The sequence below is a fragment of the Dehalococcoidia bacterium genome (genome assembly GCA_025060295.1).
In the GTDB taxonomy this organism is placed as follows: Bacteria; Chloroflexota; Dehalococcoidia; order Lucifugimonadales; family HRBIN23; genus HRBIN23.
This window is the reverse complement of the sequence record JANXCH010000004.1, coordinates 1-48,710: the sequence shown is the minus strand read 5'-3', so window position 1 is coordinate 48,710 and position 48,710 is coordinate 1. Positions and strand designations below refer to the sequence as shown.

General features: G+C 64.9%; 44 protein-coding genes. 21 read left to right on the top strand and 23 right to left on the bottom strand.

The features are described 5' to 3' along the window. The 3 genes from NZ951_02860 to NZ951_02850 all read left to right on the top strand — a co-directional run. Window positions 1–441, top strand: a 441-nt coding sequence (locus NZ951_02860; protein ID MCS7206860.1) for a glutaredoxin, incomplete at its 5' end; no start/stop codon positions are given. A gap of 24 nt (window positions 442–465) precedes the next feature. After that, window positions 466–714: a thioredoxin family protein gene (locus tag NZ951_02855; protein ID MCS7206859.1), complete on the top strand. Its 249-nt coding sequence runs from the start codon at window positions 466–468 to the stop codon at window positions 712–714. A gap of 3 nt (window positions 715–717) precedes the next feature. Beyond that, entirely contained in the window at window positions 718–2,070 is a 1,353-nt protein-coding gene (locus NZ951_02850; protein ID MCS7206858.1) for a peptidase MA family metallohydrolase, read from the top strand. A 24-nt stretch (window positions 2,071–2,094) separates the two neighbouring features. Here the strand turns inward: NZ951_02850 and NZ951_02845 are convergent, their stop codons facing one another. The 11 genes from NZ951_02845 to NZ951_02795 all read right to left on the bottom strand — a co-directional run bounded on the left by NZ951_02845 (window position 2,095) and on the right by NZ951_02795 (window position 16,761). Further along, a complete protein-coding gene (locus NZ951_02845; GenBank protein MCS7206857.1) occupies window positions 2,095–2,385 on the bottom strand; it encodes a GYD domain-containing protein in 291 nt (96 codons plus the stop codon). Between the two features lie 195 nt (window positions 2,386–2,580). Further along, window positions 2,581–3,540, bottom strand: coding sequence for an ABC transporter permease (locus NZ951_02840; GenBank protein MCS7206856.1), 960 nt, complete (start codon window positions 3,538–3,540; stop codon window positions 2,581–2,583). A 6-nt stretch (window positions 3,541–3,546) separates the two neighbouring features. After that, a complete protein-coding gene (locus tag NZ951_02835; GenBank protein ID MCS7206855.1) occupies window positions 3,547–4,476 on the bottom strand; it encodes an ABC transporter permease in 930 nt (309 codons plus the stop codon). 39 nt (window positions 4,477–4,515) lie between these two features. Continuing rightward, on the bottom strand, window positions 4,516–6,201 hold the full coding sequence (locus NZ951_02830; protein MCS7206854.1) for a peptide ABC transporter substrate-binding protein: 1,686 nt from the start codon (window positions 6,199–6,201) through the stop codon (window positions 4,516–4,518). Between the two features lie 86 nt (window positions 6,202–6,287). Continuing rightward, a protein-coding gene (prfB, locus tag NZ951_02825; GenBank protein MCS7206853.1) for a peptide chain release factor 2 occupies window positions 6,288–7,419 on the bottom strand; the annotation gives its coding sequence in 2 pieces (ribosomal slippage) (window positions 6,288–7,343 and window positions 7,345–7,419; 1,131 coding nt in all). A gap of 14 nt (window positions 7,420–7,433) precedes the next feature. Next, entirely contained in the window at window positions 7,434–8,141 is a 708-nt protein-coding gene (gene nfi / locus NZ951_02820) for a deoxyribonuclease V (protein MCS7206852.1), read from the bottom strand. A 21-nt stretch (window positions 8,142–8,162) separates the two neighbouring features. Beyond that, complete coding sequence (locus tag NZ951_02815; protein ID MCS7206851.1) at window positions 8,163–10,328, bottom strand: UvrD-helicase domain-containing protein; 2,166 nt, start codon at window positions 10,326–10,328, stop codon at window positions 8,163–8,165. 59 nt (window positions 10,329–10,387) lie between these two features. Further along, entirely contained in the window at window positions 10,388–12,214 is a 1,827-nt protein-coding gene (locus tag NZ951_02810) for an acetyl-CoA carboxylase carboxyltransferase subunit alpha/beta (protein MCS7206850.1), read from the bottom strand. Between the two features lie 3 nt (window positions 12,215–12,217). Beyond that, window positions 12,218–14,398 (bottom strand): DNA translocase FtsK, encoded by a 2,181-nt coding sequence (locus NZ951_02805; GenBank protein ID MCS7206849.1) that lies wholly within the window; start codon window positions 14,396–14,398, stop codon window positions 12,218–12,220. A 93-nt stretch (window positions 14,399–14,491) separates the two neighbouring features. Further along, a complete protein-coding gene (locus NZ951_02800) occupies window positions 14,492–16,147 on the bottom strand; it encodes a ribonuclease J (protein MCS7206848.1) in 1,656 nt (551 codons plus the stop codon). 5 nt (window positions 16,148–16,152) lie between these two features. Continuing rightward, window positions 16,153–16,761, bottom strand: a complete 609-nt coding sequence (locus NZ951_02795; GenBank protein MCS7206847.1) for a uracil-DNA glycosylase — start codon at window positions 16,759–16,761, stop codon at window positions 16,153–16,155. A gap of 64 nt (window positions 16,762–16,825) precedes the next feature. Between NZ951_02795 and mazG the strand changes: the two genes are divergently transcribed. From mazG to pheS, 3 genes are read left to right on the top strand one after another with little or no spacing between them, the layout of a single operon-like run. Next, entirely contained in the window at window positions 16,826–17,605 is a 780-nt protein-coding gene (gene mazG / locus NZ951_02790) for a nucleoside triphosphate pyrophosphohydrolase (GenBank protein MCS7206846.1), read from the top strand. 50 nt (window positions 17,606–17,655) lie between these two features. Then, window positions 17,656–18,942: a serine hydroxymethyltransferase gene (locus NZ951_02785; GenBank protein MCS7206845.1), complete on the top strand. Its 1,287-nt coding sequence runs from the start codon at window positions 17,656–17,658 to the stop codon at window positions 18,940–18,942. Between the two features lie 8 nt (window positions 18,943–18,950). Then, entirely contained in the window at window positions 18,951–20,006 is a 1,056-nt protein-coding gene (gene pheS, locus NZ951_02780; protein ID MCS7206844.1) for a phenylalanine--tRNA ligase subunit alpha, read from the top strand. Window positions 20,007–20,035: 29 nt separating this feature from the next. On the opposite strand, the gene sppA is transcribed toward pheS, so the two are convergent. Beyond that, complete coding sequence (gene sppA, locus NZ951_02775; protein ID MCS7206843.1) at window positions 20,036–20,848, bottom strand: signal peptide peptidase SppA; 813 nt, start codon at window positions 20,846–20,848, stop codon at window positions 20,036–20,038. Between the two features lie 79 nt (window positions 20,849–20,927). Here sppA and NZ951_02770 point away from each other — a divergent pair, with 79 nt between their 5' ends. After that, entirely contained in the window at window positions 20,928–21,272 is a 345-nt protein-coding gene (locus NZ951_02770) for a hypothetical protein (GenBank protein MCS7206842.1), read from the top strand. Window positions 21,273–21,517: 245 nt separating this feature from the next. Here the strand turns inward: NZ951_02770 and NZ951_02765 are convergent, their stop codons facing one another. The 4 genes from NZ951_02765 to ppsA form a co-directional block, all read right to left on the bottom strand. Beyond that, window positions 21,518–21,697 carry a hypothetical protein gene (locus NZ951_02765; protein MCS7206841.1) on the bottom strand — a complete coding sequence of 60 codons (180 nt, stop codon included), beginning with the start codon at window positions 21,695–21,697 and terminating at the stop codon, window positions 21,518–21,520. A 907-nt stretch (window positions 21,698–22,604) separates the two neighbouring features. Continuing rightward, window positions 22,605–23,576, bottom strand: a complete 972-nt coding sequence (locus NZ951_02760; GenBank protein MCS7206840.1) for a site-specific DNA-methyltransferase — start codon at window positions 23,574–23,576, stop codon at window positions 22,605–22,607. A gap of 66 nt (window positions 23,577–23,642) precedes the next feature. Further along, window positions 23,643–26,414: a DNA polymerase I gene (gene polA, locus NZ951_02755; protein ID MCS7206839.1), complete on the bottom strand. Its 2,772-nt coding sequence runs from the start codon at window positions 26,412–26,414 to the stop codon at window positions 23,643–23,645. A 93-nt stretch (window positions 26,415–26,507) separates the two neighbouring features. Beyond that, the gene (ppsA, locus tag NZ951_02750) at window positions 26,508–28,790 is read right to left on the bottom strand and encodes a phosphoenolpyruvate synthase (protein ID MCS7206838.1); all 2,283 of its coding nucleotides are present in this window, start codon (window positions 28,788–28,790) and stop codon (window positions 26,508–26,510) included. A gap of 267 nt (window positions 28,791–29,057) precedes the next feature. Here ppsA and NZ951_02745 point away from each other — a divergent pair, with 267 nt between their 5' ends. Genes NZ951_02745 through pyrE form a run of 8 tightly spaced genes read left to right on the top strand, consistent with a single transcriptional unit; the run spans window position 29,058 to window position 36,251 of the window. Continuing rightward, entirely contained in the window at window positions 29,058–31,502 is a 2,445-nt protein-coding gene (locus NZ951_02745) for an AAA family ATPase (protein ID MCS7206837.1), read from the top strand. A gap of 48 nt (window positions 31,503–31,550) precedes the next feature. Further along, window positions 31,551–32,111 (top strand): cob(I)yrinic acid a,c-diamide adenosyltransferase, encoded by a 561-nt coding sequence (locus NZ951_02740; GenBank protein MCS7206836.1) that lies wholly within the window; start codon window positions 31,551–31,553, stop codon window positions 32,109–32,111. Between the two features lie 10 nt (window positions 32,112–32,121). Continuing rightward, window positions 32,122–32,784, top strand: coding sequence for an imidazole glycerol phosphate synthase subunit HisH (gene hisH / locus NZ951_02735; GenBank protein MCS7206835.1), 663 nt, complete (start codon window positions 32,122–32,124; stop codon window positions 32,782–32,784). Then, on the top strand, window positions 32,762–33,523 hold the full coding sequence (hisA, locus tag NZ951_02730; protein MCS7206834.1) for a 1-(5-phosphoribosyl)-5-[(5-phosphoribosylamino)methylideneamino]imidazole-4-carboxamide isomerase: 762 nt from the start codon (window positions 32,762–32,764) through the stop codon (window positions 33,521–33,523). Before hisH ends, hisA begins: the two co-directional genes overlap by 23 nt. A gap of 44 nt (window positions 33,524–33,567) precedes the next feature. After that, entirely contained in the window at window positions 33,568–34,179 is a 612-nt protein-coding gene (locus NZ951_02725) for a class I SAM-dependent methyltransferase (protein MCS7206833.1), read from the top strand. A 2-nt stretch (window positions 34,180–34,181) separates the two neighbouring features. Continuing rightward, a complete protein-coding gene (gene hisF, locus NZ951_02720) occupies window positions 34,182–35,018 on the top strand; it encodes an imidazole glycerol phosphate synthase subunit HisF (protein MCS7206832.1) in 837 nt (278 codons plus the stop codon). 47 nt (window positions 35,019–35,065) lie between these two features. Continuing rightward, window positions 35,066–35,683 (top strand): nicotinate-nucleotide adenylyltransferase, encoded by a 618-nt coding sequence (gene nadD / locus NZ951_02715; GenBank protein MCS7206831.1) that lies wholly within the window; start codon window positions 35,066–35,068, stop codon window positions 35,681–35,683. After that, complete coding sequence (pyrE, locus tag NZ951_02710; protein ID MCS7206830.1) at window positions 35,676–36,251, top strand: orotate phosphoribosyltransferase; 576 nt, start codon at window positions 35,676–35,678, stop codon at window positions 36,249–36,251. Before nadD ends, pyrE begins: the two co-directional genes overlap by 8 nt. On the opposite strand, the gene thrC is transcribed toward pyrE, so the two are convergent. The 6 genes from thrC to rpsF are packed head-to-tail and all read right to left on the bottom strand — an operon-like array spanning window position 36,248 to window position 40,954. Next, on the bottom strand, window positions 36,248–37,312 hold the full coding sequence (thrC, locus tag NZ951_02705; GenBank protein MCS7206829.1) for a threonine synthase: 1,065 nt from the start codon (window positions 37,310–37,312) through the stop codon (window positions 36,248–36,250). The two genes, pyrE and thrC, sit on opposite strands and share 4 nt — an antisense overlap. A gap of 24 nt (window positions 37,313–37,336) precedes the next feature. After that, window positions 37,337–38,629: a homoserine dehydrogenase gene (locus NZ951_02700; protein ID MCS7206828.1), complete on the bottom strand. Its 1,293-nt coding sequence runs from the start codon at window positions 38,627–38,629 to the stop codon at window positions 37,337–37,339. Between the two features lie 9 nt (window positions 38,630–38,638). After that, window positions 38,639–39,760: a SurA N-terminal domain-containing protein gene (locus NZ951_02695; GenBank protein MCS7206827.1), complete on the bottom strand. Its 1,122-nt coding sequence runs from the start codon at window positions 39,758–39,760 to the stop codon at window positions 38,639–38,641. Window positions 39,761–39,769: 9 nt separating this feature from the next. Next, window positions 39,770–40,147 (bottom strand): 30S ribosomal protein S18, encoded by a 378-nt coding sequence (gene rpsR / locus NZ951_02690; protein ID MCS7206826.1) that lies wholly within the window; start codon window positions 40,145–40,147, stop codon window positions 39,770–39,772. 27 nt (window positions 40,148–40,174) lie between these two features. Next, on the bottom strand, window positions 40,175–40,573 hold the full coding sequence (gene ssb / locus NZ951_02685; GenBank protein ID MCS7206825.1) for a single-stranded DNA-binding protein: 399 nt from the start codon (window positions 40,571–40,573) through the stop codon (window positions 40,175–40,177). Between the two features lie 21 nt (window positions 40,574–40,594). After that, on the bottom strand, window positions 40,595–40,954 hold the full coding sequence (gene rpsF, locus NZ951_02680) for a 30S ribosomal protein S6 (protein MCS7206824.1): 360 nt from the start codon (window positions 40,952–40,954) through the stop codon (window positions 40,595–40,597). A 128-nt stretch (window positions 40,955–41,082) separates the two neighbouring features. On the opposite strand from rpsF, the gene NZ951_02675 reads away from it, so the two are divergent. The 6 genes from NZ951_02675 (at window position 41,083) to NZ951_02650 (ending at window position 45,674) form a co-directional block, all read left to right on the top strand. Further along, window positions 41,083–42,147, top strand: a complete 1,065-nt coding sequence (locus NZ951_02675; protein MCS7206823.1) for a glucose-1-phosphate thymidylyltransferase — start codon at window positions 41,083–41,085, stop codon at window positions 42,145–42,147. A 67-nt stretch (window positions 42,148–42,214) separates the two neighbouring features. Continuing rightward, a complete protein-coding gene (locus NZ951_02670) occupies window positions 42,215–43,408 on the top strand; it encodes a CoA transferase (protein ID MCS7206822.1) in 1,194 nt (397 codons plus the stop codon). Further along, window positions 43,405–43,884 (top strand): recombination regulator RecX, encoded by a 480-nt coding sequence (locus tag NZ951_02665; GenBank protein MCS7206821.1) that lies wholly within the window; start codon window positions 43,405–43,407, stop codon window positions 43,882–43,884. Before NZ951_02670 ends, NZ951_02665 begins: the two co-directional genes overlap by 4 nt. After that, window positions 43,877–44,548: a cyclase family protein gene (locus NZ951_02660; GenBank protein ID MCS7206820.1), complete on the top strand. Its 672-nt coding sequence runs from the start codon at window positions 43,877–43,879 to the stop codon at window positions 44,546–44,548. The genes NZ951_02665 and NZ951_02660 overlap by 8 nt, the downstream gene beginning before the upstream one ends. An 84-nt stretch (window positions 44,549–44,632) precedes the next feature. Then, window positions 44,633–45,442 carry a glucose 1-dehydrogenase gene (locus NZ951_02655; GenBank protein ID MCS7206819.1) on the top strand — a complete coding sequence of 270 codons (810 nt, stop codon included), beginning with the start codon at window positions 44,633–44,635 and terminating at the stop codon, window positions 45,440–45,442. Between the two features lie 10 nt (window positions 45,443–45,452). Continuing rightward, window positions 45,453–45,674: a hypothetical protein gene (locus NZ951_02650; GenBank protein MCS7206818.1), complete on the top strand. Its 222-nt coding sequence runs from the start codon at window positions 45,453–45,455 to the stop codon at window positions 45,672–45,674. A gap of 60 nt (window positions 45,675–45,734) precedes the next feature. Here the strand turns inward: NZ951_02650 and NZ951_02645 are convergent. Then, on the bottom strand, window positions 45,735–48,710 hold a 2,976-nt coding region (locus tag NZ951_02645), incomplete at its 5' end, for a S8 family serine peptidase (GenBank protein ID MCS7206817.1).

The following is a 48,710-nucleotide window of genomic DNA, read 5'->3' as shown; positions in this document are numbered from 1 at the left end:
GACCAGGCCCTGTTGCAGGAGCGCTTCAGCCGTAGCCTGCTCAAGGACATCACCATCACCCTGTTTACCTCGCGGAGCGCGGGTCTGCTTCTGGTGCCGGGGCGGGAATGCCCCACCTGCCCCCAGGTGCAACAGGTCTTGGAGGAGGTGGTCTCCCTTTCGCCCAAACTGCGCCTGGAGGTGGTGGACTTCTACGTTCAGGCCGAGGAGGCCCGCCGTCGCAGGGTGGACCGTATCCCGTGCTTCACCTTCAGCGCCGACGACCAACCCTACGACAACATCAAGTTCTACGGTCTCCCTACGGGGTACGAGTTCACCACCCTGATAGAGGACATCCTCGCCCTCTCTCGGGGAGTATCGTCCCTGCGTCCCGCCCTGCGGGAGGTGGTGCGCCAGATAGACAAGGAGGTGCACCTGCAGGTCTTCGTCACCCCCACCTGACCCCACTGTCCCCAGGTGGCCAGGTTGGCCCACGCCGTGGCAATGGAAAACGCCCGCATCCGCGCCGATGTGGTGGAGGCGGAGGAGTTCCCCCACCTGGCTCAGACCTACCAGGTGCGGGCGGTGCCCAAGACCATTATCGACGGCTTCGCCGAAGTGACGGGTGCGGTATCGCCGGAGATGTTCGTGGAGAAACTCCTCACCGTGGTGGGGCGGTTTGACCTTGTGGGGCGTCTGAAAGCCCTTCAGGAGCAGGAGCGCAAAGGGGGATAAACCATGTGGCGCATGCTTGCTGGGGCTTTGGTGGTGGCCGTGGTGGGTGCTATGTGGCCGTGGGTGGCGCATGGGGCGGGTCCCGAGATCACCCCCAAAGGGGTGGAGAGCAGGTTCCCCGAGGGCATCCTGTTCCGAGTGGAGGCCCAGAGCGATGCCCCCATCACCCGCCTCGTGTTGCGCTTCCGCGTGGGCAATGAACGGAGCCGGCGCTTCCAACCTGTGGACATCACCCCTGCCCCCCGCATCGCCACCGAAGTTTTCATCCGCACCGACACCGCCGCCCGCTACATTCCCCCAGGGGCGCGCATTGAATACCTGTGGGAGGTGGAGGACCAGGCGGGCAATCGCCGCGAGACAGCCCCCGACACCTTTGTGCTGTTGGATCCCCGCTGGACCACCTGGGAAAGCCTGCAGCAGGGTCAAGTTACCGTCTACTTCTATGCCCCCATTCGCACCCGTGCCCAGACCATCGCCCAGGCGGTGGAGGAGACTTTCCAAAAGTGGGGGCCGGTGCTCGGGGTGGAGACCTTCAACCCGGTAACGGTGGTGGTCTACACCACCTATCGGGACATGCTTCCCGCCTTGCCCCCCACCAGTCGCACGGTGCGCACTCAGCTGGTCACTGAGGGCACCACCTTCGCCGACCAGGGGGTCATCGTCATGCTGGCGTCGGGGCCAGCCGTGCGGGGCATCGCCTCCCACGAGGCCATGCACTTCCTGCTGGACGCTGCGTTGGCCAACCGCCGTCTGCCCATCCCCGTGTGGTTCAACGAGGGCATTGCCGAAATGGGTAACCTAGCCCCCACTACGGAATACGACCAGGCCCTGTTCCAGGCCCTCCGGCGGGGCACCCTGCTCCCCATCACCGATGTGGAGAGCATGCCCGGCCGCCCCGACGATGTCATCCTGGTCTATGGGCAGGGCAAGGCGATGGTGAAGTTTATCCTGGAGCAGTATGGGGAGGAGCGCTTACGCCAACTGCTCCGCCTATTGGACCAGAACATCCGCTTCCGGGACGCCTTCCAGCAGGTCTACGGCACCAGCCTGCTGGAGGTGGAGAACGCCTGGCGGCGCACTATCGGTGCCCCTCTGCGTGCGCCCCTTGCGGACGAGGCCCCCTTGCCCACGCCCATTCCCCTCCCCACCATTATCCCCTTCGGGGTGCCCACCCCGCCCGCTGTCGTGCCCACGCCCACCCCGGAAACCGTCGCCCCCGCCCCGACGCCTACACCTCGCCCCCCCACCCGAACCGGAGGATGCGCCCCCGGCCGCACCGCCGCAGGCGACGGCCTCCTGGTGGTGGGAGGAGTGGTGGTCTTGAGCGCATGGGGGTGGCTCCGCCGTCGGCGGTAGCGCCCCTAGCGGCGCCACTTCCCTTTATTTGCGCAGACGGGCGATGAACTCGTCTATGGGGATGGCGGCGAGGGTCTGAATCTTCACACTGCCCCGAGAGGCCAGTTCCGCCGAGGCCCGCGCCACGGTGGCGTTGTCCGGGGCCTCCACGATGTTGACAAAGTCGTAGGGGCCCAGAACGGCATACTGGGCCAACACTTTCACCCCAAAGGAGCGCTCCAGCTCGGCGTTGACCTCCTTGATGCGGGTGGGGTTGGTCTTGATGGTCTTGGCCCCTTCGTCCGTCAGGGTGCTGAGCATCACGAAGATGGGCATGGGGCACCTCCCTGGCGTTCTCTTGCCCTCCCTTCCGTTACTGTATCACCCCCCCTTTGGGGGGTCAATGCAGCTCCGGGGCAAAAGGTGCACGGGGGGAATTGCAGTGCCCCCAGCTGGGGAGGGGAGGTTTCTGCCATGGGCGCAGGGTGCGGGGATACCTTCCGTGCTCTGATGGGCCTCATCCCCGGCCGGCTAGCGGGCCTTGGGGTTGAGCACATCATTCAGGGCATCCCCCAGGAGGTTCCAGGCGAAAATGAGGAGTGCGACGGTAATGACAGGGGGTAAGAGCATATGGGGCCACCGCTGAAGCACCGAGATGCTCTGCCCCTCCCAGATCATGTTCCCCAGGCTGGGCACGGGCGGTTGAATACCGATGCCCAACCAGCTGAGGACCACCTCCGCCCCCGCAATGGCTCCCAGTCCCATGGAGATGGACACAATCACGGGGGGCAAGGCGTTGGGCAGAATGTGCACCAGCAGGATGCGCCACAGGGACGCCCCCGCAGCCCGGGCTGACTCCACAAACGCCTGCTCCTTCAAGTACAGCACCTGCCCCCGCACCAGACGGGCCATACCGATCCACGAGAAGGCCGCCAGCGCCCCAAACACCACAAAGTAGTCCACGATGCCCCAGCGCACCAAGCCTCGTATCCCCGTGGCATCCTCGAAGTCCCGCACCATCTCCAGCACCCGAGGCTTCAAAGTGGCCGCCAGCAGAATGACCAGCAAAATGCCGGGGAAAGCAGTGAATAACTCCCCAATGCGCATGATCACCGAGTCCACCTTCCCCCCCAGGTAGCCCGACAGCAGGCCCAAAGTAATGCCCAACAGCATGCTCCCCGTGAGCACCGCTGCCGCTGTGATGATAAGGTTGGTGCGCAGGGCATAGATGATGCGGGAGAGGATATCCCGCCCCACGCCGTCGGTGCCCAGCCAGTGGCGGGCGCTGGGGGGCTGACGCACTGCCGTGAGGTCTTGCTGGTTGTAGCCGTAGGGGGCAACCCAGTGGGCAAAAAGGCCACTGCCATAGAGAATGGCGATGACCACCAGGGCGAACACGGCCTTGGGCTTCCTCAGCAGGCGGCGCATGGAGCGGAGCCACAGGCTCTCGCTCCGCCCTGTAGGCACCGCCACCGCGTGCGCTTGTGCCATGCCGTTCTACCTATAGCGGATGCGGGGGTCTAGGACAGCGTACAGGATGTCCACCAGCAGGTTGGCCAGCACAAAGGAGACCGCAAAGATCATCACCAGGGCGGTGATGATGGGGTAATCCCGCCGGAAGATGGACTCCACCGCCAGACGACCAATCCCGGGAATGCCGAAAATGGTTTCGGTGATGAAGGCTCCCTCCACCAACCCTGCCAGGGAGAACCCTAAAACGGTGACGACGGGGATAAGGGCGTTGCGCAAAACATGCCGGGTTTGCACGAGCGTCTCGGGCAGGCCCTTGGCGCGGGCGGTGCGCACGAAGTCCTGCCCCAACACCTCCAACGCCGAGGCGCGGGTCAGGCGACCGATGCCCGCAACGCCCGGCAAGCCCATGACTAGAGCGGGCATGACGATGTGGGGGCTGAAAAACCCCTGCCACCCCGAAGTGGGGAGCAGGTCCAACCGCACCGCAAATACCAAAATCAGGAAAGGTGCGGTGATGAACACGGGCATGGAGTAGAAAAACAAGGCTCCGCTGACCAGGGCCGTGTCCAGCCAGGTGCCCTGCCGATAGGCGGCCAGCAGCCCTAAGGGGATGCCCAGGATAATCCCGATGAGAAGGGCGGCGCACCCCAACTGGGCTGACACCCAGATGCGCTTGCCAATGAGGGAGGAAACACTCCGTCCCGGATAGGTGTAACTCTCGCCCAGGTCGCCGCGCACCGCCTTGCGGATGTAGTCCAGGTATTGCACTAGGAGGGGGCGGTCCAACCCCATCTCCCGACGCAAGCGGGCAGCCGCCTCGGGGGTATACTTGGTGCCTAGGCGCACCTGCACGGGGTCGCCGGGGCCGTAGCGCCCGAGCACGAAGGTTACGAAGGTTACCGACGCCAGGAGCACCGGCAGCCACAACAAGCGCCGGACGATGTAGACCAGCACCGCCCCTCTCCCCCGGCGGGCGAACCTACCAGTGCCCGCCTAGCGTTCAATCCACACATCCTTCAGGCGGGGGACGATCATGGGCAGGAGTTTGTAGCCCTTCACATAGGGTTTGATGAGGGCGAAGCGCTCCCCACTATACCACAGGGGCACCCACGCCGCCTCCCGCACGATAATCTCCTCGGCCTTGTTGTACAACTCCACCCGCGTGTTCCAGTCCTTCTCCACCCGCGCCTGCTCCAGGAGGCGGTCCACCTCAGGGTTGGCGTAGTAGGTGTGGTTCTGGGGGCTCTTGCTGTGGAAAAGCACATCCAGGAAGTTCTGGGGGTCGGGGTAGTCGGCGATCCATCCCAGGCCGGCGAAGGCCTGGAAGGTGCCCCGGTTCAGTTCCTGCAGGAAGGTGGCCCACTCCACCTGTTGCACCTCCACCTCTACCCCCAGAACCTGCTTCCACTGGTCCATAATCACTTCCAGGTCTAGGCCGGCCGAGCCGCCCGTGCCAGGGACGGTCATGACGATGCGGGGGAGGCGACCGGCATATTTGGACTCCGCCAGCAGACGCTTGGCCAACTCGGGGTTGTGCTTCAGGCCCTTGTCCTGGATAGCAGGGTTGTAGCCGGGGAAGCCCGGGGGCAAAATGCCATAGGCAGGGGTAACCAGGTTGGAGAGCACCTGGGTAGCGATGAGCTCCTTGTTGATGGCGTGGTTGAGGGCCTGGCGGACTTTCACATCGTCAAAGGGGGGCTTCGTGACATTGAAGCCGATGTAATAGGTGTCAAAGGACATGGGGGCTTGCACCAGTTCCTTGCTGAGGGGGTTGCGGGGATCCCGCACCCGCTCTAAGTCGGCCAGCCCCACGCCCGTGATGTGAATCTCGTCGTTCTCGTACATGGCCATAGGGCTTCCGCCCGACAAGATGAGTTCCACCCGCTCCAGTTTGGGGGGGCCGCGGTAAAAGTCGGGGTTACGCTCCAGAACGATGCGCTCCCCCACCCGATACTCCCGCAGTTTGAAGGGGCCGGTGCCGTTGGGCTGGTCGGTCCAGCGCCGCCCCATGCGCTGAATTTGCTCCCGGTCCACCACAAAGCCCGTGGGGTAGGTGAGTTTGGCGATGAAGTAGACCTTGGGGGCGTCAATGGTGATTTGCAGGGTATAGCGGTCAATCACCCGTATCCCGCTGATCTCGGTGGCTTTGCCCTCCAGTTTCTCTTTGACGCCCACGATATCCCCCAAATAGGTTTCGGCGACGGGGGACTGGGTCTTGGGGTCGGCGGCGCGCTCAAAGGAATACTTGAAATCCTCGGCGGTAACCTCTTTCCCGTTGTGGAACTTCACGCCCCGGCGCAGGTAGAAGGTGTAGGTGCGCCCGTCGGGGCTAATCTCCCACCGCTCGGCGATGTCGGGGATGACCCGCAGGTCGGTGTCCAGGGTGACCAGCCCGCTGAAAATTTCCACGATGACGAAGGCGGAGGTAACATCGGTGGTCAGGTGGGGGTCCAGGGTGGGGGGGTCATCCCACAGGCGGCGGAACACGCCCCCCGTCCTGGGGGTGGGGGCCGGCGCCCCTGGCGCTACGGTTGGAGTAGGGGTAGGGGCTACGCCGGGAGCGGCGGGGGCGGGGGTTGGTGCCCGTGGGGTTGGTTGGGCCGCCTCCCGACGGCACCCCACGGTCAGAGCGAGTAGGAGCACGCTGACGACGGTGAGCCACACCACAGCCCGCTTCATGGTGTCCTCCCCAAGTGGGCAAGCCTGCAGGCCCTTCTAGGATATTATAACGGAGTGCTCTGCCCTAGCGTTGGGCAGACGATGGTTCATCGGTGCTCCGCTGGGGTGGCGCCCTTGCCCACGCTCCAGAGCAGATACGCCTTCAGGAAGGCGTCCAGGTCTCCGTCCAGCACCCCTTCGGCGTCGGGGGTTTCGTGGCCGGTGCGGTGATCCTTTACTAGCTTATACGGATGAAGCACATAGGAGCGGATTTGGGCACCAAACTCGGCGGGGATGTGCTCCCCTTTTAGGCGGGCTAACTCCTCCTGGCGTTGGCGCTCCCGCAGGGCCATCAAGCGCGCCCGCAGGATGCGCAGGGCGATCTCCCGGTTCTGGTGCTGGGAGCGCTCCTGCTGACAGGTAACGGTGATACCGGTGGGCAGGTGGGTGATGCGCACCGCCGAGGCGACCTTCTGCACATTCTGTCCCCCGTGGCCCGAGGCGCGGAAGGTCTCTATGCGCAGGTCATCGGGGTGAATGACCACATCCCCCACCTGCTCGGCGACGGGCAGCACCTCCACCAAGGCGAAGGAGGTGTGGCGGGCGCGGTCGGCATCAAAGGGGGAGATGCGCACCAGGCGGTGGGTGCCCTTTTCCCCCTTGAGCCATCCGTAGGCGTAGGGGCCCCCCACCTCCAGCGTGGCGCTCTTGATGCCTGCCTCCTCACCGGGGGAGCGGTCCAGCACCCGCACCCGGAATCCCCTGCGCTCCGCCCAGCGCACGTACATCCGCAGGAGCATCTCCGCCCAGTCGTGGGCATCGGTGCCCCCCAGCCCTGCGTGCACCGAGAGCAGCGCATCCCGCTGGTCATAGGGGCCTGCAAGGGCTGCACGCACCAGCAGGTCCTCCATGTCCCGCTGCACGGAGGCCAACTCGTTGTCCAGGTCAGGGGCCAGGCCCTCATCCCCTTCCCGCAGGGCCAAATCCACCAAACCGGCCACTTCCGAGAGGCGGCGCTGGAGAGCCTGCCAGGCTTCCACCTCCTCCCGCAGGGCGTTGAGACGCTGGAGGACGGCCTGGGCGCTCACGGGGTCATCCCAGAAAGTGGGGGAGGTGCTCTGCTCTTCCAGGGCGGCCCGCTCTTTCTGCTTGCGGGGGATGTCAAAGGCGCTCCAGCAGGACGGCCAGGCGTTCCTGGGCCTGCTGGAGGCGTTCCTGAATCTCCTGGAGAGGGGGCATGCTTTTGGGCCTCGCTACAGCAAGCGCTCTTGCCAGGGCGTGTGGGGCGCCCGCTCCGGCAGACGGCCCCCCGCCGCCAGGTGGGCCAGGCGGGTCGGCTCGGGCAGGCGATGCCCCCGACTACATGCTACGACAATCCGCACAGCCCCCGCTAGGTCAATCCGGTGCCCCGGGGAGACATACACCGGCGCCCCACCTGCACGGGTGCGCACTGCCGCCCCGATGACCTCCCCTCTGTCTACCAATGGCTCCCAGGCTCCTGCCTTATCAGCCACGGGGGCGTGCGTCCCCCGCAACAGGCTCTTAGCACAGCCGATAGTCGGGCGGTCCACCAGAAGCCCAATGTGGCAGGCGATGCCGAACCGCCGGGGATGGGCGATGCCCTGCCCGTCCACGATGAAGCAGTCGGGGGTAATGGTGAGGCGCTCCAAGGCGGCGACCAGCACCGGCACCTCCCGAAAGGCCAAGAGGCCAGGGATATAGGGGAAGGTAACTTGGCGGCGGGCCGTGCGCACCTCCACCACCTCCAGGTTGGGGAAGGCCACCACCACCGCCGCCCCTATGGCCCATCCCTCGGCATCCTCGGCCGACAGGTCCAGGCCACAGACCGTCTGGGGCGGAGTAGGCAGAGGCTCCAGGCGCAGGTGCCGGGCCAGGCGCTCCTGTACAGCTATGGCCTCGGCAGGGGAAACATCCCAGGGGTGCAAAGGGTGCACTTTCACAGGGCCAGGATAGCACAGGGGCTAAACGACTGGCTCCAAGGGGGCAATGGGATACAGCAAACGCTTTACCCCTGCGTGCGTAAAGGCCACCGTAACCTCGTGCTCGTTGCCTGCGGGGGTAATGGATATGACGACGCCCTCCCCGAAGCGGCTGTGGCGCACCCGGTCGCCCGCCTTGAAGGGTGGAGGCGAAGAGGGGGGAGGCGAGGGGGCGGGGGAGCGCCCCTCCCCTGCGGGTTTGCGCACCCGCGGGGGGCCTTGCACGACCTGGGGCGGTAAGTCCTTCAGGAAGCGTGAGGGGAGGGTGGGATGGCTCTCCCCCGCCAGGTGCCGACGGAACGCCCGTAAGAGGTACAACCTGTCCTGGGCGCGGGTCATCCCCACATACAGGAGCCGCCGCTCCTCCTCAATCTCCTCGGGCGAGTCCAGGGAGCGGTAGTGGGGCAAGAGCCCCTCCTCCAACCCCACCAGGAACACCACGGGGAACTCCAAGCCCTTGGCCTGGTGCAGGGTCAGGAGGGTTACCACATCCCGTTGGGTGTCCACCTCGTCCTGTTCGGAGACCAGGGAGACCCGTTCCAGGAAGGTGATGAGGCCCTGGGGAGGGGAAAGGGCCTTGAACTCGCTGGCCAGGCCCCGCAGTTCCACCAGGTTCTCCCAACGCTTCTCCCCGTCCTCCTGGGACAAAAGCCACTCCTTGTACCCTGTCCGCTCCACCACGGCGTCCATCAGGGACACGAGGTCAAGGGTCCGGGCCTGCCCGGAGAGATCCGCCAGCAAATGGGCGAAGCGCTGCACGGCGGCGAGGGATTGCCCGGTCAGGGGGAGGTCTCCTTCGCCTTGTGCCAGGCCCAGGAGCACTTCCCCCGCCCCTTTGCCGTGAACCTGGGCGTAGTGGAGGAGAGCGTCGTGGGCCTTGGGGCCGATACCGCGCGGGGGTGTATTGATGACCCGCTGGAGACTGACGATGTCATTGGGGTTCACCAGGAGGCGTAGGTAGGCCAGCAGGTCTTTGACCTCCCGCCGTTGGTAGAAGCGGATGGCCCCCACCACGCGGTAGGGGATACCATACCGCAGGAAGGCCTCCTCTAAGGCGCGGGATTGGGCGTGGGTACGGTAGAGCACCACACACTGGCGGTAGGTGGCGACCTTCTGCTGCACCAGGCGCTCTATCTCCCCCGCCACCCACGCCGCCTCCTCGTCCTCATTGAAGGCCTCGTGCACCACAATGGGCACTCCCCCCTGGCGCACGGGCACCATGCGCTTGGCGATGCGGAGAGTGTTGGCACGGATGATGCCCTCTGCCGCCTGGAGGATAGGGGGTGTGGAGCGGTAGTTCTCCTCCAAATACAGCACACGGCAATCGGGGAAGTCCTTCTGGAACTCCAGAATGTTGCGGATGTCGGCGTTGCGCCAGGAGTAGATGGACTGGTCGGGGTCGCCCACCACGCAGATGTTGCGCCACTTGCCCGCCAGCTGCTTGGCCAGGGCATACTGGGCGCGGTTGGTGTCCTGGAACTCGTCAATGAGCAGGTGCAGGTAGCGTTCCTGGTATTTGCCCAGCACCGCGGCGTGGTCGCGGAACAGCTGGTAGGTGAGCAGGAGCAGGTCATCAAAGTCCACCGCCTGGCTCTGGGCCAGGAGGGCCTGGTAGCGCTGGTAGACCTTGGCGATGACCTGCTCCAGGTAGGTCTGGGCCTGGGCACTGTAGCCGTCCGGCCCTAGCAGGCGGGCCTTGGCGTGGGAGATAGCGTGGTGGATGGCACCCAGGTTATAGCGCTTGGGGTCAAACCCCGCGTCCCCCACCGCCTGCTTGAGCACCGCCCGCTGGTCCTCTTCGTCATAGATGGTGAAGGAGGGGGACAGACCGATGGCCTTCCCCTCCCGCCGCAGAATGGCAGCGCACAGGGCATGGAAGGTGCCACAGGTGAGGTGCTCAGCGCGCGGCCCCAACAGACGGTGGAGGCGATCCAGCAACTCCCGCGCCGCACGGTTGGTGAAGGTAACGGCGCAGATGCGTGTGGGGGAGACCCCCGCCTCCCGCACCAGGTAAGCAATGCGGTGCACAATGACCCGCGTCTTCCCGGACCCTGGGCCGGCCACGATAAGGAGGGGGCCTTCCAGTGTTGTGACCGCTTCCCGCTGGCTGGGGTTGAGGCTTTCCAGGAGGGTGCTCACATGGGGCATGATATCCCACACGGTGCGCCGATACGCCTATGGGGGACAGAGCCATGGGCAAGGCCCTCCTACCGCTGCGGCGGACTTGCTGTGTGCGAGGGCGATGGGGGCGGAGGGGTGGGCGCTGGGGCAGAATCTGCCCCCTCTGCAGAGGGCCCCGGGGGTTCTGATGCTTGGGGAGTCTTCCTTTCCCGCAGGAGGGCAATCTCCCGCGCCAGGGCGGCACGGAAGTAGGAGGTATACTCCCCCAGGCGGCGAAAGCGCTGGTAGCGCATCTGGAGAAGGCGGTTGGGGTTGTTCCGGGGCACACTGGCCAGCGCCCGCAGAAGCGCCCGCCGAAGCATCTGCACGGCGGCCGGGAAATCGGCCTGGACACCCCCCGACGGCTCGGGGACGATGGCGTCCACCAGTCCGCTCTCCATGCAGTCCCGCGCCGTCAGGTGCAGGGCTGACGCCGCCTCGGGTGCCCGCTCGGGGGCGCGAAACATTAATCCGGCCGTCTCCTCTGGGGAGGCGGGGGTCAGGATGGCTCCCGCCTGCATGAGGAGGCGGTCGGTGGCTCCCAGGGCCAGGGCCGCTTCGGCCCCGCCTTCGCCGATCACCACCCCCACGGTGGGCACCGGCGTCGCAAGGAGGAGGGACAGGGTCTCCGCCAGGGCGAAGCCGATGCCTTCCTGCTCCGCCTCCACGCGGCGGGAAGGGCCCAGGGTGTCAATGAGGGTAATAAGGGGCAGGCCGACCTCCCCCGCCAAGCGCATGGCGCGCTGGGCCTTGCGCAGGCCCTGGGGGGAGGTGGACGCCGGCCCCGCCAGGGTGCGCTGGTGGGCTATCACCACCACCCCCCGCCCCTCTAACCCCCCAATGCCACACAGAATGTCCGGGGCGTTGGAGCCTTGACGGTCGCCCCCCAGTTCCACGAAGGGGGTGAACAGGTGCTCCACATAAGCCCTGGCCCCGGGGCGCTGGGGGGAACGGGCCTGTTGCACCGCCTCCCAGGCGGACGGCACCACAGGGGCGGGGTCTTTCCCTTTGGGGCGTTTGAAGGGCTCCCGTGCTCCATCTCCTGCCAGCAGGCTCAAAAGGGTGCCCAGCGCTTCCCTCTGCTGGCGGCGGTCCACGATGTGGTCGATATACCCCAAAGCCCATTGCCCTTCGGCCGAGTGGATGCTTTCCACCTGACGCTTATCATTGCCCTGCAGGAGAATCTGGCGGGGGGCAAGGCCCAGGATGGCCCCTGGCTCCGCCAGAATCAGGTGGGCAAGGGGGACGATGCTGGCGAAGGCCTGCCCGGTGACGGGGCTGGCGCACAGGCAGAGGAAGGGTAGCCCCGCCGCGCGGAAGCGGTTGATAGCCACCACCGCCTTGCCCATTTGGGCAAGGGAGAGGGGGCCCTCTTGCACCCGTGCCCCCCCGCTGGTGATGCACGCCACCACGGGGCGCTTGCGCCGGCGGGCATATTCAAAGGCCAGGGCCGTTTTCTCCCCCACCACACACCCCATCCCTCCGCCAAGGAAGGAGAAGTCCAACACCAGGAGCACTGCCTTGACGCCTCCGATGGTGCACTTGCCCACCACGGCCGCCTCGGCGAGGCCCGTGCGCTTCTGCTCCCGGAACAGGCGCTGGCGATAGGGCACCTTCCCCTCAAAGGCCAGGGGGTCCAGGGAGGTCACCCGCCGATACTTCTCCTTGAAGGAGTTGGGGTCGGCCAACAGGGCGATGCGCTCCCGCGCCGTGAGGGCATAGTGCCACCCGCATGCCCCGCACACCCGCCACTGGCGGTAGGTGTCGTCGGCTGCAAGGTCTGCCGTGCATTGCCAACACCGCTCATGCCGGAGGGGCGCCCACTTCTCCCCTTTCTTCCGGTGGAACACCAATCCCCAAAGGTTACCCACCATTCTTTACTGACCCTCCTCGTCCTCTTCCCCGCGCTGGGGGCGGCCAGAGGATGCCTCGGCTGTGCCCTCCTCCTGCAAGCGTTCCAGGAGGCGGGCCGCGCGGGGATAGCCGATGCCCAGTTTGCGTTGCAGGAGCGCCACGGAGAGGCGTCCGTGTTTCTGGGCCAACGCCCGCGCCCGCTCCAGGAGGTCGTCCTCATCCTCCTCCGCCACCACCAGGTCCAGAGGCGGCACGGGCATACCCTTCTGGGAGCGCCAATGCTCCACCAGGTGGGTAACCTCATCATCGGAGACATAGACCCCTTGCAGGCGCTTGGGTTTGGGCAGGTGCACTGGGAGGAACAGCATATCCCCCTTACCCAGCAGTTTCTCGGCCCCTGCCCCGTCCAAGATGGTGCGGGAGTCCACCTGGGAGGAGACGGCGAAACTGATACGGCTGGGGAAGTTGGCTTTGATAAGGCCGGTGATGACATCCACCGAGGGGCGCTGGGTGGCCACAATGAGGTGGATGCCCACCGCCCGCCCCAACTGGGCCAGCCGGCACAGGCTCTGTTCCACATCCACCGGGGCCGACATCATCAAATCGGCCAGTTCGTCGATGACCACCACCAGGTAGGGCATCTTCTCTTGGGGGGTCTTGATTTTGCTGTTGAACCCCTGGATATTGCGCACCCCCGCCGTCTCCAGGCGCTTGTAGCGCTCCTTCATCTCGTGGATGAGGGCGCGCAACAGGGGCACCACCTCCTCGCTCTCTACCACCACGGGGCGCACCAGGTGGGGGATGCCGTTGTAGGGGGTCAGCTCCACCCGCTTGGGGTCGGTGAGGAGCAGCCGCAGGTCATAGGGGGTGAACTGCATCAGCAGACAGCACAGGATGGCGTTGATGCACACGCTTTTCCCGCTGCCTGTGGCCCCGGCGATGAGCAGGTGCGGCATATCGGTCAGGTCGGTAACCACCACCTCACCCCCACTCCCCTTGCCCAAGGCGATGGGGAGGTGCCCCTTGCGCTGGGCCTGGCGGAACTCTTCGCTCTCCATCACCGACCGCAGGGTTACCACCGAGGGTTTGCTGTTGGGCACCTCCAGGCCGATGAAGGATTCCCCCGGCACGGGGGCCTCAAAGCGGATACTGGGGGCGGCCAAAGCCATCGCTAAGTCCTTCTCCCGTTGCAGGATGGTATCCACCTTCACCCGTGTCTTCTGTTCCACCTGGGTGATGACGGGGCGGCCGTTCTTATCCAGTTTGGGGCGACCGTCTTTATCCCGTTCCCGCACCTCCCGCACCTTGCGCACCCACCCCGGCACCAGCCCGAACTGGGTAACCACGGGGCCAGGCCGAATTTCCTCTACCGTTACCTCAATGTTGTATTGCGCCAAGGTCTCTTCAATAAGACGGGCTTTCTCTAGATTTTCCTCGTCGGAGACGGTGTGTTCCTCCCGCTGGGCCAGCACACTCAGGGGGGGCAGTTTCCAGCCTCCCAAGGCGTGGCTGGAGCGGTGCACTGCGGGGCCAACCTCCTCTGGGGTCGCCGTAGAGGCTTCCTCTGTGGGGGCGGGGGAGCGGCTAGGACGTGGCTCCCGCACGGGTGGGGGAATGCTTGACGCCACCTCCCACAAGGGCACCTGCTCCTTGCGCCCCCAGCGCCTCCAGCTCCGCCAGGGGAGACGGGCCAAAGCCAGGCTTGCCTGCCACAGGATCCGGTGCACAGGCCAACGGCGATAGGCCCGTGCCCCCCGGAGCATACTTCGCCAGGCGCATCGCCACCCCCAGCGCGCCCCTTGCCAGGTCCAGCGTGGGAAGGCGAGAGCAGTGGCGACCACCAGTACTCCCAGCAGGCGGGGGATGCCTGTCCACAGGGAACCGCCGGCGACCCATGCGCCCAGGTGGCCTCCCCATCCCTGGTGATACAGGGACAGCGCCCCAGCCCCTGCAATTACCATAACGAGAAGCGCCAGCCAAAGGTTCACCCGTCGGAGCCAGCGGGGGCGCAGGCCCACTACCGTCAGGACGGCTCCCCACCACACGACTACCCCCACCCAAGCAAACACTACATACTCCCACACCAGGGCCAGAAGCCCAGCCCCGGTCAGGAACAAAAAGCCCAACAGGCCGGCCTTGATGAGGGCGGGGTGGGAACGGGCAGAAGGGGATGGTTGCGCACGCACCGAGGCCTTGCTGGTCATGGCATCTACCTCCCTGGCCCACGCAGGGCCACAGGGTGTTGCGGAGGGGGGCCCATCGGGAACCCCTCTACTGGGGGCGTCTGAGCCCCGCCATTATACCGTAATGGTAACGGGCAACACCATAGGGCGGCGGCGGGTCTCGTGATAAAGGAATTCCTCCAGAATTTCCTTGGCTTTGGCGGAAAGATAGCCCCACTCTGCGGGAATGGCGCGTCGGCTATCCAGGGCTTCCTGGAGGGCCTGGGCGGCCCGCCCCAGCACCACGGACGCCTCCTGGGGATCTACGAAGCCGGAGGAGGTGAGGTCAGGGGGGCGCACCAGACGCCCCGTGGTGCGGTCCACCGTGAGCACGGCCACCACCACCCCATCCCGAGAGAGCAGATGGCGGTCGCGTAACACCACGCTCTCCGGCTCCCACAGGCGCAGGCCGTCGACATAAATATGCCCGCAAGGGATACGCTCCACCTTCTGCCCCCCGTCGGCAGTCAGTTCCAGCACATCCCCATTCTCCAAGACGAACACATTCTCGGGTGCAACGCCCATGCTCTTGGCCAACTGGGCGTGGGCCACCAGGTGGCGATACTCCCCGTGCACGGGCACAAAGTAGCGGGGGCGCATCAGGCGGAGCATCAGTTTCAGCTCCTCTTGGGCGGCGTGGCCGTGCACGTGCACCAGGGCGTTGCGGTGGTAGAGCACCCGCGCCCCCTGCCGACACAGGTTGTCTATGGTGCGACTGATGACCGTCTCGTTGCCGGGAATGGGAGAGGCGGACATCACAATGGTATCGCCGGGGAGCACCTCAATCTCCCGATGGTCGCGGTTGGCGATACGCACCAGGGCGGAGGTCGGTTCGCCTTGCGTGCCCGTGGTTACGATGACCACCTGTTCCGGGGGCAGGGTGCGGATGGTGGACCAGGGCTGGAGGACCCCGGGCTTGGGCTTCAAATAGCCCATCTTCAAAGCCAACTGCACGGTTTCGGCCATACTGCGCCCCACCACTGCCACCTTGCGCTTGTGTTTGGCCGCCGCGTCCAACACCTGTTGCACCCGCGAGATCAAGGAGGCGAAGGTGGCCACCATCACCCGCCCCGGCGCCTCCCCGATGATGTGATCCAGGTTCTCTGTGAGCACCCGCTCGGACGGGGTATACCCCGGCACTTCGGCGTAGGTGGAATCGGCCAGCATCAGGAAGATGCCCCGGCGCGCATACCCTGCCAGCACCGAGAAGTCGGTGGGGGCACCGTGCACAGGGGTGTGGTCGATCTTGAAGTCGCCGGTGTGGAACACCAAGCCCAAAGGCGTCTCCAGCACGATGCCCATGGCATCGGGGATGCTGTGGCAGACGGGGAAGAACTCGGCCGTCAGGCGTCCCAGGTGCACCGGGCGCAGAGGCTCCACCTTGTGCAAGGGGACCTTTGGGGACAGGTGGTGCTCTTTCAGCTTGATGCCGATGAGACCATGCGCCAGCCCCACCGCATAGACGGGCACCGGGAGGCGGTTGAGCACATAGGGCAGGGCACCCGTGTGGTCTTCGTGGCCGTGGGTGATTAGAATGCCTCGCACCTTCTCCTTGCGCTGAAGGAGATAGGAGATGTCGGGAATGACCAGGTCCACCCCCAGCATGTCCTCCTCGGGGAACATCACCCCTGCGTCGATGACCACGATGTCCTCGCCCACCTCCAGGGCGAGCATGTTCTTCCCGATTTCTCCCAACCCCCCAAGGGGGATAACGCGCAGGGTGGTGGTCATCGGTCCTAGAACAGGCTTAGTTGCTGAGGGGGAGGCTCGGCCGAGGGCACCTGAGCCAGCCCCTGCTGCACTTGCCGAATCAGTTCGGGGAGGAGGCGGATGTCCTGCTCTAACACGGGGCGCAGGCCCTGGTAGTGCAGGGCGGCCGCCGGGTGATACATAGGGAACAGGATCCCTTCGGGGATTCTGCGGGGCTTGCCGTGCACTTTGGAGATGGACTCCTTGGGCGCAAAGCGGGCCAGGGAGTACCGTCCCAAGGTCACAATGATCTTGGGGCGCAGGAGGGCAATTTGCTCGTCCAGGTACTTTTTACAGGCCTCGATCTCCCCGGGCAGGGGGTCGCGGTTGTCCGGGGGGCGACACTTCACCACATTGGTGATGTAGACCTCACTGCGTTTGATGCCCACCGAGGCCAGCAGTTCCTCCAGGAATCGCCCCGCTGGCCCCACGAAGGGCCTGCCCTCCTGGTCTTCGTGGTAGCCTGGCGCCTCCCCGATGCACATGATCAGGGGGGTGTCAGGCCCCTCGCCGGGGACGGCCTGGGTGCGGGTGCGGGCCAGGGGGCAATCCTGGCAGGCGCGGATGCGCTGGGCCAAAGCCTCCAGAGGGGTCATCTCCCCTTTAGTGTAGCACGCCCTGTCAATCGCTTAGGCTATGATAGGGCGTGAAAGGAGTGCCATGACCTCTGGTGTTGGCGACCTCACCAAGTTGGAGACCTTGCGGGCTATCCTGGCTCGTCTGCGGGGGCCCGAGGGGTGCCCGTGGGACCGGGAGCAGACCCCTCAATCCCTGCGCCGTGCCCTGCTGGAGGAGTGCTACGAATCCCTGGAAGCCCTGGACAGCGGGGACGAGAAGCGCCTGGTGGAGGAACTGGGCGACCTGCTCATTCACATCGCTTTCCACTGTCAGATGGGGGAGGAACGGGGGGCCTTCCGCTGGGAGGATGTTCTGCGCCAGGTGAACACCAAACTGATTCGTCGCCACCCCCATGTGTTCGGGGACGCCCAGGCCCACACCGCCCGCCAGGTAGAGGAGCAGTGGGAGCGCATCAAGAAGGCCGAAAAGCCCCAGGCATCTCTCCTGGACGGCCTCCCCAAAGACCTCCCGGCTTTGGCGGCGGCCCAGGCCATCTCCCAGCGGGTGGCGCGCGTGGGGTTCGAGTGGCCCACCCTGGAGAGCCTCCTCCAGAAGGTGCACGAGGAACTGGCCGAGGTGCAGAAGGCCTCTACGCCCCAGGAGCGGGAACGGGAGGTAGGTGATCTGCTGTTCACCATTGTCAACCTGGCCCGCTGGCTGGGGGTGGACGCCGAAAGCGCCCTGCGCACCGCCAACGCCCGCTTCCGTCGCCGCTGGCAGGCTATAGAGGAGACCTGTCGCACGCAGGGGTGGGACTTCTCCGCTCTCCCTCCGGAGCAGAAGGAGGTCCTCTGGCAACGGGCTAAAGAGGCCGTCGGGTGAGGTGGTATCCTAACCGTTGAGGGGGTGTTATCCCCCAGGAAAGGAGCACCATGGTCGTTGCCCCCGTTGCACCACCCGCCATCCTGCGAGCCGACCCCGAGGTGGCCGAGGCCATCCGCCGCGAAGTGGAGCGCCAGACCACCTCCCTTGTCCTCATCGCCTCGGAGAACTACACGAGCCGTGCCGTGCTGGAGGCCATGGGCACGGTGCTCACCAACAAGTATGCTGAAGGCTATCCCGGCCGCCGCTACTACGGGGGGTGTGAGTTTGTGGACCAGGTGGAGGGCTTGGCCATAGAGCGGGCCAAGCGCCTATTTGGAGCCGAGCACGCCAACGTCCAACCCCACTCGGGCACCCAGGCCAATATGGCTGCCTACTCTGCCCTCTGCGAGCCCGGCGACACCATTCTGGGCATGCGCTTGGATATGGGCGGCCACCTGTCCCACGGTAGCCCTGTCAACTTCTCGGGCAAACTCTACAAGTTTGTGGCCTACGGCGTGGACAGGGAGACGGAGACCATCGACTTCGCTGAGGTGGAGCGCCTGGCGAAGGAGCACCGCCCTAAGGTCATCGTGACGGGCTACACCGCCTACTCCCGCACCATTGACTTTGCCCGCTTCCGCGCCATTGCCGACCTGGTGGGGGCGAAACTGGTGGCCGATATCGCCCACATTGCGGGCCTGGTGGCGGGCGGGGTGCATCCCTCGCCCCTCCCCTACGCTCATGTGGTAACCTCCACCACCCACAAGACCCTGCGGGGGCCCCGCAGCGCCGTGATTCTCTCCACGGCAGACCTGGCTCAGGCGGTGGACCGCGCTGTGTTCCCCCAGACGCAAGGGGGGCCCTTTATGCACATCATTGCGGCGAAGGCCGTCTGCTTTGGGGAGGCGCTGCACCCAGGCTTCGCCCGCTATGCCCAGCGCATCGTGGAAAACGCCCGTGCCCTGGCCGAGGCGCTCCGCCAGGGGGGCCTGCGCATCGTCTCGGGCGGAACAGACAACCACCTCTTCCTCGTAGACCTGACGCCCATCGGTCTGACGGGGCGGCAAGCGGAGGAGGCCCTGGGACGGGCGGGCATCTATGTCAACCGCAACGCCATCCCCTATGACCCCAAGCCCCCGCGGGTCACCAGTGGCCTGCGCATAGGTACCCCCGCTGTTACCAGCCGGGGCATGGGCGTAGGGGAGATGCGGGCCATCGCCTCCCTAATTCTGCGGGTGCTGGCCCACCCGGGCGATGCGCGGGTGGAATCCCAAGTGCGGGAAGAGGTGCGCCACCTGACGGAGCGTTTCCCCGTGCCGGGGGTAACGGTGGACAAGGGGTGGCCGTGGGAGTAGGAGGGTAGATGAGCACTCCGACTCTCCTAGAGCACCTCCAATCCCTGCACAAAGAGGCCCTGCAGGCGTTAGAACAAGCCTCCACCCTGGATGCCCTGGAGGCGTGGCGCATCACCTACTTGGGACGCAAGGACGGGAAACTCACCCAGGTCCTGCGTGCCCTGCCCACCTTGCCCCTGGAGGTGCGCCGTGAAGTGGGGCGCGTGGGCAACGCCCTCAAAGACCTTTTGGAAGAGCGCTACGCCCAACGCCTGGAGGCCTTGAAGGCCCAAGAGGTGGCCCGCAAGGCTCAAGCGGGCTGGGATGTCACTCTGCCGGGGCGTCCCGTCGTGCGGGGCAGGCTGCACCCCACCACCCGCATCGTCCAGGAAATTTGCCAGGCCTTCGTCGCTATGGGCTTCCAGGTGGTGGAAGGCCCCGAGGTGGAGTGGGACCGCTACAACTTTGCGCTGTTGAACATCCCCCAAGACCACCCGGCGCGGGACATGTGGAACACCCTGTGGGTGGACTATGTTACGCCTACGGGGGAACGCCCCATGCTCCTGCGCACCCACACCTCCCCCATGCAGGCGCGCATTATGGAGCGCATGCGCCCCCCTATTCGGGTGGTGGTGCCGGGCAAGTGCTACCGCTACGAGGCCACCGACGCCACCCACGAGTGGCACTTCTTCCAGATTGAGGGGCTGGCGGTGGACGAGGGGATCACCTTCGCCGACCTGAAAGGCACCCTGTACGAGTTCGCCCGACGCATCTTTGGCCCTGACCGGCGCATACGTTTCCGCTGCGACTACTTCCCCTTCGTGGAGCCGGGCGTGGATATGGCTATAGACTGCTTCGCCTGCAAGGGGGGGGGATGCCGCATCTGCAAGGGGAGCGGGTGGATCGAGATTATGGGGGCGGGGATGGTGCATCCCCGTGTGCTGGAGATGGTGGGCTACGATAGCCAAAAGTACACGGGCTTCGCCTTCGGGATGGGGCCCGAGCGCATCGCCATGCTCAAGTGGGGGATAGAGGACATCCGCCTGTTCTACGCTAACGACCTGCGCTTCCTGCGCCAGTTTTAGGGGGAGCAGCCGAGAGGGGCGTAAGCCCTTTATATTTGCCACGGCCAGCGGAACTGGGGCAAGGCACTCTGCCACAGGCGCGCCTCCAGGGCGCTCCAGAGCCCCTCAACCAGGGCATCCCCCGCTGGCTGGAGGAGGCGGGCCAGCAACGGCCTGTGGGGGCGCAACGTGATCACCCTGCGGCGAATCCCCGCCATCTGGGCCGCCTTCTCCAGGGCCTGCTCCTGGTCGCCCACTGCGTCAATGAGCCCTAACTCCTTCCCCCGCGCCGCCAAAAAGGTCTCCCCCGTGGCCACCTCCCGCACCCGCTCCGGGGCCATCTTCCGCCCCTCGGCCACCACACTCACAAACAGGTTGTAGAAGTCGTCCACCAGGCTTTGCAGTTTGGCCCGCTCCTCGGCGGTGGGAGGTCGCCAGGGTGCGCCCATGTCCTTGAGCCGGCCCCCTTTATAGACGCCCACCTGGACCCCCCAGCGCTGCAACAGGGCCTCCACCACGGGATGGAGGGAGAGCACCCCGATGGAGCCCACCACGGCCGCCGGCGACGCCACAATGTAGTGGGCACCGCAGGCGATGTAATAGGCCCCCGAGGCCCCCACCTCCCGGATGAAGGCCACCACCGGCTTGTTCTGGGCGATGGCCTTCACCTGACGGTAGAGGTAATCGGATGCCCCCGCTGAGCCACCGGGCGAGTTGATATCCAACACCAGCCCGCGTATCCAACGCACCCGCCGCACCGCTTCCAGAAGGGGCTCCAGCTGCGTGGGACGCACCCCGCCACCAATGGTGCCGTGCACTTCGATGAGCGCGATGCGTCCGATGCGGGGGCGAAGGAACAGCATGGGAGCACCTCCTGGCCACCCTTGCCCCTAGTATACAATGAAGGGGAGTGCATCCCACGACAGAGCGAAGGAGATTTCGGTGAAGCGACTGCGTGTGTTCTGGCGCAACAGCCCCCGCGACCTGGATGTCCTGCAGGTGGTGGAGCACATTCGCTTCGGCCCCGACGGAGAGGAGGTGCTCACCACCGACCAGGGGGCCGAGGTGATTCGGGCTATGTCCCGGGAGTTTGCCGAGGACTTCTGGATTGACGAGTTCCAGACCATAGACCCCCACCAGGCGGTGGACTACCTTCGGCAGCATGTGCCTGCCCAGGAGTTCGGGGGTCTTCTGCGGCGTCTCATCGCCCTGGTGAGCAAGGAGGACGAGGCCACCGCCCAGGAGCTGTTTGAGCAGTGGGAGGCCACCCTCAAGCGCCAGGGGTAGGCCCCCTACAGGCTGAGCAGGGAGGAAGTAGAGGCGAAAAATCGACCTGGCCCCCACGCTCATGCGAGGGCCGTGCTCCCAAGCCAGACGCATAGGGCGGTTGTGCGCGTCGTACAAGCCTTTAGGAAGCCCCCCCGCAAATCTTTAGATTGTATAGTGATCAAGAAAACCTAATAGGAACAATGGAGGGGCGCTAGAGAGTTCTATCTTCTGCGCTCGCCCTAGTGTGTGCACCATATCTACCTTCAGAACTCTAACCTCTTTTTGTCCGTCTGGAAATCCAAAAGATATTTGATAGCATCGGTAACTGTTCTAAAGGAGCCGACAAGCAACTGCTGTTGGCTGGTGCGAATGAGCACCTCTACATCGGCGATGCGCCCGGCAATTGCCGTGGGGCCGAGGAGAGCCGGCTCTACAGACAGCACAACGGCGCGTTCAACAGGGGCAATAAGAGCCCGTCCTATAGCCCTGCGCGTTGCAGGATGTAGCCTTTGGTAAGTGCGCCAGGATTCTTTAGCGGTTGAACGGTTTTTCTCGTCCCAGGCGAACTGAATATCATATTTGCGAAGGACGCTAACAAGATGATCAAACAGAATTTCGTGCACCTCTATACCAGAAGCGGAGATGAATTCCTTGGAAGGGGCACTCCAGTTACCTGCCAAAATAGCCAGGGATTTTCGGATGGTCGGAAAGGCACGCCGCAGGGCAAGATGAGCAACAACGAGTCGACTGGCCTTATCCCAGTTGTGTTTCTTATAGCGTAGATATTTAGGTTCTACAAGGACAATGGGACGATTCTATCTATCACAGACAACGATATCAATTTGATGGGTGCTCCCCGTACGATTGCGCAGTCGTTGAGGGGCAGCATGATAGCGCCATTTCCGTGCTAGAGCGTCGATGGTTGCTCTGAGGTGTTCTTCAATGAGTTTCCCTACGGCTTCCCCTAGTGCACTAGCAGGGTCGGCGATCCGAGGCATACCCACTCTCTATTTTGTTATCGTCAAAACGCACTCTTTGAGGGGAACTTTATGGCGTTGGGGATTGTGGGCCCATTTGTCGCCACGCGTGCGCAGCAATTCAACCTTATAGGAGGAGTAGCCCAATCCCTTTGCGAGTTCACCCAGGTATATCTCTGTAGGGATGTGCACACCGTAGGGTGCCGAATCGCCTAATACGAGAACGAAGTCATGTCCAGGCTTCAGGACATCATATATACGGCGGAGGACGAGGAACATGTCATTGAAGTAGCCGATGATCATCAGATCGTAGCGCTTCTTGCCGCCTTTTGTGACGCGGATACGGGCCAGTTGTTGAACGCGTTCATTCAGGTCAGCATAGACCAGTGGTGCTATGTGTTTTATATCGGGTCGTAGCACTCGTACCTGACTCTGCGTTATTTCCTGTGATTTGTGTTGTGGCGGCAGTAATTAGGCGCGCGCGGACATTCTGAGTAATGTCACGCCAACTGGATGCCCATCCGAAGAAATACATCTCGAGGCGTGTGCGATCGGCGTAGTCGTAGTTGTTGAGATAGGGTGGTGAAGTGATGACCAGGTCAATGGAAGAGGGGGGGATGGTAGGGTGGTGGTCGCGCGCATCGCCTTGGATAAGAAGGCATTGCGTATCCTGTGGCACGGCGCGAGCGGTAATATAAAGAAGGTCTTGGTACATTTGCCCAACAAGGCGGTAAAAAGTAGAAAAGGCTTCCTGTTCGTGTTTCTCGTGATACCGAGAAGGGGCTATATAGGGCCATCCTGCTCCGGCACGGGACGCCAAGCGAAGAGTTGCAGTGAGTGCAAGGCGCAATAAATCCTTTGTATGCTCATCAGACGCAAAACGCTCTATGGTGTCTCGTAAAAAAACTAATTTAGACAAGTTATCTTGGGAGAAACATTTATGTACTAAAGGGGGCAGAGATTTGGTATCCGCAAATGAGACTTGTCCATGATTTATCCCTTCCAGAACCGAACGCCAAAAGCGCTCAATGTCAGCATGCAAATTGGATAAATCAAATTCCCAATAAAGTTTCGTTTTCGCCACCCAATACACAAAGGGGTGTGCTTCAATACCTATGGAGTTGATGCCCAACTGCTTGAGGGTAACACAAGTTGTGCCGCATCCCACGAAAGGGTCTAAAACCCATGACGATGCGGCAAGCCTGTATTCTTTCGCTTTCGCTTCAATAAACTTATAGGAATACCCAGCAGGGTATTGAAACCATCTGTGTACAGGTGCTCTGAGACTGTCCTTGAATGTGCCGTAATCTTTTACTTGGACTCGAGATTCCTGTTGGGTAAGCACAGTTCCCCCTACAGTGATGCATCATTCTCCTATAATACAGGTGCGGGTGTTGTCAAGGCAATTCCCCTACTCCCACTCCCCCCAGGTCTCCCCCACCGTGATGGACACTACCAAAGGCACGGCCAAAGGCAGGGCGGTAGGCATAATCTCCTGAATGATGCCCTTCAGAGGCTCTATCTCCTCCGGCGGGGCCTCCCACACCAGTTCGTCGTGCACTTGCAGGAGCATCCGCGCCCGCATCTTCAGGGCGTCCATCCGCTCCTGCAGGCGAATCATCGCCACCTTGATGATCTCCGCCGCCGTGCCCTGCACGGGCATATTGATGGCCTCCCGTTCGGCAGCGGCCCGCGTCTGCCGGTTGGGGGAGTTGATCTCGGGGATAGCCCGTCGCCGCCCCAGCAAGGTCTCCACATAGCCCTGGCGGCGGGCCTTCTCCAGGGTCTCTTCAATGTAACGGCGTACGCCGGGATAGCGCCCCAAGTAGTTCTCGATGAACCGCGCCCCCTCCTCGGGCGTGGACTTTATCTCCTGGGCCACTCCAAAGGGCGAAAGGCCGTAAATCACCCCAAAGTTCAGCACCTTGGCCACCCGCCTCTGCTCGGGCGTTACCTGCTCCATCGGCACCCCGAACACCTGGGAGGCGGTGAAGGCGTGGATATCTTTCCCCTGGAAAAACGCCTCCATCAGCGCCGGGTCGCGGGAGAGGTGGGCCAAGACGCGCAGTTCGATTTGGGAATAGTCGGCCCCCACCAGTTTCCAGCCCCGCTCCCCAGGGATGAACGCCCGCCGAATGTGGCGCCCTATTTCGGAGCGGATGGGGATGTTCTGCAGGTTCGGCTCGCTGGAGGAGATGCGCCCGGTAATCACCCCCGCCTGATTGTAACTGGTGTGGATACGCCCCGTGCGCGGGTTGACCATCTCGGGCAAAGCATCCACATAGGTGGACTTCAGTTTAGCCAGTTCCCGATACTTCAGCACCAGGTCAATGACGGGGTGAGCACCCCGTAACCCCTCGAGCACCGACGCCTCGGTGGAGTAGGCCCCCGTGGGGGTGCGCTTGCCCCGCCCCACCCGCAACTCCTCAAAGAGCACCTGCCCCAGTTGGCGGGAGGAGTTGATGTTGAAGGCGTGCCCCACCACCCTGTAGATCTCCTCCTCCAGGTGCTTCAGGTCGTCCCCCAGGCGGCGGGACATCTCCCGCAACAGGGGCACATCCAGGGCGATGCCGTTGACCTGCATGCGCACCAGGACGGGCACCAGGGGCATCTCCACCTCGTGGAACAGGTGGGCGAACCCCTCCTGGCGCAGGCGGGGCTCCAGAGCCTGGTAAAGGCGAAAGGTGGCGTCCGCATCAGCGCAGGCATAGGGGCCCGCCTCGGCCACGGGCACCTGGGCCATATTCCCCTGCTTGGGGCCTGTCCCCAGCAGGGCGGTGATGCGCCTCATCTCCGCCCCCAGCACCTGCATGCACAAATCTTTCAACCCCAGAGCCTTATACCCCAGGAGGTGGGCGGCGATGAGGGTGTCAAAAACCACCCCCTTCACCCATACTCCGTGCGCCGCCAGGGCAGTCATGTCAAAGTTGGCGTTGTGGGCGATTTTGGGGTGTTGGGGGTCTTCCAGCAGGGGGCGTAAGCGGGCGAGGGCCAGGTCGGGGGACAGGTTAGGGCCATCGGTGTGCCCCAGAGGCAGGTAGACAGCGCGCCCCGGCCCCGTGGCAAAGGCCAGCCCCACCAGGGAGGCCCGCATGGGGTCTTTGCTGTCCGTCTCCACATCGAAGGTGAAGGAGGGGGCGTGGATCAACTCCTGCACCAGGGCGTCCAGGGCTTCGGCCGTGCTCACCACCGTATATTCGCCCACCAGGGCCGTCTCGGGCGGGGGTGTGGTGGCAGACACCGTTGGGGCTGAAGCCTCCGCCGGTTGAGGCACGCGGGGCATCAGGCTCACAAACTCTAGTTCCCGGAAGCACTCCAACACCTCCCGCCGGTCGTAGCGCCAGAAGCGGCACGCCTCCAGGTCCAGGCGCAGGGGCACATCGGCGCGCAGGGTGGTCAGGTCCAGCCCCTGCACAACTTGCTCCCGGTGCTCCGCCAGGAGCGCCTGCAGGCGGGGGGGCACCTCCGCTAGGTGCTCGTAGATCCCCTGGATGCTTCCGAACTGGAGCAAAAGGGCGGTGGCCGTCTTCTCCCCGATGCCGGGGACGCCGGGCACATTGTCGGTGGGGTCGCCGATGAGGGCCTTGAGGTGGGGAAGTTGGGCAGGGGAAAGTCCCCCGTAGCGCTCCCGCACCTTGCCCTCGTCAAACAGGGTGCGCTCCTGCAGGCGATAGTGCAGCGCTACCCGCACCCCCGGCCCCACCAGTTGCAAGGTGTCCGTGTCGCCGGTGAGGATGAGCACCTCCAGCCCCTGGGCGCGGGCCTGGGCCGCCAAGGTGGCCAACACATCGTCGGCTTCGTAGCCTGGGGCCTCGTAGATTGGGATGCGGAAGGCCTCCACGATGCGGCGCACCAGGGGGAACTGTTGGGACAGTTCCGGGGGGGCCTTGGGGCGGTGGGCCTTGTAGGCGGCGAAGCGGTTGTGGCGAAAGGTGGGCTCAGGCAGGTCAAAGGCGATGGCACAATGGGTGGGGGCGAAGTCGTGGATAGCTTTCAGGAAGGTGGAGGCGAAGCCATAGGCCCCCCGCACCTCCTGCCCCGTGCTGGAGAGGGTGAGGGGCTTCTGGATGGCGTGCCACGCCCGGTGCACCAGGGCGTGGCCATCCATGAGCATCAGCAGAGGGGCCTCCCGCAACGGAAGGGGAACCTGGGCAGGGGCAGAGCGCCCCGATGCGCGTGGCATAGGATAAAGACCTCGGATAGCCTTTTGGAAGCATTATACCCGCACGGGCAGAATGCCCGTGCCCCTTGCCCGTTGTGCCCCCAGAGGAGGGCCCTACTCCTGCCCGTCTTGGGGTGGGAGAATGCCCAGACGCCGCTCGGCTGCGGCAATGACCTCCCGCGTGCTATCAATCACATCGGGGGAGACGGAAACGGAGGTAATCCCCCAGCGCACCAGTTGCTCGGTGAGGTCCGGGTAGAAGGAGGGGGCCTGCCCACAGATGGACGAGGTGGCCCCGAACTGCTTGGCAACGGCGATGGTGCGCTCCATGCACCACAGGACGGCCGGGTCCCGCTCCTCGAACACGTCCCGCAGGCGGGCGTTGTCCCGGTCGGCCCCCAGCACCAGTTGGGTCAGGTCGTTGGAGCCGATGGAGACGCCGTCAATCCCCACCTTCAGGAACTCCTCCAAGAGGATGACATTGGACGGCACCTCCACCATCATCCACAGCTTCAGGCCGTGCTCGCGGGAGAGGCCCCCTTTCTCCAGCAGGGCTTTCACCTGGGCCAGTTCCTGGGGGGTGCGCACGAAGGGCACCATAACATACAGGTTGTCCCACCGCTCCCGCACCCTGCGGATAGCCTCCACCTCCAAAGCGAACACCTCAGGGTCGTCCACATATCGGCGTGCCCCCCGCCAGCCTAGCATGGGGTTCTCCTCCTCGGGCTCGTAGGCCTTGCCCCCCTCCAGGTTGCGGTACTCGTTGGTCTTCAAATCCGAAAGGCGATACACCACCGGGCGGGGGTAAAAGGCACGGGCGAAGGTTTCCACCCCTTTGGCCAAGTTCTCTGTCCACTCGTGGCCGCGCCCCTGCTCCAAGAGCCAGCGGGGGTGGGAACCCAAGTGGGCGATGATGAACTCCGCCCGCAACAGGCCCACCCCATCCACGGGACGCTGGGCGATGCGGTCGGCTAAGGAGGGGTCTGCCAGGTTGACATAGAGGCGGGTGCGGGTGCGGATGGCGGGGCGCACCTCCACCGCCCGCCGCGCCACCTGGATGATGCCGGCATAGACCTTGCCCAGGGTGCCGTGGACGGTAACCTCCTGTCCGTCGCGGAGTTTGACCAGGGCCCCTTCGGCCCCCACCACACAGGGGAGGCCCATCTCCCGGCTCACGATGGCGGCGTGGCAGGTGCGCCCCCCCTGCTCAGTGACGATGGCCACTGCCCGCTTCATGGCCGGCACATAGTCGGGGGTGGTCATCTCCGCCACCAGCACATCCCCGGGCTGGACGTTGCTCAACTCAGCGTGGGAGCGCACGATGCGCACCGGCCCGCTCCCCACACCCGGGCTGGCGGGGTCGCCCTGCAACAACACGGGGGCGTTGATAAAGGGCTCCACCTCCTCGGCGGCCAGGCGCAGGGTGGTGATGGGGCGGGCCTGCAAAATGTACAGGGTGCCTTTCTCCAGGGCCCACTCGATGTCCACCGGATAGCCGTAGCGGGCCTCCACCCGTGCCCCTAATGCCGCCAGGGCCAGCACCTGCTCCTCGGTGAGTTTGGGGCGGGCTTGCTCCTCGGGGGGCACCTCCACCTTCAGGTTGGCGTCCTCCAAAGTGGGGCCGGGGTTGGGGTTGCGCACCAGTTTCCAGGGCTGGCGGCTAATGCGCACCTGGTCGCGCACGAGGCGAAAGGTGCCCTTGGGGGTGCGTCGCACGGGGTAGAAATCGGGCACCAGGGCCCCGCCCACCACCGCTTCGCCCAGCCCGTAAACTGCCTCGATGACCATCAGGTCCTGCTGGCGGGTCACCGGGTCCACGGTAAACAGCACCCCCGAGACCTCCGACTGGACCATGCGCTGGACGACCACCGCGATAGCCACCTGGAGGTGGTCAAAACGGTGCTCGGCGCGGTAGAAGATGGCCCGCGCCCCGAACAGGGACGCCCAGCACGCTTGCACGGCGTGGAGCACTTGGGCCACCCCCCGCACATTGAGGAAGGTGCTCTGCTGGCCGGCGAAGGACGCCTGGGGCAGGTCCTCGGCGGTGGCCGAGGAGCGCACCGCTACAAAGCCGTCCCCCAGAGCTTGGTAGGCCTCGGCGATCTCCTGTGCTAGGGGGGCGGGGAAGGGCGTCTCCAGAATGAGGCGTTGGGCCTGGCGGGCGACCTCTTGGAGGGCGGCGGAATCGTTGTGGTCTAGGCCGTGCAGAAGCTGTTTCAGGCGCTTCTGCAGGGAGGTGCTTTCCAGGAACTCCCGATAGGCCGCCGCCGAAACGATAAAGCCTGGGGGCACCGGGATACGGGCACGCACCATCTCCCCCAGGCTTGCACCCTTCCCCCCGGCCAGGGCAATCTCCCCCTGGCCGACCTCGTGGAACTGGAGTACCGCACGTGGCATGTAACCCCCTGCCAGAGGGCGCACCTCTCCTACGGGGTAAGACCTCGGGGAGACGCGTGCCCTCCTGCCTGCGCGTTGCTATCTACTGGACCTGGAGCACCCAAGAGGGGGCATGTGTAGGTAGCTTTTAGTATATCGGATCACCAGGGCTTCGGACAAGAAGGCCCATACGGGTCTTTTCTATCAGTCTGCCAGATTTTGCCCAAGGGTGGCGGGGGGTTGTGGCCTGTGCCTCTAGGGGATACACTCTACCCCAGGAGGACCACGATGGCGCGCCTTTTAGCACCTGAGGAACTGCGTGCCGTTTGCTCACCGGCCACTCTAGGCTTCACCTGCACCGACGAACTTGACCCCCTGCCGGGCATTGTCGGGCAACAGAGGGCCGTGGATGCCTTGGAGTTTGGGTTGGGCATTCGCCGTCCCCACTTTCACATCTTCGTGGCCGGCCCGCCCGGCACCGGGAAAACCACCGCCATCCGCACTTTTCTGGAGCAGAGGGCGCGCACAGAGGCGGTACCCAACGATTGGTGCTATGTCTACAACTTTGAAGACCCCTTTCGTCCCCGCTGCCTTTCCCTGCCCCCGGGACGGGGACGGCGCTTCCGCCGCGACATGCGCCAACTCGTGGAGAAGGCGCGTCGGGAAATCCCCAAGGCCTTTGAGGCCGAGGAATACATCTCCCGGCGGGAGCGCATCACCCAGGAGGTCAACCGCCAGCGGGAGGCCCTGTTCACCCGCCTCTCCCAGCATGCTTTGGAGCGGGGCTTCTCCATCCAGGCCACCCCCGTGGGGTTTGTCATTCTCCCCCTGAGCAAGGGACGTCCTCTCACCGACGAGGAGTTCCTGCGCCTGGACCCGGTGGTGCGCGCCGAGTTGCAGAAACGGCGGGAGGAGATTGAACACGCCCTCAAAACCGTCCTTAAGGAGGTGCGCTCCCTGGAGCGCCAAGCCGAGGAGCTGATTCACGCCCTCAACCGGGAGGTGGCCCTCCATGTGGTGGGGGGTATCATCGAAGACCTGATGGAAACCTACGCTGACCTGCCCCAGGTTACCGCTTACCTCCAGGCTGTGCGGGAGGACATGCTCCATAACTTGGAGTACTTCTTCGCCCCCGCCCAACAGCCCTCTGCACCCCAGGCCCCCGTCTCTCCCCAGGAACTGGCCCTGCGCCGCTATGAGGTCAACCTGCTAGTGGACAACAGCACCCTGCAGGGTGCCCCCGTGGTGGTGGAGCATAACCCCAACTACCCCACCCTGTTCGGGCGCCTGGAGAAGGAGGTGATGTACGGCCTGTTGCAGACCGACTTTACCCTCATCAAGCCTGGCGCTCTGCACCACGCCAACGGGGGGTACTTGGTGCTCTCCATGGACGACCTTGTGCGTAACCCCTTCAGTTACGAGAGCCTCAAGCGCGCCCTGTTGAACCGCGAGATCGTCACGGAAGACCTGGTGGAGCACCTGGGTATCGTGGCCACCAAGACCATCCAGCCCCAACCTATCCCCCTAGATGTGAAGGTGATCATTACCGGCAGTCCTTTCCAGTACTATATCCTTTACGCATTGGATGATGAGTTTCGGAAAGTGTTCAAGGTGCGGGCCGATTTTGACTCCCGTATGGACCGCACCCCCGAAACGGAGCGCCTGTACTGTGCTTTCCTGTGCACCCTGGCCAAGCGGGAGGGCCTGCGCCATTTCACGGCGGACGCCGCCGCCAAAATGGTGGAGATGGGTTCCCGCATGGCCGAAGACCAACGCAAACTCTCCGCCCGCTTCGGCGCACTGGCGGACTTGGCTTGGGAGGCCGATTACTGGGCCAAAGTGGATGGCTCCCCTCGGGTGGACGCCGCCCATGTGCTTAAGGCCGTGGAGAAGAAAATCTACCGCTCTAACCTCATAGAGGAGCGCCTGCAGGAGATGATTCAGCGCCAGGTGCTCCTGGTGGAGACGGAGGGGGCCAAAGTGGGGCAGGTGAACGGGTTGTCGGTGGTGTTGCTCGGGGATTACGCTTTTGGGCGTCCCAACCGCATCACCGCCAGCCTGGGCCTGGGGCGGGCCGGCCTGGTGGATATTGAACGGGAGGCACGCCTGGGAGGGCCGATCCATACCAAAGGGGTGCTTATCCTCGCCGGGTATCTGATGCATCGCTTCTCCCAGGACAAGCCCCTGACCCTTTCGGCGCGCCTGGTGTTTGAGCAGAGTTACGAAATGGTGGACGGGGACAGCGCTTCCTCCGCCGAACTGTATGCCCTCCTCTCGGCCCTGGCCGACCTGCCCATCAAGCAGGGCATTGCCGTTACTGGCTCCGTCAACCAGCGGGGGGAGGTGCAGGCTGTGGGGGGCGTCAACGAGAAGATTGAGGGCTTCTTCTATACTTGCCGCCTACGGGGCCTCACGGGGGAGCAGGGCGTTATCATCCCCGAGGCCAATGTGCAACACCTGATGCTGAAGGAGGAGGTGGTGGAGGCGGTGCGCCAGGGGAAGTTTCACATCTGGGCGGTGCGCACGGTGGACGAGGGCATTAGCATCCTGACCGGAGTGCCCGCCGGGGAGCGGGGGGCCGATGGCTCCTTCCCCCCCGATACCGTCAACGGGCGGGTGGATAAGCGCCTGCGGGAGATGAATAAGGCCCTGACGGCCGTCTCCGCCGACGGCGGCCGCCCCTCCGAGGCTGTGGGGGCACCTGCCGAGACCCAGAACCCTTCCCCGTCCTAATCCGAGAGACAAGGCTCCTCTGCCAGACCGTGCTATCATGAAACAGTCATGCCCTTCAAGCGCGTCCACTACGGCGACCAGGGGGAGACCTCGCTCCTGTATGGGGGGCGGGTCTCCAAGGCCGACCCCCGAGTGGAAGCGTACGGGAGCACCGATGAGGCGGTGTCGGCCCTGGGGATGGCCCGTGCCCTCTGCCAGGACGCCTGGGTGAAGGAGGTGCTCCTGGAGGTCCAGCGCGCCTTGTTCACCGTCGGGGGGGAACTGGCCACTGATGTCCCGTCCTATCCCCAGTTCACCCGCCACTTTCGCCCCATAACCCCCGAGCACACCGCCCGCCTCGACGCCCTCATCGCCCAGTTGGATAGCCAACTCACCTTGCCCAACGCCTTCATCATTCCTGGGGGGTCGCCGGGCTCGGCGGCCTTGGATATGGCCCGCGCCGTTCTGCGGCGCGCCGAACGGCGCATTGTGGACCTGCACCGGCAGGGCCTGTTGGCCAACCCCGAAGTGCTCCGCTTCGTCAACCGTGCCAGCGACCTGCTGTTCCTGCTGGCCCGTTGGGAGGACCGCGCCCTCCCGCCGGAAGTGGTCACGGGACAAAGGGTATAGGAGAGGAGCCATGCCCACTCCCCCCCGTATCGCCGTGGTGGACTACGGAGCAGGCAACCTGCGGAGCGTCGCCCGTGCTTTGGAGGTGGCGGGGGCTGTTCCTCTTCTGACCACCGGCCCCCAAGCCCTGTGGGAGGCCGATGGGGTGGTGTTCCCCGGCCAGGGGGCGTGTGGGAGTGCTATGGCTTTCCTGCACCAGAACAACCTGGTCGCCCCCTTGCGGGAGGTGGTGCACCAAGGCAAGCCCTTCCTAGGGGTCTGTCTGGGCCTGCAACTCCTGTTCACCCGCTCGGAGGAGGACAGCGTGGCGTGCCTGGACATCTTCCCTGGTGGGGTGCGCCGTCTCCCCCGCGGCCTGGTGGTGCCCCATATGGGCTGGAACCAGGTGCACTGGAAACGCCCCCATCCCGTCTGGGAGGGCATCCCGTCGGGCAGTTACTTCTACTTCGTGCACAGTTACTATCCCGAGCCGGTTGACCCCTCCCTGGTGGCGGGGGAGACGGAGTACGGTATCACCTTCTGTTCTGTGGTGGCGTGGGGCAACCTGGTGGCCACCCAGTTCCACCCCGAGAAGTCGGGGGTGGTGGGCTTGCGCCTGTACCGCAACTTTGTGCGTTGGGTGGGGGAGCGCCTACGCGTCCCGGAGGCCTATGGAAGTTATTCCCGCCATTGACTTGCGCTGGGGGCGTGTCGTTCGCCTCTACCAGGGGGCTTACGAGAAGGAGGAGGTGTTCAGCGAGGATCCTCCCGCTTTGGCCTTGCACTGGCAGGAGTTGGGGGCGCCCCGCCTCCACCTGGTTGATTTGGACGGTGCCCTGCAGGGGCGTATGGTAAACCTGGGGGTCATCAACGGCATCGTGGCGTTGGTGGACATCCCTGTGCAGGTGGGTGGGGGCATCCGCACCTTGCGTATGGCGCAGGAGCTGCGGGAGATGGGGGTGCAAAGGGTGGTGCTGGGCACCGTGGCGGTGGAACAGCCCCGTGTGGTGGAGCGCATGGTGCGCCGGTTGGGGGCCGAGGCGGTGGTGGTGGCCCTGGACGCGCGCAACGGGCGCATCGCCATCAAGGGCTGGACGGAGGAGACCCCCCTGACGGCCGGGGAACTCCTCCAGCGCATGGCTGACCTGGGGGTGCGGCGCTTCCTCTACACCGATATCCTGCGGGACGGCACGATGACGGAGCCGAACTTTGAGGCCATCGCCCATCTGGTGGAGCAGAGCCCCTACCCTATTATCGTCTCGGGGGGGATTAGCACTGTGGAGCATCTGGTGCGTCTGGCGCGCCTGGGGGTGGAGGGGGCCATCGTGGGGCGCGCCCTCTACACGGGGGCTATCTCCCTCCCCCAGGCCCTGGAGGCGGTGCGCCAGGCGTCGTCCCCCGCCCAGAAGGAGCGGGACGGAAAGGGAAGGTAGGGCCGGTGCCACGCGAGACAGGGCTAACGAAACGAGGGGGTAAGATGGGTACCAGTCCCTCTATGGGGAAAGAGGTCTCCTCTCCCCTTACTGCCGGCGTTGCGGGTCGCAAGGAGCAGTTCCTCTCCAAGGAGAACTGGGAGACTTTAGACCCGATGCGCCTGGTCGCCACTGTGCCGATCCGCACCTACCACACCATCGCCGACCTGTGGTGTGGGAAGGGCTATTTCACCCTCCCCTTCGCCAAGTACCTGTTTGATGGGAAGGTCTACGCCCTTGACCCCTCCCCGGAGCACTTGGAGGCTTTGCGTGCCCAGTTGCAGGCGGTGCACCTGACCAATGTGGAGGTGGTGCAGAGCGCCAGCCTGATGCCGCCCTTGAAGCCCGAAAGCGTGGACGGGGTGCTCCTGTTCCTGGTGCTCACCGAGGTAGCCGATAAGGAGGGCCTCCTGCGGGAGGCGGCACAGGTAATTCGGCGGGGCGGGTGGGCCGCCGTGCTGGAGTGGCAGAAGCGGGAGGGGCAGAAGGACGGCCCCCCGCTAGAGGAGCGCCTGTCGGAGGACGAGGTGTTGGCCCTGGCGCAAAAGGTTGGTTTCCGCGCCAGCGAACGGCGGGATGTCTCCAGCCGTCATTATTTGCTCATTTTGCGGAAGTAACCGTGCTCACTAAGCGCATCATCCCCTGCCTGGATGTGGATCGGGGACGGGTGGTGAAGGGTGTCTCTTTCGTCAACCTGCGGGACGCGGGCGACCCGGTGGCCCTGGCCCAGGCTTATGACCGGGAAGGGGCCGATGAACTGGTGTTCCTGGACATCACTGCCAGCGCCGAGGCGCGGGATATCCTGGAGGACCTGGTGCGGCGGGTGTCGGAGGTGCTGTTCATCCCCTTCACGGTGGGTGGGGGCTTGCGCACCCTCGCCGATATCCGCCGCATGCTGCAGGCCGGGGCGGATAAGGTCTCCTTGAACACTGCGGCTGTGCTGGACCCGGATCTGGTGCGGAAGGCGGCCCGCCACTTCGGGAGCCAGTGCATCGTGGTGGCCATTGATGCGCGGCGGGTGCGCCCGGGACCCCAAACCTACTGCTCCGATCCCTCCCTTGCCTTGGATGCCACCTCCCGCTGGGAGGTGCATATCTATGGAGGGCGCAAGCCCACGGGGATGGATGCGGTCAAGTGGGCGCGGCGCGTGGCCGACCTGGGGGCGGGGGAGATCCTGTTGACCAGTATGGACATGGACGGTCGGCAAGAGGGGTATGACCTGGCTCTCACCCGCACCGTGGCCGAGGCGGTGTCCATCCCTGTCATCGCCAGTGGGGGTGCGGGGGAGTTGGAGCACCTCTACCAGGCCCTTACCCAGGGGAAAGCGTCGGCAGTGCTGGCCGCCAGCATTTTCCACTATGGGAAGTTTCGTCTTGCCCAGGTGAAGGACTACCTGGCCCAGCGGGGGGTGCCGGTGCGCCCCCTGCCTGACCCCGCCCTTTTGGGCGTGGGGTAGTTCCCCTGGGGGTATGCTATCCTGGGGAAAAAGGGGTCGGGCCAGGTGTGAATATCGGCATTTTGGGCGGCACCTTTGACCCCATCCATATGGGCCACCTGATTCTCGCCGAAGAGGCCAGGGTGCGCCTGGGCCTGAGCAAGGTGCTGTTCATTCCCACCGGCCAGCCCTGGTTGAAGGCGGGGCGTCCCATCTCCCCCGGCCACCACCGCTTGGCCATGGTGCGCATGGCCATAGAGGATAACCCTTTTTTTGAAGCCTCGGACATGGAAATTCGCCGCCCCGGCCCCACCTATACCCTTGATACCCTAAGGGAACTGCGCGCCCAGTGGGGCAACGGGCCGGAGATTTACCTGCTGCTGGGCCTGGATGCCCTGCAGGATTTCCCCCGCTGGCACCAGCCCCAACGTATCCTGGAGATGTGCACCCTGGTGGGGATGGCCCGCCCGGGCTACTTGGACTTCTCGCCCCAGGTATTGGATGCCGTGCTCCCGGGAGCCTCCCAGCGCCTGGTGCTCCTGCATGGCCCCCATATCGGCATCAGCGGGACGGAGATACGGCGGCGGGTGGGGATGGGCCTCTCCATTCGCTACTGGGTGCCCCGCCCCGTGGAACTGTACATCGCCCAACACGGCCTGTACCGTAAGGGAGGAGGGCATGAGTAGGGAGGTCCGCCAGCGCCTGCTCGACCTGGCTAAGGCCAAAGGTGCGCTGAAGTTTGGGGATTTCATCCTCTCCTCGGGCCAGCGGAGCCACTACTACTTTGATGGACGCCTGCTGACCCTGGACCCGGAGGGGGCCTACCTGATCGGTAAGGAGATGGTGGCTCTGGCACGCGCCGTGCGCGCCCAGGCCATCGGGGGCCCCTCCCTGGGGGCCGATCCCATCGTGGGGGCTACGGTAGTGATGAGCCACCTGGAGGGGTATCCCCTGGTGGGCTTCCTGGTGCGCAGTGAACCCAAGGGGCACGGCACGCGTCGCCTCATCGAAGGCCCGCTGGGGAAGGGGATGCGGGTGCTCATTGTGGACGATGTGTGCACCACGGGGGGAAGCCTGTTCCGCGCCATCAACGCCGTGGAGGCCGAGGACTGCGCTGTGGCGTTGGTGGCGGTGCTCCTGGACCGTCACCAGGGGGGAAGCGACCACCTGCGCAAGCAGGGCTACGAGGTGCGGGCCTTTCTGGAATCCTCCCCCGACGGCTCCATCCGCATTGTGGAAGACCAGGCCCTCTAGCGCCCCAACATCCCCACTACCACTGCCTCCACCGCTTCCCAGTCGGCGGCCACCTCGTGCAGGGGGATGTCGGATATCTGGTTGGCTAGGTCGGGGTCTTTCAGGCCCGTGCCCGTCAGCACACACACCACCCGCTTCCCGGTCATATCGGCCCCTAGCCGAGCCTGCTTCAGAAGACCCGCCACAGCCGCTGCCGAGGCGGGCTCGCAGAAGATGCCCTCCTGCCGCGCCAGCAGTTTGTAGGCCTCCAGGATTTCCTCATCGGTAACGGTGTCAATCAGCCCGCCCGACTCGTCCCGGGCGCGGAGGGCCCCCTGCCAGGAGGCGGGGTTGCCGATGCGGATGGCGCTGGCGATGGTCTTGGGGTCTTTGATAGGGTGGCCCCGCACCAGGGGCGCTGCCCCCTCTGCCTGAAAGCCCCACATCTTGGGGCGCCGGCGCGCCCGTCCCGCCTGGACATATTCGCAGAAGCCCTTCCAATAGGCCGTGATGTTGCCCGCATTGCCCACGGGGATGCACAGGTAATCGGGGGCGTCGCCCAAAGCGTCCACAATCTCAAAGGCGGCCGTCTTCTGCCCCTCCAGACGGTAGGGGTTCACCGAGTTGACCAGGGTGATGGGGTAGCGCTGGGCCAGGGTGCGCACCAGTTCCAGGGCGCGGTCGAAGTTGCCCTTGATGGCTATCACTTGCGCCCCGTAGGCGATGGCCTGGGCCAGTTTGCCGCGGGCGATGTTGCCCTGGGGCACCAGGACGATGGTGGTGAGCCCCGCATAGGCCCCGTAGGCAGCGGCGGATGCGGAGGTGTTGCCTGTGGAGGCGCACATAATGGCGCGGGCCTTCTGCTCCAGGGCCTTGGCCACGGCCACTACCATCCCCCGGTCCTTAAAGGAGCCGGTGGGGTTACACCCCTCCAGTTTGAAGTAGACCTCTTCTGCCCCCAGCGTGCGCTCCAGGCGGCGGGAACGCACCAGGGGGGTGCTCCCCTCGCCCAAGCAGATGCGGGGTGTCTGGGGGGTAAGGGGCAAGAACGCCTCGTAGCGGGATAAGACGCCTTCACGCATACGCCCCCCGAGGGTGGGATGGGCCTACTCGGCCTCCACCCGTATCAGGTTACTCACCTCCCGCACCACCGGCAGGCGTCGGATGAGGCCCAGGGCCTCCTGTACCGCCCCCTCCCGAGCGGGATGGGTCATGATCACGATCTCGGCGGTGCCCGCGGTGGGGTCGGCATCCTTCTGAATGACCGAGGCGATGCTGATGGACAGGTCGCCCAGGATGCGGGCGATTTGCGCCAGCACGCCGGGGCGGTCGGCCACATTCAGGCGCAGGTAATACTGGGTGAGCAGGTCGCCCATGGGGCGCAGGGGGAGGGCGGTGCTGGTATCCACCCAGGGCAGGGGGCGCGCTTGGGCCTTGAGGGTGCGGGCAATAGTGAGGATGTCGTTCACCACGGCGCTGGAGGTGGGGGCTGGCCCCGCCCCCAAGCCGTGGAACACCACCTTCCCCACGAGATCCCCCTGCACCTCGATGGCGTTGTAGGCTCCGTCCACTTTGGCCAGCAGGGTGTGGGCAGGCACCAGGACGGGGTGCACCCGCGCCTGCACCTTCCCGTTCTCCTTGCGCCCAATGGCCAGCAGTTTGATCTCATACCCCAACTCGTGGGCGTAACGGAAATCCTTCGCTTTCAGGTGGGTGATACCCTCGCGGTAAATCTGGGCGACGGGCACATAGGAGCGGAAGGCCAGCAGGGAGAGCACCGCTAGTTTGTAGGCGGCGTCGATGCCCTCCACATCGTTGGTGGGGTCGGGCTCGGCGTAGCCCTTCTCCTGGGCCTCCCGCAGGGCCACCTGGTAGTCCACCCCGTCCCGCGCCATGCGGGTGAGGATGTAGTTGGTGGTGCCGTTGATGATGGCCCGCAGGGAGAGGATGTCGTTGGCCAAAAGGTCGCGCTGGAGGGGGCCGATGAGGGGGATTCCTCCCCCAACCGAGGCCTCAAAAAGCAGGTGCACCTGCCTCTGCTGGGCCAGGCGCAGGAGGGAGGGGCCGTGTTTGGCGATGACCTCCTTGTTAGCGGTTACCACATGCTTGCCCCCCTCCAGGGCACGCCGAATGTAGGTCGCCGCCGGCTCCTCGCCCCCCAGCAGTTCCACAATGATATGGCACTGGGGGTTGTCCAATAGGTCGGCGGGGTTGGTGGTCAGGAGGCCCTCGGGCAGGGCGACGGGGCGGGGCTTGTGGGGGGTGCGCACCAACACTCGCCGCAAGGCCAGGGTAACGCCGATCTGCTGGCCCAGGCTTGTCCCCTTCTGTTGGAGCACCTGGGCCACGCCACTCCCCACCACGCCCAATCCCATGAGGCCGATGCCGATTTCTGCCATAGCAGTCCTCTAGCGGGTGGTCTGCCCAGTCGGGGTGGAGGCGATGCGCAGCTGCTTCACCACCCAGGCGTATTTCTCGGAGTCGAAGTTGAGGCGCACGATGTGCTTGGGGCGCTCCTCGGAGAGCCACTTCTCCAAGGCACGGGTCTTCAGGATTTCCCTCTGCTGGCTGTCTACCTCTCGGGCGGAGGCGACCTCGGTAACCAGGTAGACCTGCCACACATTCTGCCCCTCAGGGCCGGTGGGGCGCATCTGGGGGCAGAGGAGGGTGCCGGGTTGAATGCCGGCGAAGAGGCCGGGCATCTCTGTCTCGCGGTTGGAGCCCGGCTCGGGCGGACAGATGATCTTCTCGTCGAGATCCGTGTGGATGCCCTTGACGACCCAGCCGATATCCCCCTCCTTGCGCACCTCCTCGTCGTCAATGGAGTACTCGTTGACCAGTTTGGGGAAGGGTTGGCCTTCCCGGAAGCGCTGCACCACCTCCCGAGCCTTGTCCTGGGTGGGCACGGTGAGACGGGAGAGGCGCACTTGAGGCTGGACGGTGGGGATGGTCTGGCCCAGGTAGTCGCGCATGCGCTCGCGGTAGAGGTCCCATTCCACCAGTTGGCGATGCTCCTGCTCGGAGAGGCGAATGGCGGTCAGGTATTGGCGATAGCGCTCGCGGAACTCCCGCTCCAGTTGGTCGGGGGGTGTGGTGTCGTTGGGGGGGCGTGTCCCCAGGATGCGGCGGCGCACCTCTTGGTCAATGTCCTCCTTGCTGACGGTGATGTTGTAGCGGGGGGCCACCTGGCGCACCAGTTCGTTTTCGCTGATGACTTGCACGATTTGGAAGGGCATGGTCCCTAGGTTGGGGTTTTGGCCCGTCAGTTCCGTCCCCCGCTGATACATGCGCAGGAGTTTCACCAGGTAGCCCATGGTGAAGATGCGGTCATTGACTTGGACAACCCACTCCCGCGGGGGCTTGATGAAGGTGGCATAGTAGCCATAGGCGGGGATGGCTAGGATGACCAGCACCGCCACGATGCCGAAGATGAGGGCGGTGCGGGCCTTGCGTTGCTCTTGCTGCCAGCGGGCTAGACGGCGCCGACTGGAGCGCATCTCGGTGGGGCGGGGCGGGGCTTTGCTGGCCATTCTAGCCTCCTAACGGGAGGGAGGCGGGGGAGCCGCGGGAGCGGGGGCGGGCTCGGCGGGGGCGGTCCACCCCGTCTTGCGCGGGTGGTCTGGCACGAAGGGGAGGAGGGCCAGGTGGCGCGCCCGTTTGATGGCCGTGGCCAGACGGCGCTGGTGCTTGGCGCATACCCCCGTCTTGCGCCGCGGCTCAATCTTCATCTGCTCGCTGATAAAGCGTTTGAGCAGGACAATGTTCTTGTAGTCAATGGCCAGGTTCTTGTCCACGCAGAAGGGGCAGGCCTTCTTACGCGGGGGGTAGTAGCGGCGGCGTGCCTTACGGCGGGCGGCCGCTGCGGTTTGGGCTTGCGGGGCTGGTGGGGTGGATGCAGGCTGGGGTGTGCTGGTCATGGCTTTCACCTCCCTCGGGGGGTGTGGCTAGAAGGGCAGGTCGTTGGGCGAGGGGCCTTCCTCGGGCGCCTCATCGGCGGCGGGGGCCTCAGCGGTGGGCCGGTCCAGAAAGAGGACCCGGTCGGCCCAGATTTCATTGACCCAGCGGGTCTGGCCATCGTTGCCCACCCAGGAGCGGCTCCGCAGGCGTCCCTCCACATAGGCCCTGCGCCCTTTGGTGAGGTACTGGCTCACCTGCTCGGCCAACTGCCGCCAGGCCACCACGGTGAACCATTCCGTCTCCTGCTGGCGGGTGCCGTCGGGGGCGTTGAAGGTGCGGGTGGCCGCCAGGCGGAAGGAGGTTACAGGGATGCCCTGGGGGGTATAGCGCATCTCCGGGTCGGTACCCACATTGCCGATGACGATAATCTTGACCAGCCCTGCCATCCCTCTCCTACCGCCGCAGGCTTATTCGACTTTCACCAACAGGTGGCGCAGGACCTCTTCGGTCACGCGCAGGGTCTGCTCGATAGCGCGGGAGGTCTGGGCATCGGCCTGGAAGCGGGTGAAAAAGTAGGCCCCCTCCTTGTAGTTACGGATGGGATAGGCCAAGCGTTTACGCCCCCAGGACTCGTGTTGCACGAGGGTGCCCCCCTTTTGAGTGATAAGGCGATGCACCCGGTCCACCACCGCTTGGGTGCGGGCGTCATCCACCTCGGGGCTGATGACTAATACCAGTTCGTAGTCCCGTATTGGCACGCTCTGCTCCGCCTCTATGCCCCCGGCTGGGCCGAGGGCGGTGTGGACTAGTTCCAGTATACCACGCATGGGGGGGGCAAGGTGCAGCGTCGGTCGTGGGGCGAGTTCCCCTGCCGCCCCCTGCTCCCAGGGGGCCATCCCCTTGCCCTGGCCAGCCCGCTCCCCTATGCTGAGGGAAAGCGACCTGTGGGGTGCCCATGAAGGGTCTGATACTGGCGGCGGGCAAGGGCACACGCCTGCGTCCCCTCACCTACACCCGCCCTAAGCACCTGGTGCCGGTGGGCAATCGCCCCGTGTTAGCTTATGTGTTGGACTACCTGGCCCAGGCGGGGGTGCGGGAGGTGGGTATTGTGGTGGCCCCCGATAGCGGACGGGAGATTCGCAAAGTGGTGGGGGATGGTGCTCCGTGGGGGATGCGGGTGGCTTATGTGGTGCAGGAGGAGCCGAAGGGTTTGGCCCACGCCGTCGCCTGTGCCCGCTCCTTTTTGGGGGATGATCCGTTCCTGCTCATGCTGGGGGATAACCTTTTCCAAGGGGGGATCGCCGATGCCTTGCAGGGCTGGCAGGAGGGGGGCACCGCAGCCCTTGCCCTGGTGAAGGAGGTGGCCGACCCCCGGCGCTTCGGTGTGGTGGAGGTGGATGCCCACGACCGTCCCCTGCGCCTGGTGGAGAAGCCCCGCGAACCCAAGAGCAATCTGGCCATCATCGGCGTGTATGCCTTCACGCCTGTGGTGCATCAGGTGATCGCCCAGTTGAAGCCCTCGGCGCGGGGGGAACTGGAGATTACGGATGCCCTGCAGGCCCTGGTGGAGCGGGGGGCACGGGTGCGCATCCGTCGCTTCCCCCGTTGGTGGCTGGACTTGGGGCGCAAAGAGGAGGTGCTGGAGGCCAATCGGCGCGTCCTGCAGGAGCGGACGTCCGGGGCCGTTCAGGGCATCCTGGAGGATTGCCAGGTGTCAGGGGTGGTGGAGGTGGGAGCGGGCTCCCACCTGCGGGGGAGTATCCTGCGGGGGCCTCTCTCCATCGGGGCCAACTGCGTTATCCACGAGTCGGACATCGGCCCCTGGGTGAGCCTGGGGGACGGCACCCATGTGCAGGACAGCACGGTGGTGGACAGCGTCGTTCTGGAGGGGAGTAGCCTGCACGGGGTGCACCTGCGCCACAGCCTTCTGGGGGCGGGGTGCCGGGTCGAAGGGGAGGGGCAAGGATGGCTCACCCTGTTCCTAGGCGACGAGGGGCAGGTGCACCTGCACCCGCCATAGGCGGGCTAGCCTTTCTGCATCGCATCCGCTAGGATAAACCTATCCTGTGGTGTGAGGAGGATCAACGGTGGCTGGCCCCCTTGCTGGCGTGCGTGTGGTGGACCTATCGTGGATTCTGTCGGGCCCCTTTTGCACGATGATTTTGGCAGACCTGGGGGCCGAGGTGGTGAAAGTGGAGCGCCCCGGCACGGGCGACGCCGCCCGGGGCACCGGCCCCTTTGTGGATGGCGTCAGCGCCTACTTCCTCTCCCTCAATCGCAACAAAAAGAGCATCACCCTCAACCTGCAGCATCCTTACGGGAAGGACCTGTTCCTCCGCCTGGTGGAGCAGGCCGATGTGCTGGTGGAGAACTTCACTCCCGGCACGATGGCTCATCTGGGGCTCGGCTATGACACCCTCTCCCAGCGCAACCCGCGCCTGATTTACTGCGCCATATCGGGCTTCGGGCAGGACGGCCCCTATGCCCAGCGCCCCGCCTTGGACGTCATCGTCCAGGCTATGGGCGGGGTGATGAGCATCACGGGGGAGCCCAACGGCCCCCCGGTGCGCCCCGGCACCTCCTATGGGGACATCGTGGCGGGGCTGTTTGCCGCTGTGGGCATCTGCTCCGCTTTGTATGAGCGCCAGCAGAGCGGAAAAGGGCAGTTTCTAGACATCAGCATGCTGGACTGCCAAGTGGCGGTTCTGGAGAACGCCATCGCCCGCTACCTGGCGACGGGGGAGGTGCCCCGTCCCCTGGGCACACGCCACCCCTCGGCCACCCCCTTCCAAGCCTTCCCGACCAAGGATGGGTGGATCGTGGTGGCCATCTTTGGTGGCAACGAGACCCACTGGCCCCTATTCTGCGCCGCTATCGGCCATCCCGAATGGATAGATGACCCCCGTTTCCAGACCTCCTGGTCGCGCACCCAGCATCACCACATCCTGGAGCCTGCCATCTCCGAGGCCATGCGCCAGAAGACCACCCAGGAGTGGCTGGACGAATTGCTGGCGTTGGGTATCCCCTGCGGGCCGGTGAACACCATTGACAAGGTGGTGCAGGATCCCCAAATCCAGCACCGCAAGATGTTGGTGGAACTGCCCCACCCGCGCATCGGGGCGTGGAAGTACCCCAACACCCCCATACGCCACTCCCGCACGCCGGGGGGCGTGCGCACCTCCGCCCCCGATTTGGGAGAACATACCGCACAGGTCTTGGCGGCTTGGCTGGGGCTGACGCCCCCCGAGGTGGAGGCCTTGCGGCGGGAGGGTGTGGTATGACCGAGGGCACACCGTCTGCGGCTGTAGCCGAAGCCCTTCGCTTGCTGGCCCGACGCCCCCTCACCGAAGCGCGCCTACGCCAGCGGTTGGAGCAGACCTTCTCTCCCGCCGCCGTGGAGGAGGCGGTGGAGCGCCTGAAGGCTTTGGGCTACCTGGACGACCGGCGGTTTGCCCAGGTATGGGCCGCCCAGCGGGAGCGCCATCGCCCCAAGGCCCGCTGGCTGATAGCCCGCGAACTGGTGGAGCAGGGCATTCACCCCCGCATAGCCCAAGAGGCTGTGCAGGGGGGCGACGATGCCGTGCTGGCCCGCCGCTGCGCCCAGCAGTGGGCACCCCGCCTGCAAGGCCTGCCCCGAACCACCTTCTTACGGCGTCTGTACGCCTACCTGAGGCGGCGGGGTTTTGCCCCCTCCTTGGCGCGTCAGGTTGCCCTTGAGGTGTGGCAGCAGACCTCCCTGGAGGCTCCTCGTGCATAAGTGGGTGGACCTGACCCTGACCCTGGCGCCCGACCGTGTGACGCCCGTGCCGGGTCTCCCCGGCTTCAGCGCCGAGCCTGTCCACACCCATGCCCAGCACGGACGGAGCAATACGCGCATCACCCTGGCCACCCACCTGGGCACCCATGTGGATGCCCCGTATCATTTCATCCCCGAGGGGGCAACGGTGGACCAGGTGCCGTTAGAGCGCTGGACGGGGCGTGGGGTGTTGGCCGACCTGCGCCGTTATGCCCAGCCTGGCCAGCCCTTGACCCTTGAGGCGGTGCGCTATGCCCTGCGGGAGGCGTGGCTGTGGGAGGCCATCGTCCTGCTGTGGACGGGGTGGGCACAACGAGAGATGGGGAGCCCTACCTACTACCAGCACCATCCCTTCCTGGCGCCGGCGGCGGCCGAGTGGCTGCGGGGGCAGGGTGTCAAGGCGGTGGGGGTGGACTTCCCGGTGGACCCTCCTGGGAGCGGGTTCCCCGTGCACCATATCCTGCTGGGGGCGGGCATACCCCTTATAGAGAACCTGGTGAACCTAGAGGCTCTGTGGGGCAAAGCCTTTGAGGTGTTTGCCTTCCCTGTGAAAATCGGCGGGGGCGATGGGGGGCCGGCCCGGGTGGTGGCGCGGGTGTGGGGGGCTCCCCCTCATCCCCCATAACGGGTGTCAGGACACTCCACAGGGTTGACCATTCAGAGGACTAAGCAAGGGGCATATGCCCCCCTGCAAGGAGGAAATGACTGTATGGGCGTGTTGGAGGGCAAGGTCGCTATTGTAACGGGGGCGGGGCGCTTGCGGGGCATCGGGCGGGCCACAGCTGTGGCCCTGGCCCAAGAGGGGTGTGATGTGGTTATCACGGGCACGGGGCGCGACCCCGCCACCTTCCCCGAGGATGAGAAGCGCATCGGCTGGAGGGATATTGAGAGCGTGGCGGAGCAGATTTGTGCCGTGGGGCGCAGGGCGTTGCCCCTGGTGGTGGATGTAACCAATGCCCAGCAGGTGCAGGAGATGGTGGCCAAAACCCTGGAGACCTTTGGGCGCATAGATATCCTGGTGAACAACGCCGCCTTCGCCCGTGGCCCCGACCGGGTGCCGGTGTGGGAGATGGACGAGAAGGTCTTTCGGCGGGTGTTGGAGGTGAAGGTGGTGGGGACCTTCCTGTGCACCAAGTATGTGGCCCCGGTGATGCAGAGGCAGCGCTGGGGGCGGATTGTGAATGTCTCCTCCACGGCGGGGAAGCGGGGGCAGGCTAATACCTCAGCCTATGCAGCGGCCAATGCGGCCACGCACCTGTTCACCCAATCGGTGGCGCGGGAGCTGGCCCCGTATGGTATCACTGTCAATGCCGTCTGCCCGGGGGTAACGGACACTTCCCGCATGGACGACCTGGGGCGGGGGGAGCGGTGGGAGGCGGTGCTGAAGACCATCCCTCTGGGGCGCGCCGCCACCGACGAGGAGGTGGGGCGGTTCATCGCCTTCCTATGCTCGCCGGTGTGCGATTACATCACAGGGCAGGCCCTCAACTTCAACGGCGGGTCGGTGATGGAGCACTAGGATGGGGGACATGAACCGTCGTCAGGCGTTAGGGCGGTTGCGCCGTCTTCTGCTGGGCGGGCTGGGGCTGGTGGTGCCGGGGGGCGAACCCTCCCGGGAGGAGGAGGTGCGGCGTATGCCCCTGCCCGAGGGGGATTCCATCTTCGCGCCGGCAAAGGAGGAGTTGCCACAGACACCAGTCTCCCTGCGCCATGACGAGGCAACTCCGCCGTCGGCACAAGCGGGGGCGTGAAAAGGCGAGGGGAGCTGTATATGCCCCCCTCGCCAGTTTTGCCCCGTGTACTGCAGGCCTCTACGGATAGGGGACAATGTTGCAGGTGCCCGTAATGTAGTTGCCGTGCACCCGTGTCCCGCTCCCACTGACCACGGTTACGGTCCGGGAGCAGGGCGTGGTGGCGTTGGGCACCGGCCCGAAGGAAACGGTGTAGGTTCCGGGGGGCACATGAACCCATAGCCCCCACTGGTTTCTCGGATGATTGTTCACGAATATCGTCGGGTTATCTCCACCTTCTGTCGTGACGCGCAGATAGCCATTCTCCCATATCCGCATGATCACCTCGGTGGTCTTCCCAGCCTCTACCGTGACAGGTTGGTCAACCGGCTGTTCGGTGAACGCGCCGCCAGGGGGGTGCATGCGCACCAGGATAGTGTTGGAGGCGTTCAATGCGTAGGGTGGATTACGGAACTCGAGACGATAAGGTCCGGGGGGCAGCTTCAGCCAGTTGACACCCCACTCGTTGAGCAAGATTCCGTTGGCGAAGATCTGAATGGCAGCGGGCGGCTGTGTCTCCACGCGCAACAATCCCTCGCCCGGCAGCCGCTGCGGGAAGATGACGAAGGCGCTCCCGCTCGTCAGCACCGGCTGGTTGTAACTGTGCTGTAGACCTATGCTAGCGTTCAACTGGATGCCCGCCGTGGCGCTAGCCCCGTTGTTGTAAGAGGCGTTCCCGAAGTCCGTGTCCAAGTAGCGGAAGAAGATGCGCCCCGTAACCTCCTCAATGGCCACCTGGAAGGAGGCCCCGGAAGGGGTATTGGGGTAGTGCTGTACATCCTGCCACTGGACAATCAAGTAGCGCCACGCCGAGGCGGGGGGGCGCACAATGGCCACCCACACCTCCCCTGTGGAGGCGCGCGGTTTGCCGATGAGGTCGTCCCAGAAGGCGGCGATAGCTGTTCCTAGGGTGCTGTTGGGGATGGCGGTGTTATTATACTGTCCGCACGGGTGCGCTTCCGAAAACCCGATATAGCCGTTGCTGTCCACCTGGAACTGGGTGAACTCATCGCCGAAGAAGGGGATGGGCATGCTGGATCCTAGAAGGATACAGCCGTCATCATCCAACTCAAAGCGCAGGCCCATGCCCCGGATGTCCACCCACTCAAAGGGGACGGTAGCCTTCTGATAGTTGGGGTTGCGGAGCACGCGGCCGGGGATGGTGCGCGGGGGCGCAGAGGTCATCCCCGCCTTTGTGGCCGTGATGGTGATGTTTGCTGCCCCCGCATTCTGGGGGGTCCAGTTGCCCGCGTAGATGCCGTCGTTGGCTGTGGTGTCGGGGGCCACGCCGTCGTCCCGCAGGGTAACGGCGGGGTCGCCGTTAGCGAAGGAGGCTGTTACCGTTGCCCCCAGCACTGGGTCTTGGCCGGCACACAGTTCGACACGAATGACCACCGGGGTTCCCGAGAGGACACGGAAGTTGCGATCGGGGGCCAACGGCAGGGCGATAATGGCAGAGGTGCCCACCGTCAGGGCGTTATAGGCGTTAAGGCGTCCCTCGGTCAAGGTCAGGCCGGCCCACTGGGGCTTGATGTCCGCACTGCACAAGATGCGCCGTTTGGCCTGTTGGTAAGTGAGGCTGGGGAACTGGGTGAACAGCAGGCCCGCTACACCCGCCACATGGGGTGCAGCCATAGAGGTGCCGTTCATCGAGGCGGCGTTGTTATTGGGCACCGTGCTGAGGATGTTTACCCCTGGTGCTGCCAGGTGCACCCTCAGGTTGCCGAAGTTGGAGAAAGACGCCTTGTTATCATTGTGGTCGGAAGCGGCCACGGCGATGATGTTCTCTACATCGTAAGAAGCAGGATAGAAGGGGGAGGCGTCGTTATCGTTATTGGCGTTGCCAGCGGCGGCGATGAACAGCATGCCCCGGTCGCGGGCGGCGGCGATGGCGTCCCGCAAGGCAGTGGAGAACCCGCCACCTCCCCAGGAGGCGTTGATAACACGCACATTGGTGCCAGTGGCGTTCTGGGCCACCGCGTATTGGATGCACTCGATGGCATCGGCTGTAGTACCTGAGCCGTCGGCTCCGAGGAACTTCAGGGCCATCAGGCTGACCCGCCACATCACCCCCACCACTTGCAGGTTGTTGTTCCCCACGGCCCCGATGATGCCGGCCACATGGGTGCCGTGGTTGTTGTCGTCCATCGGAGGCGCGTGGTTCGTGGCGGTGCCGATGCAGTTGATCCCGTGGACATCGTCCCGATAGCCGTTGCCGTCGTCGTCAAGGTTGTTGCCAGGAATCTCGTGGGGGTTACGCCACATATTGGCGGCCAGGTCGTTGTGGTTGAAGTCAATGCCCGTGTCCACGACGGCGATGACGGTGGAGGTGCTCCCCCGCTGGATGTCCCAGGCTTCGGGGGCATCAATATCGGCATCGGGGGTGCCCCCTGTCTGGCCGGTGTTGTGGAGGGCCCACTGTTGTCCGAACAGGGAATCGTTGGGGGTGGTGGGCGCAGCGCGGAGGATATAGTTAGGCTCTATGTAGACGACCTGCCCCGCCAGCCGCTGTTGGGCCTGGGCGACGCTCATCCCCTTAGGGAGGGCAACACGATAGATGCCGAACAGGGGGTAGCGCTCCTGCACCTGGATGCCCTGGGCTTGTAGGATGCTCTCAGCCTGGGCGGCCGAGACCTCGGCCTTGAACTTTACCAGGGCCTCGCCCTCCACAGCCTCGGGCTTCTGCCGGGAGATGACACGGACGACTTGCACCGTGTCGCCACTTTGCTGGGGAGACGGTTGGGCGGGGGTCTTGCCAGTCCCCTCTTGCACGGTTGCCACCGTCGGGGCCTGACCCAGGGGGGTGAGGTGCACCTCCCCTGCCGGCTGGGTGCCGAAGATGTAGTTAGGTTCTATGTAGGCGATGCTGGGCCCCAAGCGCTGGGACGCCTGCTTAACGCTCATCCCCTTGGGCAGGCGCACCCGATAAATGCCCAGCAGACTGTAGTGTTCCAGGACTTCTATGTTGTTAGCCTGGAGGAGAGCCTGGGCCTGGGC

What these genes read in the sequence shown, in the direction of transcription:
- NZ951_02650 (MCS7206818.1), top strand. Translation starts at nt 45,453, where the DNA reads ATGAACCGTCGTCAGGCGTTAGGGCGGTTGCGCCGTCTTCTGCTGGGC.
- ssb (MCS7206825.1), bottom strand. Translation starts at nt 40,573, where the DNA reads ATGGCAGGGCTGGTCAAGATTATCGTCATCGGCAATGTGGGTACCGAC.
- NZ951_02675 (MCS7206823.1), top strand. Translation starts at nt 41,083, where the DNA reads ATGAAGGGTCTGATACTGGCGGCGGGCAAGGGCACACGCCTGCGTCCC.
- NZ951_02745 (MCS7206837.1), top strand. Translation starts at nt 29,058, where the DNA reads ATGGCGCGCCTTTTAGCACCTGAGGAACTGCGTGCCGTTTGCTCACCG.
- NZ951_02725 (MCS7206833.1), top strand. Translation starts at nt 33,568, where the DNA reads ATGGGTACCAGTCCCTCTATGGGGAAAGAGGTCTCCTCTCCCCTTACT.
- pyrE (MCS7206830.1), top strand. Translation starts at nt 35,676, where the DNA reads ATGAGTAGGGAGGTCCGCCAGCGCCTGCTCGACCTGGCTAAGGCCAAA.
- NZ951_02805 (MCS7206849.1), bottom strand. Translation starts at nt 14,398, where the DNA reads ATGACCAGCAAGGCCTCGGTGCGTGCGCAACCATCCCCTTCTGCCCGT.
- NZ951_02850 (MCS7206858.1), top strand. Translation starts at nt 718, where the DNA reads ATGTGGCGCATGCTTGCTGGGGCTTTGGTGGTGGCCGTGGTGGGTGCT.
- hisA (MCS7206834.1), top strand. Translation starts at nt 32,762, where the DNA reads ATGGAAGTTATTCCCGCCATTGACTTGCGCTGGGGGCGTGTCGTTCGC.
- mazG (MCS7206846.1), top strand. Translation starts at nt 16,826, where the DNA reads ATGACCTCTGGTGTTGGCGACCTCACCAAGTTGGAGACCTTGCGGGCT.
- rpsF (MCS7206824.1), bottom strand. Translation starts at nt 40,954, where the DNA reads ATGCGTGGTATACTGGAACTAGTCCACACCGCCCTCGGCCCAGCCGGG.
- NZ951_02830 (MCS7206854.1), bottom strand. Translation starts at nt 6,201, where the DNA reads ATGAAGCGGGCTGTGGTGTGGCTCACCGTCGTCAGCGTGCTCCTACTC.
- NZ951_02815 (MCS7206851.1), bottom strand. Translation starts at nt 10,328, where the DNA reads ATGCCCCATGTGAGCACCCTCCTGGAAAGCCTCAACCCCAGCCAGCGG.
- NZ951_02785 (MCS7206845.1), top strand. Translation starts at nt 17,656, where the DNA reads ATGGTCGTTGCCCCCGTTGCACCACCCGCCATCCTGCGAGCCGACCCC.
- NZ951_02655 (MCS7206819.1), top strand. Translation starts at nt 44,633, where the DNA reads ATGGGCGTGTTGGAGGGCAAGGTCGCTATTGTAACGGGGGCGGGGCGC.
- NZ951_02740 (MCS7206836.1), top strand. Translation starts at nt 31,551, where the DNA reads ATGCCCTTCAAGCGCGTCCACTACGGCGACCAGGGGGAGACCTCGCTC.
- NZ951_02800 (MCS7206848.1), bottom strand. Translation starts at nt 16,147, where the DNA reads ATGACCACCACCCTGCGCGTTATCCCCCTTGGGGGGTTGGGAGAAATC.
- ppsA (MCS7206838.1), bottom strand. Translation starts at nt 28,790, where the DNA reads ATGCCACGTGCGGTACTCCAGTTCCACGAGGTCGGCCAGGGGGAGATT.
- rpsR (MCS7206826.1), bottom strand. Translation starts at nt 40,147, where the DNA reads ATGACCAGCACACCCCAGCCTGCATCCACCCCACCAGCCCCGCAAGCC.
- NZ951_02810 (MCS7206850.1), bottom strand. Translation starts at nt 12,214, where the DNA reads ATGGTGGGTAACCTTTGGGGATTGGTGTTCCACCGGAAGAAAGGGGAG.
- NZ951_02840 (MCS7206856.1), bottom strand. Translation starts at nt 3,540, where the DNA reads ATGGCACAAGCGCACGCGGTGGCGGTGCCTACAGGGCGGAGCGAGAGC.
- NZ951_02700 (MCS7206828.1), bottom strand. Translation starts at nt 38,629, where the DNA reads ATGGCAGAAATCGGCATCGGCCTCATGGGATTGGGCGTGGTGGGGAGT.
- NZ951_02695 (MCS7206827.1), bottom strand. Translation starts at nt 39,760, where the DNA reads ATGGCCAGCAAAGCCCCGCCCCGCCCCACCGAGATGCGCTCCAGTCGG.
- sppA (MCS7206843.1), bottom strand. Translation starts at nt 20,848, where the DNA reads ATGCTGTTCCTTCGCCCCCGCATCGGACGCATCGCGCTCATCGAAGTG.
- NZ951_02845 (MCS7206857.1), bottom strand. Translation starts at nt 2,385, where the DNA reads ATGCCCATCTTCGTGATGCTCAGCACCCTGACGGACGAAGGGGCCAAG.
- hisH (MCS7206835.1), top strand. Translation starts at nt 32,122, where the DNA reads ATGCCCACTCCCCCCCGTATCGCCGTGGTGGACTACGGAGCAGGCAAC.
- thrC (MCS7206829.1), bottom strand. Translation starts at nt 37,312, where the DNA reads ATGCGTGAAGGCGTCTTATCCCGCTACGAGGCGTTCTTGCCCCTTACC.
- NZ951_02665 (MCS7206821.1), top strand. Translation starts at nt 43,405, where the DNA reads ATGACCGAGGGCACACCGTCTGCGGCTGTAGCCGAAGCCCTTCGCTTG.
- NZ951_02795 (MCS7206847.1), bottom strand. Translation starts at nt 16,761, where the DNA reads ATGACCCCTCTGGAGGCTTTGGCCCAGCGCATCCGCGCCTGCCAGGAT.
- pheS (MCS7206844.1), top strand. Translation starts at nt 18,951, where the DNA reads ATGAGCACTCCGACTCTCCTAGAGCACCTCCAATCCCTGCACAAAGAG.
- polA (MCS7206839.1), bottom strand. Translation starts at nt 26,414, where the DNA reads ATGCCACGCGCATCGGGGCGCTCTGCCCCTGCCCAGGTTCCCCTTCCG.